This window comes from Mycobacterium lehmannii, from assembly GCF_001499925.1.
GTDB classification, from domain to species: Bacteria; Actinomycetota; Actinomycetes; order Mycobacteriales; family Mycobacteriaceae; genus Mycobacterium; species Mycobacterium lehmannii.
Genome location: NZ_LQIR01000023.1, coordinates 57,672 through 114,938, shown reverse-complemented (window position 1 = coordinate 114,938; position 57,267 = coordinate 57,672). Strand labels below are relative to the sequence as shown.

The window sequence follows — 57,267 nt, the reverse complement described above, 5'->3', positions numbered from 1 at the left end:
CGCACTGCCTCCGTCGCGCAGTTCGACCGTCCACCTTCTGCCATCGAAGCCCAGCTTGGCCACCGGTGAGTCGAGCGACGGTTCGACACCGAATTTCGCCAGCTCTGCTGCTGCGGCGTCCCAGAGCTGACCGGGCCCGCGGCGGGGATAGAGAAACGCATCGGCGGCCATCGCGTCGCGGCCGCCCCACACGATCGGCTTGATCCGCTGCTCGGCCCAATCGCTGGTGAGCTGAGCGGGCTCGGCGAGCCATGTCTTGCGAACGTACCCGTCGAAGAACATGCGGTACCAATAGTTGCCGAACTGATACCGGCCCCACTCGAGGAAGGTCGCAGAGTCGTCGAGCGAACGCCCTCCACGTCGAAGCCTGGACCACAGAAGACTGCCTAGACCCCGTGCTCCGCGCCCATAACCCAACTGAGTCAGCAGGTTTCGGCCGAGAAGCGGGTAAGGCACGAAATGGCCGTCGACGAGCATGGCGGAGCGCCTCGACACCGAGTGCCACTCTTCGGCCGGAAGCAGAGATTTCCAGAGTTCGAGTATCTGCTCGTTCTTGGTGAAGAAGCGGTGGCCACCGGGGTCGACCCGGAAACCGTGCTCACCAGGGGTGCGCGCCAGACCTCCGACGTTCGACGATGCCTCGAAGACTTGGGCTGCGACGCCGTTCTTCGCCAGCTCGAGACTCGCGGTGAGGCCGGCGGGTCCTGCCCCGATGATCAAGGGGCGCCGATCGGAGTGCATCGGTGTCTACCGTCCCCGGAGCTGCGGCGTGCGCCGGTAGTCGTCGATGAACTCGTCGATGTGTCGCTCCTCGAGTTCGTTGAGCGGCGTCGTCAAGAACCGCAGTTGTGCGTACTGGGTCTGCAGCGGAAGAAAGCCGCTCAGCAGCGGCTCGGGGGAGGTGCGGATGACCAGGTCCACATCCTCGATGTCGAAGGCACCGCGGATTTCGCCGCCCCGTTTCTGCGCTTGCTGAAGAGCTGTTCGTAGCTCGTCGTTCGCGTCGTAGGCGGCGAGGATGTTGATCCGGAATTCTTCGCCGCGCATAACCGATTCGGCGCGCTCGGCTGCCGCGACGTACTCCGAGGGCAGCACCGTGCGGTCGCCGTGCAACCGCACACTGCAGTCGTCGGGCTCGAAGCGGTCGGGAATCAAGTGGGTGAGGAAGTGGATCGAGGCGTTGAACACCGGCTCGAGTTCGGCCTGACTGCGGGCGAGATTGGCCCGGCTGAGGTTGTACACCGAGACGGTCCGCACGTTGTGACGGCGCAGCACCTGAAGGATGTCGGCTACCTTTTCCGCGCCCTGTAGATACGCCTCAGCCAAGGAGATGCCGCGACTTTTCGCCCATCGACGCATACCGTCTGGTATCAAACCGACATGGGCAGGCTCGAAGCCCGTCAATACACGCAATCTATCCCCCCGTAAGCACACTTATAGCCCTGAGTAAGGGTACTTATTGCATTCCCATAAGTCCACTTATCCAAACATTCCCGCCCGCGCCTCATCGCGACGGCCCTTGGGGCGGGTCCGCACGCGGGGTCAAGCGGGAGGAATCGTCCGTCCTGATCTTGGACGGTAAAGGAGGATCCGTACTGGGCGCACTTCCACCCGGCTCTTTCCACCGCCGGCGAGCGGCGGCTGTCTCGCGCGAGAAGTCGATCGGGCCCATTGAAACCCCTTTTAATTGTTCCTTCCTAGATAGGTATGCCACCGACAGTCATGAGTCAAGTTATTGACAAAAAAAGGATGACATTCCATTGAACGAGATATGGCCGAAATATGGCATTCGGTGTCAATAGGCCGACTTTAGAGTCAGAAAACGTGTCGCCAACCTGCAAAAGCAGCAAATTGTCAAGCCGTATCACCCGAGCAGGTCTCGGTAGCGTGCTTGCCGATGAAACGAGTGCAAGAGGGTGGTGCGCGACCGGGGGCGGCGCCGTTTCTGTTCCGGAAGCGTCAATTTCAGCGAAGAAGTGAAGTTCGTCGTGGGTGTTCCGGTGGGCGGGGTGACTCCCCGAGGAGTCGCGAGACCGGAACCGATCCACCGCCTTTCGTCAGCGCAATCCTGGTCGGACTGACACCATCGACAGGCCGGTCGACACCGGCAGGAAAGGTGGGTCGGCGGTGGCCGTGGCGCAGAGCCGTTATCGGGTACTGCTGGGGTTCGGCGCCTTCTATTTCATGGGCGCGCAGTTGGGCAGCGTTCTGGCGGTCCTGCCGTTCCTTCTGGTGGCCGAGGACATGGACATGGCGGCCGGGTTCGTCGTCCCGAGCTTCAGTATCGGTTTCGTGCTCGGGAATGCGATGTCATCGCTGCTGCTCAAACGGTCACGGCACCGCCCGAACGTCGTCATCGCCGCCGCCGCGGGCACCATCGCCGTCCTGACCGCAATTGTCGCCACAGCCGCGCTGCACAACACGCTGGTGGTGTTCACGTTCCTGTCGTCGTCGGTGCTCATCGGCGGTGCGATGGGAGTGGCGAACAACGCCTTCGCCGAGATCATCTCGCGCATGGTCACCGCGGCCCGGCGCAACGAGCTGGTGCTCAACCAGCAGGCGCTCGGAGCCATCCTGACCGTCGCGGCCACGTTGCTGCTCATCCCGCTGCTGCCCAACCGCGACACCGCAGACGGACATCTCGATGTGCTCTGGTTGGGCGCCGCCGCGATGGGCATCGCCTTCGTGGCCGCGTTCATCGTCGGACCGGCGAGGCCGGGCCCGGTGGCTGCACCACGCCGTCTCGTCGACGATTTCCGCGAAGGGCTCGCCGTGCTCCGTACCGCCCGCTGGTACCGGGTGTTCCTGACCACGCAGATCGTCTTCGTCCCGATCCTGGTGAACGAGACGTTCTTCGCGCTGCGGACGTCGCTGGCCCATGTCGACACCGCCGGCAGCCTGCACATGATCGTGATCGGTTCGGCGGCAGGGCTCGTCGCCGGTTCGTTCCTGTGGCGCAACGTGTTCGGCCGCGCCGGGGTACGCGGAATGCTCGTGTCGAGCGCGTTCGTGAGCTGCGTCGCGACGGCGATCTGCCTTGCCAACGAACTGATCTTCGACGAGCCACGCTTGTGGGTGTACGGCGGCGTCTTTTTTCTCGTCGTCTTGTCGAACGCCGCGATCGCGGCCGCGATGGTGTCGTGGATCAGTGCGTTCGCCGCCGAAGAACAACGCGCAGTTCTGATCAGCTTCGCCGCTACGCTCACCGCTGTGGTCACCGGGATCCTCGGCGCGGGCTTCGGCCTGCTGGCTCAGGTCGTCGCAATCTGGCCGGTGTTCGTCGTCTTCATGCTGTGTGTACTGGCCGTTGTGGTGGCGACCCGCGCACCCGACCGCGCAGAGGTGGCCGCGTGAGGTCGATGAGCCGATCTTTCGAGGAACTCGTCGCCGAGGCGGTCGCGGAGCCCATCGACGGGTGGGACTTCTCCTGGCTCGACGGCCGCGCCACCGAGGAGCGGCCGTCGTGGGGTTTCCAGCGTCTGCTCAGCCGGCGGCTGGGCGAGGTGTCAGCGGCGCTGGACCTCTACACCGGCGGGGGTGAGGTGCTCGCGGGGGTAGACAAGTTCCCGCCGACGATGGCGGCTACCGAGTCGTGGCCACCCAACGCGGCCAAAGCGACTCGTCTGCTTCATCCTCGCGGCGTCGTGGTTCTGCAGACTCGAGGCGAACCGCCGTTGCCGTTCGCCGACAACGCTTTCGACCTGGTGAGCAGTCGCCACCCCATCGCCGTCTGGTGGACCGAGATCGCCCGGGTCCTGCGGCCGGGCGGAACCTATCTGGCCCAGCATCCGGGGCCGGCGACTGCGCTCGAGCTCATCGAAGCCGTCATGGGCCCGATGCCGGAGCTGGGCGCGCACATGGAGCCCTCCGTCCAGGCCGCGCAGGCGGAGGCAGCGGGTCTGCAGGTCGTCGACCTACGCCTTGAGACGCTCACTTCGGAGTATTACGACATCGGCGCGGTCGTCTACTTTCTGCGCAAGCTGATTTGGACGGTGCCGGATTTCACCGCGGAGCCGTACCTGACGCGCCTGCGCACGGTGCACGAACACATCGAAGCGCACGGGCGGTTCGTCACCCATCCCACTCGGGTTCTCGTGGAGGCCCGAAAGCAGCTGTAGCGTCCTGGGATTCAGCGAGCCGGGAGCGGCTGTTGTTTCGCCCACTCGATGTAGCGATCGATGCCCTCCCAGATCTTCACCTCGGGAGCGAAGCCGATCTGCTGCGCGAATTCGATGGAGGCCGGAAAGCGGGTCACCTCCCCGGGCCGCGCGGGCCCGTTCACCACCCTCGTGCCGAATCTTTCCGCGATGTAGTCGGCGATGTCGCGTACACGCGTGTTCACGCCGCTGGCGACATTGATGGCGCGGCCCGCCAACTCCGGCGTGTCCAACACGAGGCGGTATGCGTTCACCACGTCGCTGACGTGGAGGTAATCCCTGGTGGCACTTCCGTCCCCGAAGATCACAAGGTCCTCGCCCGTCAACGCCTTGCGGACGAGGATCGGGATGAGCGCCCCGTACGCGCCGCTCTTCTGGCGTTCACCGAAGATGTTGAATGGTCGGACGATCGCGACGTCCATGCCGTAGGAGCGGTAGTAGGAGTACGCGAGGCGATCGGCGGCAGCCTTCGACGCCGCATACGGACTGTTCGGCTTCAGTTCGGCGGTTTCGTCCAGCAGCGAGCCCGGGCCCAAGCGATGTCCGTCGCCGTACACCTCGCAGGTCGACGCGAGGATCACCCGCGCGCCGTGTTCGCGGGCGGCCTCCAGAACGTTCTGGGTCCCCACCACATTGGTCTCGATAAAGCTCTTCGGGTCGCTGAGCGACTTGTCGACGTTGACATTTGCCGCCAGGTGAAAAACCACCTCGTGATCGCGCACCGTCTTGCTGACCAATTCCCAGTCGGTGACCGAACCGAACACGACGTCGGCCCGGTCATCGTTCGCGATGTCGGCCAGGTTCTGCTTGCCGGTCACCGAGAAGGTGTTCAGGACGGTCACGCGGTGTCCGGCAGCGAGGAGGGCTTCGCAAAGGTGGCTCCCTTGGAAGCCGGCACCGCCGGTAACGAGGACCCTCACCTAAAGTGCTCCCGTCTCAAGACATATGCCGCATTATGATTACCACCCGGCGCCGCTGGCGGTATGCGAAAAGGATGCATCAAATGTGCGACGTCGCCGCGGAATATCGGGGACAGATCGAGGCGTGGTGCACTCACCCCGCCCTGACCGAACTGGTCGACATGTTCGGCGGAAGCGTTCCGCGAGGCCAGACATTGAGCGAACGGCTCGCGTTCCTGGACGAGTTCAGCGAGGTATGGGACTACCGGGGCAAAGCGCGGCGCCAGAGTGCGGTCCGGTTCCACAACCAGGACGCCGGCGGGGCGGTCCGGTGGCTGATCCCTCGTCTCGAGCTGCCTGATGATCACCTCGAGCGGATCGAGAAATTGGCGGACCAGCTGGGACTCATCGCCGAGTTACAGCCCGCCGGAACCGACTTCGATCACCTCATCGTCATCGGCGGCGGGCGGTACACGAACCTGCTGCGAACACGCTACGCGGGGGAGATGGTCGCGAGCCGCCGAGTCGGCAATGTCGTACTCGCCGCGGCGTCCCGACGCCTGCTGGATTCCGAAGCCGATGCCGTCGCCGCGTGTGCGCCTGGCGCACGTACCGAGTTCGAGTTGATGGTCGCCGCCGCCCGCGACGTGTTCGGCCTCGATGTCGACGAGGTCTGCGCGCATGTGAGGCGCCGCGTCGATCGAGTGCAGTGCAACGAGACGGTCTGGCACTTTCCGCCTGACAGCAACGAATTCGGCGTTCACGTGATGCTGCTCGAGACGCCGTCACCGGATCCCGAACGCCGCCGGGCGAATTCCGCCGACACGTATACGTTCGCCGCGCAGACGGCCGGCATGCGCGGCTCGTCGTGTCTGATGGTGACGGGTCAGCCGTTGGTGCCCTACCTGCACTTCGAAGCCCTGCGGACGTTGGCACTGCGATATGACATCCGTTTGGAGTCAGCGGGTTTCGGGGTGCAGGAGTACAACCGGCTCAGCGCGATGGACCAGCAGCATCCGGCCAAGCTGCTCCAGGAGGTGCGTTCGACCATCCGGTCCGCGCGGGCTCTGGAGGATCAGCTCAGACGATGATCGCGCAGGGCGACGACGGGGGGAACGTGCCCGACACCGGGCGCGGACGCCCCGGCGGTGTCCACGGCTTTAGTCCCATGTTCGCCAGGTGGCGTACGGGGTTGACGTGCTCGCCGTTGACGTGGACCTCGAAATGCAGGAAGCCATCGGCAGATTCGTCGTGCGCATGCAGGACGCCGATTTCTTGGCCCGCCTCGATTTGTGCGCCGACGTCGATGCGGCGGTCATCGCCCGGCCGGAAGACGTACACGGTCTCACTGTCGGCTCCCGCGATGGTCACCGATTGCAGCCCGTCGAGGTTCACGACGCGGCTGACGGTGCCCGACGTCGCCGCGTGGACCGGTGTTCCCGACGCCGCCGCGAAGTCGACGCCGGGGTGGAAACCGGTGGCGCGGCGTCCGTAGCCCGACGCGACCGCCAGCCGGTCGCGATCGATGGGCACCCGGGCGCCGGGTTCGGCGGGGTCGAAGTCGCCTGACGCCCGCCGTCGGTAATCGGAGCGCAGCAGGTCGATCTCGTCATAGGCGTACCCGAACAGCAGGGCGCGGTCGTAGGGCACGCCGTAGTTCAACTCGGAGTGGGGGTCGAGCTTGCGGTAGTGCTCGACCTTGGCGATCCGCTCGGCCAGCGTCGACCAGCCGGTGTGCAGCAGGCGGACGTCGTTGGCGACGCCGATGCCGCCGTGTTCGGTGATGTTGGCCGGCCAGTGCGGGTTGTGGATCGCGCGTGTGCCGGCGTGCAAACCGGGACGCCAGCGCCAGAATGGTCCGCGCATTGATTCGGCGGTGCCCATCAGCGGGATCATGTCCGGATAGTCCGGATCGTCCCAGCTGGGGATCATCGGACACATCAGCGCCGCGACATCGTCGGGGACTTGTGCGAGCATCGCCGGGATGTCGATGTCGGTTTCGACCACCTGGTCGGAGTCGATCATGAAGATCCAATCGGGGCGGCAGAAATCGGCCATGCGGTACAGCAATTCGAGCCCGGGCGGTTCGGGGATCAGCCACGGGGTCTGTGGCAGATCGGAGCGGGCGTGGACGACGTTGGTGACCGCGGGATGCTCGTGCAGGATCTGCGCGGTCCCGTCGGTGCTGCGGTCGTCGACCGCGTAGACGTCGTCGCACCAGTCGGCCAGGGAATCGAGCACGCTGGGCAGCACGTCCTCGCCGTTGTGCACGCGGAACATGGCCAGAACGCGCATCATGGCCTACTTCGGTTGACCTGCGGTTCGACGGCGGTGTGCATCGCCGCGAGCATAGCGATGATCTCGTCCAGAGCGTGGTCGGTCGCGCGGGTGTCGTGCGTGCTACCGCGCTGCCGCTGGTAGCTCTGGAGCGGGCGACGGGAATCGAACCCGCGTAGCTAGTTTGGAAGACTAGGGCTCTACCATTGAGCTACGCCCGCATGTACAGCAAGACCAGATCGTACCGGCGGCAGCCAAATCAAATCCAATTGAGGGCTTCGCGTGTCCAGCCCGTAGTATCTCGCGTGGTCGTTCCGTGTTTTGCGGACGGCCCGCGCAGGCGCAGCGCTCAAGCGCCGGCGCGACGTGCAGAGCACGGGGTGTAGCGCAGCTTGGTAGCGCATCCGCTTTGGGAGCGGAAGGCCGCAGGTTCAAATCCTGTCACCCCGACTGCGACACCGACCGAACCAGAATATGAGGAGCAAGATCGTGAAGAGCACCGTCGAGAAGTTGAGCCCCACCCGGGTGCGCATCAACGTGGAGGTGCCCTTCACCGAGCTCGAACCCGACTTCGACCGCGCGTTCGCCCAGTTGGCCAAGCAGGTCCGGCTCCCCGGCTTCCGTCCCGGCAAGGCGCCGCGCAAGCTGCTCGAGGCCCGCGTCGGCCGCGAGGCGATGCTCGACCAGGTGGTCAGCGAGGCCCTTCCCGGCCGCTACAGCGAGGCGGTCACCAGCTCCGAGGTGCAGCCGCTGGGCCAGCCGGAGATCGAGATCACCAACAAGGAGTACGGCCAGGACCTCACGTTCACGGCCGAGGTCGACGTTCGCCCCGAGATCGAGCTTCCCGACCTGTCGGAATTGACCCTGACCGTCGACGCCATCGAGGTGACCGACGAAGAAGTCGACGCCGAACTGCAGTCGCTGCGCGCACGCTTCGGAACCCTCACAGGCGTGGAGCGCGCCGCCGAGAACGGCGACTTCGTCTCCATCGACCTGTCGGCCACCGTGGACGGCCAGGAGCTGGCCGAGGCCGCCACCGAGGGGCTGTCGCACGAGGTCGGCTCGGGCCAACTGATCGACGGTCTCGACGAGGCGATCGTCGGGCTCAAGGAGGGGGAGACCCGCGTCTTCACCACCAAACTGGCCGCCGGTGAGCACGCCGGCAAGGACGCGCAGGTGACCGTCACCGTCAAGTCGGTCAAGGAGCGCGAGCTGCCCGAGCCCGACGACGAATTCGCCCAGCTGGCAAGCGAATTCGACACCATGGATGAGCTCAAGGAGTCACTTGTCGAGCAGGTGCGCCGGGTCAAGCGGGTGCAGCAGGCCGAGAAGATCCGCGACAAGGTGCTCGAGACGCTGCTCGAGCAGGTCGAGGTGCCGCTGCCGGAGAACGTGGTGCAGGCCCAGGTCGACGACGCGCTACACAACGCCATCCACGGGCTCGACCACGACGAGGCGCGTCTGGCCGAGGCGCTCGAAGCCCAAGGCAGCAGCCGCGAGCAGTTCGACACCGACAATCGCACCAACGCGGAGAAGGCGGTCAAGACGCAGCTGCTGGTCGATGCAATCGCTGACAAGCTCGACGTCCAGGTCGGCCAGAACGACATCAGCGAGCGCCTGATGCTGATGTCTCAGCAGTACGGCCTGCAGCCGCAGCAGCTGATCCAGTCGCTGCAGCAGAACAACCAGCTGCCCGCGCTGTTCGCCGACGTGCGTCGCGGGCTGGCGCTGGCCGCTGTCGTCGAGGCCGCCACCGTCAAAGACTCCGACGGCAACGTGATCGACACCACCGAGTTCTTCGGCCGGTCCGAAGAGCAGACCGAGGAAGCTGCCGAAGACGCCTCCGACGCCGCCGAGTCACAAGCGAACGAGGAGTCGGCCGACGCGAAGTGACGCTGAGAGCGAACGCGGCCCGTCTAGGGACTGCACGCCCGCGCGGGTTGGTTAGTGTCGGTGAGTATCAAGCTCTTGAAGAAAGCAGGTATCCAGACGTGACCCACATGCGTGGCGCCTCGCAAGGCCTCAACCTTGTCGACTCGGTCTATGAGCGCTTGCTGGCGGAGCGGATCATCTTCCTGGGCTCGCAGGTCGATGACGACATCGCCAACAAGCTCTGCGCGCAGATTCTGCTGCTGTCGGCCGAGGATCCCACCAAGGACATCCACCTCTACATCAACTCGCCCGGCGGCTCCATCAGCGCCGGCATGGCGGTCTACGACACCATGGTGCTGGCGCCGTGCGACGTCGCCACCTACGCCATGGGTATGGCCGCCTCGATGGGCGAGTTCCTGCTCGCGGCGGGCACGAAGGGTAAGCGCTACGCCCTGCCACACGCCCGGATCCTGATGCACCAGCCGCTCGGCGGCATCACCGGCGGTGCGGCCGACATCGCGATCCAGGCCGAGCAGTTCGCGGTGATCAAGAAGGAGATGTTCCGGTTGAACGCCGAGTTCACCGGGCAGCCCATCGAGCGGATCGAAGCCGACTCCGACCGCGACCGCTGGTTCACCGCGCAGGAGGCCCTCGAGTACGGCTTCGTCGACCACATCATCACCAGCGCGAGCGTCAACGGCTCAGGACCAGGAGCAGGACTAGACAAATGACCGATCACTTGCATCCTCAGGCCGACGCCCGCCTGCAGCCCCACGGCGGTGCCGTGATTCAGCCTCAGGCCCGTTACATCCTGCCGTCGTTCATCGAGCACTCGAGCTTCGGCGTCAAGGAGTCCAACCCGTACAACAAGCTGTTCGAGGAACGCATCATCTTCCTCGGTGTGCAGGTCGACGACGCGTCGGCGAACGACATCATGGCCCAGTTGCTGGTGCTGGAGTCGCTCGACCCTGACCGCGACATCACCATGTACATCAATTCCCCGGGCGGCTCGTTCACCTCGCTGATGGCGATCTACGACACCATGCAGTACGTCCGAGCCGACATCCAGACGGTGTGCCTGGGCCAGGCCGCTTCGGCGGCCGCGGTGTTGCTGGCCGCGGGCACCCCCGGCAAGCGCATGGCGCTGCCCAACGCTCGCGTGCTGATTCACCAGCCCGCGCTGGCCGGCGTCATCCAGGGCCAGTTCTCCGATCTCGAGATCCAGGCCAAGGAGATCGAGCGGATGCGCACGCTGATGGAAGTCACGCTGGCCAACCACACGGGCAAGACCCCCGAGCAGATCCGCAAGGACACCGACCGCGACAAGATCCTGACCGCCGAAGAGGCTAAGGACTACGGCGTCATCGACACCGTTCTGGAGTACCGCAAGCTGTCGGCCCAGACCGCCTGATCTGTCCCGCAACCGCGCGAAATGCGGTTCGCGTCTGCCTTTGGCGTGGCACGCTGTTCGTCTGCACGGGCGGACGGCCAGGGAGGACCGCGATGACAGTTGGGATGCGAGCGGGTTTCGCGATGACCGCGTTGGCGGCGACGGCCGCGGTTTGCGGCCTGGCCCAGATCGCCTCGCCGGCGGTCGGTCAGGCTCAGGAACCGCCCTGTCCCGCAGGGACGTATTGGGACGTCTACTCGCTCCAATGCGTGCCCGTCGACGCGACCGTTTATGTCAACCCCCCGAACCCCGTCGTCGGGCCCGCAGGTCCCGTCGGTGTCGGAGGAGTGGTGGGCCCCGCTGGTCCGGGTCCGGTCGGGCCGGGACCGGCCGGGCCGGGTCCCGCAGGCCCCGGGCGCCGATAGCGTCACACCGAATCGGCGCCGGCGTGCACCGCGCCGATAACGGGTACTTTGGGTGCCGACGCCCTCTCGGTCCGGTCACGGCCACGACACGCCAACGACACGGCGGCGCGTTCGCTGGGGTCCGAGGGTAATCAGACGATATGTTGGCGCGAACACAGATGAATACCACTGGCGCGATTCGGCTTTGTCGGTCGCCTCGCGCGGGAACAAACGGGTAGCGTCGGGTTCACCACCCGAGGCAACCACCGAAAAGAAGCTTCATCGGCTGCGAGGAAAGTAGGACCCCACCACCATGGCGCGCATTGGAGACGGCGGTGACCTGCTGAAGTGCTCGTTCTGCGGCAAGAGTCAAAAGCAGGTTAAGAAGCTCATTGCGGGTCCGGGCGTCTATATCTGCGACGAGTGCATCGATCTCTGCAACGAGATCATCGAAGAGGAACTCGCCGATGCGGACGACGTAAAGCTCGACGAGTTGCCCAAACCCGCGGAGATCCGCGAGTTCCTCGAGGGTTACGTCATCGGACAAGACACCGCCAAGCGCACGCTCGCGGTCGCCGTCTACAACCACTACAAGCGCATCCAAGCGGGGGAGAAGAGCCGCGATTCGCGCTCCGAACCCGTCGAACTGGCCAAGTCCAACATCTTGATGCTGGGTCCGACCGGCTGCGGTAAGACCTACCTGGCGCAGACGTTGGCCAAGATGCTCAACGTGCCGTTCGCGATCGCCGACGCCACCGCGCTGACCGAAGCCGGATACGTGGGCGAGGACGTCGAGAACATTCTGCTCAAGCTGATCCAGGCCGCCGACTACGACGTCAAGCGCGCCGAGACCGGCATCATCTACATCGACGAGGTCGACAAGATCGCCCGCAAGAGCGAGAACCCGTCGATCACCCGTGACGTCTCCGGTGAGGGTGTCCAGCAGGCTCTGCTGAAGATCCTGGAGGGAACGCAGGCGTCGGTGCCTCCACAGGGCGGCCGCAAGCATCCGCACCAGGAGTTCATCCAGATCGACACCACCAACGTGTTGTTCATCGTGGCGGGAGCGTTCGCGGGTCTGGAGAAGATCGTGTCCGACCGCGTCGGCAAGCGCGGCCTGGGCTTCGGCGCCGAGGTGCATTCGAAGGCCGACGTCGACACCGCCGACCACTTCGCCGAGGTCATGCCCGAGGATCTGATCAAGTTCGGGTTGATCCCGGAGTTCATCGGCCGCCTGCCGGTGGTGGCGTCGGTGACGAATCTGGACAAGGACTCCCTTGTGCAGATCCTGTCCAAGCCCAAGAACGCGTTGGTGAAGCAGTACACGCGCCTGTTCGAGATGGACGGCGTCGAACTCGAGTTCACCGACGAGGCGCTCGAGGCGATCGCCGATCAGGCCATCCACCGCGGCACCGGTGCTCGCGGACTGCGCGCCATCATGGAAGAGGTCCTGCTTCCGGTGATGTACGACATCCCCAGCCGTGACGACGTCGCCAAGGTGGTCGTCACCAAGGAGACCGTGCAGGACAACGTGCTGCCGACGATCGTGCCGCGCAAGCCGTCGCGTCCGGAGCGTCGCGACAAGTCCGCCTGACGACGATCAAGCGGCGAGGAACGAGCCGCGTTGAGGAGTCGGGCAATCAGTCCCGCCTGACGACGATCAAGCGGCGAGGAACGAGCCGCGTCAGTGCACGACGCGGTCGGGACGGGTGTAGACGTTCATCGACCGGCCCCGCAGGAAGGCCACCAGGGTCAGCCCTGACTGGCTGGCCAAATCGACCGCCAGCGACGACGGCGCCGACACCGCCGCAAGCACCGGAATCCCCGCCATCACGGCCTTCTGCGTCAGCTCAAACGAAGCGCGTCCGCTGACCAGCAGGACGGTCCCCGTCAGCGGAACACGGTCCTGCTCGACCGCCCACCCGATGACCTTGTCCACGGCGTTGTGCCGGCCGATGTCTTCGCGCACGGCGAGCGTTGTGCCCCCGGAGTCGAACAGCGCGGCGCCGTGCAGGCCGCCCGTGCTGGCGAACACCTTCTGCGCTTTGCGCAGCCGCGCAGGCAGCTGCGAGAGCGTCTGCGCGGTGATGGTCGTTGGGTCGTCGCCCGGGCCGTGGCGGCTGCTCAGCTGTACTGCCTCCAGTGAGGCCTTTCCGCAGACCCCGCACGACGACGTGGTGTAGAAGTTGCGCGTGACGTCGACGTCGGGCGGCGCGACATGCGGGGCCAGCCGCACATCGAGGACGTTGTAGGTGTTCTGCGAAAAGCCCGCGTCGTCGACGCCCGTGCCTCTGCAGTAGCGCGCCGTGAGCACGTCGTCACGTCCGGCGATGACACCCTCGGTGAGCAGAAAGCCCTGCGCGAGTTCGACATCGGAGCCCGGAGTGCGCATCGTCACCGTGACGGGTGCGCCGTTGACGCGGATCTCCATCGGCTCCTCGACCACGAGGGTTTCCGGCCGCGCCACCGCGGAGTTCATGGTCACATGCTTTACCCGCCGCCTGGCTGTGACCCGACCCATGACTCCACACTAGGGCGATTCGACGTCGATAACGTTTTCCTTGCTGTTCATGCCGGGGCCAGCGCGCGAGGCGGCGTCATAGCCATTCGGACGGCACAATGGATGCGTGCACAACGAACTCGAACCGAACCGCCGCATGCCGGTCTGGCGTGATCCGCTGTCGGCTGGCTTCCGCGCGCACCGTCACCTGCTGTTACTGCGCCTGCGTTGGCACGAACGGCGCGGGGAGTCGGCGTCCACCCGGCACTGACAACGGGACGACCAGCACCGACGATGGGTGCTAGCTACCGGCTACTGGACAGTAACCATTTCCTTAGAATTTTTGTCTCGTAGACGTGACGAACAACACAGTTATGTCTCACGGCAGGCATCCGCACATCGACTGAGCTGTGTGTTCGACCCTCCGCGTGCGGCACGCCGCGGGCGAGTCCGGTGAAGGGCCGCCTAAGAAAAGTGCAATAATCGGTACTGGCAGTGACATCAAAAATTTTGGTGGACGTCCACCGACGGCGCGTCGACTCGACTGTGACTCGGAGGACGTCCCCACGCAGTGTGGAAGGCAGGCCTCGTGGCAGCGAAGGACAACGCGGTCAGTCCGGGGAGTGCGGGTCCTCGACAGAAGCTCGAGAAGGTCGTCATTCGATTCGCCGGCGACTCCGGCGACGGTATGCAGCTCACCGGTGACCGGTTCACCTCCGAAGCCGCCCTGTTCGGCAACGACCTTGCCACCCAACCGAATTACCCCGCCGAGATCCGCGCGCCGCAGGGCACGCTGCCCGGTGTGTCGTCGTTCCAGATCCAGATCGCCGACTACGACATCCTGACCGCGGGCGACCGCCCCGATGTGCTTGTCGCGATGAACCCGGCGGCGCTGAAGGCCAACGTCTCCGACCTGCCCCGCGGCGGTCTGATCATCGCCAACTCCGACGAGTTCACCAAGCGCAACCTCGCCAAGGTCGGCTATGAAGCCAATCCGTTGGAGACCGAGGAACTGTCCGACTACGTCGTGCAGGCCGTGCCGATGACGACCCTGACGCTGGGCGCGGTCGAGCCGATCGGCGCCTCCAAGAAAGACGGCCAGCGGGCGAAGAACATGTTCGCGCTCGGTCTGCTGTCGTGGATGTACGGCCGTGAACTCAAGCACAGCGAGGCGTTCATCCGCGAGAAGTTCGCCCGCAAGCCCGACGTCGCCGAGGCCAACGTGCTCGCGCTCAAGGCCGGCTGGAACTACGGCGAGACCACCGAGGCCTTCGCCAGCACCTATGAGGTCGCACCCGCCAAGCTCAAAACCGGTGAGTACCGCCAGATTTCCGGTAACACCGCGCTGGCCTACGGAATCGTCACCGCCGGTCAACTCGCCGATCTGCAGGTCGTGCTCGGCACCTACCCGATCACCCCGGCGTCGGACATCCTGCACGAGCTGTCCAAGCACAAGAACTTCAACGTGATGACCTTCCAGGCCGAGGACGAGATCGCCGGCATCGGCGCGGCTATCGGCGCGTCCTACGGCGGCGCCCTGGGCGTCACCAGCACGTCGGGCCCGGGCATCTCGCTGAAGTCCGAGGCGATCGGTCTGGCGGTGATGACAGAACTGCCGCTGATCATCATCGACGTGCAGCGCGGCGGGCCGTCGACCGGTCTTCCGACCAAGACCGAGCAGGCCGACCTCTTGCAGGTGATGTACGGCCGCAACGGCGAGTCGCCGGTCGCGGTGGTGGCGCCCCGCTCACCGTCGGACTGCTTCGACGTGGCCGTGGAGGCCGCCCGCATCGCGGTCAACTACCACACGCCGGTGGTCATCCTCTCCGACGGTGCGATCGCGAACGGCTCCGAGCCGTGGCGGATTCCGGACGTCAGCAGCTACCCGGCCATCGAGCACACGTTCGCCAAGTCCGGCGAGCCGTTCCAGCCGTACGCCCGCGATCCGGAGACCCTGGCGCGCCAGTTCGCGATCCCCGGTACGCCCGGTCTCGAGCACCGGATCGGTGGCCTTGAGGCGGCCAACGGCTCCGGCAACATCTCTTATGAGCCCAAGAACCACGACCTGATGGTCCGGCTGCGGCAGGCCAAGGTCGACGGCATCGCTGTGTCCGATCTCGAGGTCGACGACCCGACAGGTGACGCCGAACTGCTGATGCTCGGTTGGGGTTCCAGCTTCGGGCCGATCGGTGAGGCGTGCCGGCGGGCGCGCCGCAAGGGCATCAAGGTCGCCCAGGCGCACCTGCGCAACCTCAACCCGTTCCCGGCCAACCTCGGAGAGGTGCTGCGGCGGTATCCGACGGTCGTGTGTCCGGAGATGAACCTCGGCCAACTCGCTCTCCTGCTGCGGGGCAAGTACCTCGTCGACGTCCAGTCGGTCACCAAGGTGGAAGGCATGGCCTTCCTGGCAGACGAGGTCGAGGGCATCATTGATGCGGCGCTGGACGGAACGTTGGGCGAGAAGGAAAGTGACAAAGTGAAGTTCGCACGACTGGCGGCGGCGACCGTCGAAGTCGGCGTGAGCGGTGTGGGAGCGAACGTATGACCGACTTGATCGGAGCAGATCTCGGGTTGACCGCAGGCACCAGTCGGGTGCCGACGACCGATCAGCCGCAGAAGTCCAAGGACTTCACCAGCGACCAGGAGGTCCGCTGGTGCCCCGGTTGCGGTGACTACGTCATCCTCAACACCATCCGCAACTTCCTGCCCGAGTTGGGGTTGCGCCGCGAGAACATCGCGTTCGTCAGCGGTATCGGCTGCTCGAGTCGCTTCCCGTACTACCTGGAGACCTACGGGTTCCACTCGATCCACGGCCGCGCCCCGACGATCGCGACCGGCTTGGCGCTGGCCCGCGAGGATCTGTCGGTGTGGGTTGTCACCGGTGACGGTGACGCGCTGTCGATCGGCGGCAACCACCTGATTCATGCGCTGCGCCGCAACATCAACATCACGATCCTGTTGTTCAACAACCGGATCTACGGGTTGACCAAGGGCCAGTACTCCCCGACGTCGGAGGTCGGCAAGGTCACCAAGTCGACGCCGATGGGGTCGCTGGACTACCCGTTCAACCCGGTGTCGTTGGCGCTCGGTGCCGACGCGACGTTCGTCGGGCGTGCACTGGACTCCGACCGCAAGGGGTTGTCTGATGTGCTGCGCGCCGCCGCCGCTCACCGCGGTGCGGCCCTGGTCGAGATCCTGCAGGACTGCCCGATCTTCAACGACGGCTCGTTCGACGCCCTGCGCAAGGAAGGCGCCGAGGAGCGGCTGATCAACCTCACCCACGGTGAGCCGGTCACGTTCGGGGCCGACGGCGAGTACTGCGTGGTCAAGTCCGGCTACGGGCTCGAGATCGCCAAGACCGCCGATGTGTCGGCCGACGAGATCGTCGTGCACGACGCCAACCTCGAGGACCCCGCCTACGCGTTCGCGTTGTCGCGGCTGTCGGAACAGAGCCTCGAGCACATGGTGATGGGCATCTTCCGCCAGGTGAGCAAGCCGACCTACGACGATGCGGCCCGTCAGCAGATCACCGCGGCCCGCACCGAGAGGGCACACGACACGGCGGCGCTTCAGTCACTGCTTCGGGGCAAAGACACCTGGACTGTCGACTAACGTCACGGTCATGACGACCACCGTTCCGCTGGCCGGAATCATCCTGGCGGGCGGGGCTTCCCGCCGCATGGGCCGCGACAAGGCCACGTTGCCGTACGAAGGCTCGACGCTCGTCGAGCGGATGGTGGACATCCTCAAGCCGCGTTGCGCGCCGATCTTCGTCATCGCCGCCCCGGGGCAGGCGATGCCAGCGCTCGACGCCGAGGTTCTGCGCGACGAGGTGCTTGGCGTCGGCCCACTGCTGGCGACCGGCCGGGGGCTGCGGGCGGCCGCCGACGCCGGATCGGAACTCGCTTTCGTCTCCGCGGTGGACATGCCGCTGTTGACCGTCGACTTGATCGACACATTGGTCGCTCCGGCGGTGCGCGTCGGGGCAGACGTGGTGTTGCCCTGGGACGGCCGTGACCACTACCTGGCGGGCGTCTACCGCACCGCGCTGGCTGGGCGCGTCGACGAACTGATCGACGCGGGGGAGCGCAGCATGCGCGCGCTGGTCGACCGGGTCGACACACAGCGGATCGTGATGCCGCAACAGCGTGCGCTGACCAACATCAACACCGCCGCCGACCTGGAGGCGATCCGCAACGTGCAAATCGCCTAGCAAATTCACTGATTGAAATACCTGCTATTCGCAATTGTGTGAATTGAATTCCTGCCAGTGAATTAGATCGCGTTTTGCCGTGATAAGCACATCAACGTGCTGATAGCGGTTCGCCGCGTGAAAGCGCAATATCGGCATAACAGATGCACGAATACGGCTGGCTCTCAGCGTCTTTCGGCAGCATCACCCGCAGCGGTCGGCGAATTCGAGCTCGCTGGGGACTGATTCGGTGCCCGCGCCCGCCCCAAAGGTATGCCGCTGCGGGTGGGCCGGTCGCGGCGAAACTAGCGAGGCACGGCATGGCCTGGGGTTCAGAAGCCGGTTCACGGCCCGAGGGGTGTGCCGATGTATGTCGCACTGGCGACGAAAGCCCCGCGGGTGTAACGGATGCCGTGACGATCCGGTAGAGGCTGCCGCAGGGCGGTACATTCGGCCTCGAGTCGGTGACCTCGTGAGTTACTGACGCACAACGTATTTCAACTATCGAAGGCGTCGCAGGGCCAGCGAAGTTGCCGTAGGCATGGGCAACGATCATGCTCGTTGCGTTTCATTTCGTCGACGACACTGCGGTTTTCGCCGCTCCAACCAGTGCGCGACCGCACATACCCGTGTTCCAGCTCACAAAATGACCGTGAGATGGCTCACGGCATCGTGTCCTGACATCAGTTTTGCCGTGTCCGTCAAAGCGCAGCGCAACCTGGGAATATGCTGAGAGATCTGCGCCGTAATCGTTTCGTGATCATGCCGCGACACACCATCGCTCGATATGACGGCGGCCGAACTCTTTTTGTACGGTCCCCAATGGCTCTACCCGGAGCAAACAATTTGAAACCACGAACCTGTGTGTGAGTGGGGCTGTAGGAGGCGAACGGTCTCCGGCGGCCGCCGGCGCTGAGGCCCGGCGAGGCATTCCGGCCTCCCGCTGTCGCACCCGACCGAGACGGTGCGGCCCAACTCCCTGGCCTGGCTGACAGGCATGCCCACCCCGCGCGCTCTGGCGCGGGTGTGTGTTGGCGCGCGCGTGGCGAAAGGATAGAAGTTGAAGAACATCCGCAAGACACTTGGCCTGGCGACCTTTGCCGGAGCGCTCGCGTTGGCGCCCATGGCTCTGGCCACCGGCACTGCCAATGCGGACAGCGGTGTGGACTGGGATGCCGTCGCGGCGTGCGAGTCGGGCGGTAACTGGTCCATCAACACCGGTAACGGCTACTACGGCGGCCTGCAGTTCACCATGGGCACGTGGCAATCGAACGGTGGCAGCGGCTCCCCGCACAACGCCAGCCGCGAGGAGCAGATCCGCGTCGCCGAGAACGTGCTGCAGTCGCAGGGCATCGGCGCATGGCCGACCTGCGGCGGTCGCGGCTAAGCACGCGTTTCGTCTTGACAAAGAGGCGGTGCCGGGTATCCGGCACCGCCTCTTCTTTCTCAGAAGGCTCTTACGCCAATTAAGTAACGAATAAAACTTTTGACCCTCGCGTAACACGTGACGTTCATCACCCGACACACCGGATAACCGCAGCGGAGATCGAGGGGTTCTCGGATGCGGGCCTTGTGAAAACGGTCGGGGAAGGACCGCAGAGATGAACGTTCGTAATGCAGTGAGCAAGGGCCTCTTGGCCGCGGCGATCTCCGGAGCGCTGGCGATGGTGCCGATGGCACTGTCCGAGTCGTCGTTGGCCACAGCCAACGCCGATTCGGTGAACTGGGACGCCATCGCCGAATGCGAGTCCGGTGGCAACTGGGCGATCAACACGGGCAACGGCCACTACGGGGGTCTGCAGTTCAAGCAGGCCACCTGGGCTGCCAACGGCGGTGTCGGCAACCCCGCGACCGCGTCGCGCGCCGAGCAGATCCGCGTTGCCGAGAATGTCCTGCGCACCCAGGGCCTGAAGGCGTGGCCGAAGTGCGGACCCCGCGGCGCGACGCCCGCCGTGTGGACCACGCCGTCGGGTCCGTCCGCTCCGACCGCACGGACGGTGCCTGCCTCGGCGACCGGCTGCGCTTCGATGCCGTCCAGCGGGCTGTTCGGCTTCGTCAACCCGCGTCAGATGTGCACCGCGCTGCTCAACCCGATCGGGACGATCGCCGGAGCACGCTGAACTCGTTGCCCTGCGGATCGCTCAGCGCCCCGGGAGCCGAGTCGACGCTCCACTGCCAGCGGTTGGGAACGACACGGTCATCGTCGACGCGGACGAACTTCCAGATGAGGTCCTCCCAACCGGCCGACCCGTAGAGCCACCGCGGTGTCCCGTCGGGACCGTCCCGCAGTTCGGCTCCCACCCGGGGCGCCCACCAGGCGGCGAGCTCTTCGGGCCGGTCGCTGTCCGTGCAGACGGCGAAGACGCGGGCGGGCGGGCCTCCTCCCGGGTCCTGCGGGAACGCGCAGAATTCGTTGCCCTCGATGTCTGCCAGCATCGTCCACCCGGTGTGGTCGGCGAGGACGCGGGCGCCGAGGTCGAGGAGCGACGCGACATCGCGCACGTAGAGGTCGACGTGGACGCGGTTCTTCACCGTCTTCGGGCAGTTCTGCGGTCGGAAGACCAACAGCCTGCGCTGGGCCTCGGCGCCGAGGACCGCGGCCCAGAAGGCGGTCATCGCCGGCGGGTCGGCCGCGTCGACGACCAGCGGGCCCAGCCGCACGGTCACACCGCGAACAGGTCGCGGTCGGTCGGCAGCTTGAACGCCGACCGCGACGCCACATCGGCCAGGTGGCGGGCCACCAGGGCTTCGGGTCCCAGCACCGTCGCACGGCTCACGAGCGCACTGATCGCCGGCGGCAGGTTCATGACGCGCCCGATGAACCGCGATTCGCGGACCAGCGAGCGGACCCGCGGGCGGCGGAACTTCTCGAACCGCGCGAAGGCGGTGGCGACATCGTCGTCGCCATCGAGGAACCTCGCGAGGATCGCGGCGTCCTCCAGCCCCTGACAACCGCCCTGTCCGAGGTGCGGGCGCATCGGATGCGCGGCGTCACCGACCGTCACGACCGAACCCCGCGACCACTGGCGGGCCTCGTCGCGGTCATAAAGGTCGTTGCGCAGGACGGCCTTGGGGTCGGTGGCGGCCAGGATCTCGGGGATGGGCGCGGCCCACGACGCGAACCGTTCCTGAAGGTAGGGCAGTTCACCCTGCGGCGCCGTCGTCCCCTCGGGTACGCGTTCGGTGGCGAACCAGTAGGTGTGGTCCTCTCCGAGCGGCACGTGGCCGAACTCGACCGCGGGTCCGAGCGTCTCGCCCGCGAGCTCAGGATCGATCGTGCACTGAGCCACTCCGCGCCACGCGGTGTAGCCGACGTATTGGTTGTGCAGCGGTCCGTTGAGATGACGGGCGACCATCGAATGGGTGCCGTCGGCGCCCACGACGGCCTCGGCCTCCAGCACCGCGGAGTCGGCCAGCCTTATTCTTACGCCGTCGGCGGTCGTCGCCAGCGCCTCGGCCGCCACTCCGGCTTTCAGGGTGCCGTCGGCGAGCGCACCGGCCAGGATCGACGTCAACGCCGAGCGGCGGATGACCACGAGAGGTTCGCCGAGGGCCTTGATGAGGCGTTGCCGTTCGGGTCGCCGCAGCCAGCTGCTGTCACGCCAACGGGCCGCGCCCGCGGTGACCCGGCCGCCGGCTTGACGCACCGGGTCGCCGAGGCCGATGTCGTCGAGTGCGGCCAATGCGTTGGGCCAGATGCTGATCCCGGCGCCGGACGACGTGTCGGCGCGCTCCTCGACGAGCGTGACGTCGTGTCCGCGCTGTTGCAGCGCGACGGCGCTCGCCAGCCCGGCGATGCCTGCCCCGACCACTACGATCCGCTTCGGCATCTGTCGAACGTAGCGCGCCGAGCGCGCAGTTCGTGCAGAGAAGGCGTCCGATCGGTGTGCTACGAACGGGGCATGATCGCGACGGCCCCCGACGCCCTGTCCACCTCGTCTCGCGCCCCCTTCCACGACCTCGACGAGTACGTCGCGTTGCCCCGCCTCTCGGGGCTGGCGCTGTCGCCGGACGGAACACGGTTGGTGACCACCGTCGCCCAACTCAACGACAAGAGAACCGAATACGTCAGTGCGGTCTGGGAGCTCGATCCCGCCGGTGCCCAACCGGCACGCCGACTGACGCGAGGGACCAAGGGGGAGTCGGCGCCCGCGTTCGCGGCCAACGGCGACCTGCTGTTCATCGCCGTCCGCCCGACCCCCGATGACGACGAGCCGCCCGCCGCGCTGTGGCGGCTGCCGTCGACCGGCGGTGAGGCGGCGCAGGTGTTGGCGCTTCCCGGCGGCGTCGAGGCGGTGCGCCCCGCCCGCGAGGAGGACGTCGTTGTGGTGCGCTCACCGCTGATGCCGTCGGCACGGACCATCGACGACGACCGTCGGCTCCGGTCCCTGCGCAAGGACAACAAGATCACCGCGATCCTGCACACCGGTTATCCGATCCGCCACTGGGACTCCGATCTCGGGCCGGGCGAGCCGCACCTGCTCGGCGTCGCGTTGACCAACGATTCCGCCCGCGGTGAGGACGTCCGCGACCTGACCCCCGCGCCGGGCGCTGCATTGCGCGACTCCGACTTCGACGTCAGTTCCGACGGGCGCTTTCTGGTCACCACGTGGCAACGGCCCGCCCCCGGCGCGTCTCGGCAATCGGTGTTGATGCGAATCGACCTCGACAGCGGCGAACGCACGGTGGTGGTGGAGGAGGCCGCCGCCGACGTGTGGAGTCCGTCCATCTCCCCGGATGGTTCGACCGTCGTCTACCTGCGCGAGACGTTCTCGACGCCCGACACCCCACCGCGAATAACGCTGGGCTGCATCCGATTCGGTGACAGTCCACGCGTGCTCACCGACGATTGGGACCGGTGGCCGGCATCGGTGACATGGCTGCGGGACGGCTCGGCGGTGATCGTCACGGCCGATCAGGACGGCAGGGCACCGGTCTTCCGTGTCGACCTCGCCGACGGCGCGGTGACCCAGCTGACCTTCGACGATTACTGTTACTCCGACGCGGTGGTCGCTGCGGGCGGTGTGCTGTTCGCGTTGCGCAGCTCCTACGCCGCGCCACCCCACCCCGTGCGCATCGACCCCGACGGCGCGATCACCGAACTCCCATGTGCGGCGTCGCCGCCGCTGCCGGGGACGCTGACCGAACTCGAGACGACCTACGCCGACGGCACGCGAGTGCGTTCGTGGCTGGCGCTGCCGGCGGGTAACGGCGAGGCACCGCTGCTGTTGTGGATCCACGGCGGCCCGTTGGCCAGCTGGAACGTGTGGTCGTGGCGGTGGAATCCGTGGCTGCTGGCGGCTCGCGGATATGCGGTGCTGCTGCCCGATCCCGGGATGTCCACCGGTTACGGGCAGGACTTCATCGCACGAGGTTGGGGCGCATGGGGCGGTGCCCCGTTCGAGGATCTGATGGCCCTCACCGACGCCGCGTGCACCCATCCGCGCATCGACGCGTCCCGCACCGCGGCGATGGGTGGATCGTTCGGCGGTTACATGGCCAACTGGGTCGCCGGCCACACCGACAGGTTCGACGCGATCGTCACCCACGCCAGCCTCTGGGCGCTCGACCAGTTCGGCGCCACCACCGACTCGTCGTACTACTGGCTACGCGAGATGACGCGCGACATGGCGCAGGCGAACTCGCCGCACCGCCACGTGGGCGAGATTCGCACGCCCATGCTGGTCATCCACGGCGACAAGGACTACCGGGTGCCGATCGGCCAGGCACTGCGGCTCTGGTACGAGCTGCTGACCCACTCCGCGCTGCCCGCCGACGCCGACGGCGACAGCCCGCACCGGTTCCTGTACTTCCCGTCGGAGAACCACTGGGTGCTCACACCCCAACACGCCAAGATCTGGTACCAGGTCGTCATCGGGTTCTTGGCCCGGCACGTGCTCGGTGAGGACGTCGAGGTGCCCGAGACGCTCGGGTAGCGTCGCGACCATGAGCGCACCGGAGCGGGAATTCGACATCGTCTTGTACGGAGCAACCGGGTTCGTCGGGAAACTCACCGCCGAATACCTGGCCAGGACGGCGCCGGACGCCCGGATCGCGCTTGCAGGTCGGTCGCACGACAAGCTGATCGCGGTCCGAGACTCCCTGGGTGGCAAGGCCGCCTCCTGGGCGCTGATCACCGCGGACGCGTCGCAGCCGTCGACACTGAACGCGATGGCCGCACAGACGCGCGTGGTGGTGACCACGGTGGGGCCCTACGCGAAGTACGGTCTGCCGTTGGTCGCGGCGTGCGCGGCCGCCGGCACCGACTATGCGGACCTGACCGGTGAGTCGTTGTTCATCCGCGAGAGCATCGACCAGTACCACAAGCAGGCCGCCGACACCGGCGCCCGGATCGTGCACTCGTGCGGATTCGATTCCGTCCCATCGGATCTCACGGTGTTCGCGTTGTACCGGCGCGCGCAGCAGGACGGCGCGGGCGAACTCACCGACACCAACCTTGTGGTGCGCTCCTTCAAGGGCGGGGTCTCCGGCGGCACGGCCGCGTCGATGATCGAGGTCATGCGGGCGGCGTCGTCGGACGAAGAGGCGCGACGGGTGATGAACGACCCGTACACGCTCACCCCCGACCGCGCCGCCGAACCCGAACTGGGCGGTCAACCCGATCTGCGGTGGCGGCGGGGCGCGGAGATCGCACCGGAGCTCGACGGGTACTGGGTTGCGCCTTTCGTGATGGCCGCGGTGAACACCCGTATCGTGCGGCGCAGCAACGCATTACTCGACTACGCCTATGGTCGGCGTCTGGAGTACGGCGAACAGATGAGTATGGGCAAGTCGGTGCTCGCGCCGGTCGCATCGGCGCTGGCCGCTGCCGGCAACGTCGCGACGATGGCGCTGGGCAGCCGTTACTTCGACCGCGTGCCCAGCAAGCTGGTCGACCGGGTGCTGCCCAAACCCGGCACCGGTCCCAGCGAGAAGGTCCGCGAGAGCGGCCACTACACCGTCGAAACGTACGCGACGACCACCACGGGCACCCGGTATCGGGCCGTCATGTCGCAGAAGGGCGATCCGGGCTACAAGGCGACGGCGGTGCTGCTGGGGGAGTGTGGGCTCGCGCTGGCGCTGGACCGGGACAAGCTGTCTGACCTTCGCGGCGTGCTCACCCCCGCCGCGGCGATGGGCGACGCGTTGCTCACCCGCCTGCCCGCCGCGGGGGTGACGCTGGAGACGACGCGCCTACACAGGTAGCGCACGTCACATCGCATCAGGAGCGAAAAGCCGCTCCGTTCGGGGCAGTTAGCGACAGCGCGCACTGCATTCCTAGAATTGCGGGGTGACCGCCAGCCCCCGATCCTCTGCCGAAGCCCTGCCCAAGTCCTGGGACCCGGCCGCAGTGGAGAGCGACCTCTACGAGGGCTGGGTCAAGGCCGGCTACTTCACCGCCGACGCGACCAGCAGCAAGCCGGCTTATTCGATCGTGCTGCCCCCGCCGAATGTCACCGGCAACCTGCACATGGGCCACGCGCTGGACCACACCCTGATGGATGCGCTGACGCGCCGCAAGCGGATGCAGGGCTACGAGGTGTTGTGGCTACCGGGCATGGATCACGCCGGCATCGCCACCCAGTCGGTCGTCGAGAAGCAACTCGCGGTCGACGGCAAGACCAAAGAGGATTTCGGCCGCGACCTGTTCGTGGACAAGGTCTGGGACTGGAAGCGGGAATCCGGTGGCACGATCGGCGCGCAGATGCGCCGCCTCGGCGACGGCGTCGACTGGAGCCGCGACCGGTTCACGATGGACGAGGGCCTGTCGCGCGCGGTGCGCACGATCTTCAAGCGACTCTTCGACGCGGGCCTGATCTACCAGGCCGAGCGACTGGTCAACTGGTCGCCGGTGCTCGAGACCGCCATCTCCGACCTCGAGGTCAAATACGAAGACATCGACGGTGAGCTGGTGTCGTTCCGGTACGGCTCGCTCCACGACGACGAACCGCACATCGTCGTCGCCACCACCCGAGTCGAGACGATGCTGGGCGACACGGCGATCGCGGTGCACCCCGACGACGAGCGCTACCGCGACCTGGTCGGCAAGACGCTGCCGCACCCGTTCATCGACCGCGACATCGTGATCGTCGCCGACGAGCACGTCGACCCCGAATTCGGTACGGGCGCCGTCAAGGTGACGCCCGCCCATGACCCCAACGACTTCGAGATCGGTCTGCGCCACCAGCTCCCGATGCCGTCCATTATGGACACCAAGGGCCGAATCGTCGGCACTGGAACGGAATTCGACGGCCAGGACCGCTTCGAGGCTCGGGTCAAGGTGCGCGAGGCGCTGGCCTCGCAAGGCCGCATCGTCGCGGAGAAGCGGCCGTACGTGCACAGCGTCGGCCACTCCGAACGCAGCGGCGAGCCGATCGAGCCGAGGCTGTCGCTGCAGTGGTGGGTCAAGGTCGACGCGCTGGCCAAGGCCGCCGGCGACGCAGTTCGCAACGGCGACACCGTGATTCACCCGCCCAGCCTCGAGCCCAGGTGGTTCGCGTGGGTGGACAACATGCACGACTGGTGCATCTCGCGCCAGCTGTGGTGGGGCCACCGCATCCCGATCTGGCACGGCCCCGGCGGCCAGACCGTCTGTGTCGGGCCCGACGAGACGCCGCCCGAGGGCTGGGAGCAGGACCCCGACGTGCTCGACACCTGGTTCAGTTCGGCGCTATGGCCGTTCTCCACCATGGGCTGGCCGGACCACACCGCTGACCTCGCCAAGTTCTATCCGACGACCGTGCTGGTCACCGGGTACGACATCTTGTTCTTCTGGGTGGCGCGGATGATGATGTTCGGCACCTTCGTCGCCGACGATCCGGCGATCACCCTCGACGGTCAGCGCGGACCCCAGGTGCCGTTCCAGAACGTCTTCCTGCACGGGCTGATCCGCGACGAGCACGGCCGCAAGATGAGCAAGTCACGCGGTAACGGGATCGATCCGCTGGACTGGGTGGAGATCTTCGGGGCCGACGCGCTGCGATTCACGCTGGCCCGCGGGGCGAGCCCGGGCGGTGACCTGTCCATCGGCGAGGATCACGCCCGAGCGTCACGCAACTTCGCCACCAAGCTGTTCAACGCCACCCGGTTCGCCTTGATGAACGGCGCCGCACCCGCTCCGCTCCCAGAGACCGCCGAGCTGACCGACGCCGACCGGTGGATCCTGGCCCGGATGGAACAGGTTCGCGCGGAGGTGGATTCGGCCTTCGACGCCTACGAGTTCAGCCGCGCGTGCGAATCGCTCTACCACTTCGCCTGGGACGAGTTCTGCGACTGGTACGTCGAGCTGGCCAAGGTGCAGCTCGCCGAGGGCATCACGCACACGACGGCCGTGCTGGCCGCGGTGCTCGACACGCTGCTGAAGCTTTTGCATCCGGTGATGCCGTTCGTCACCGAGGTGCTGTGGAAGACCCTGACCGGCGGCGAGTCGGTGGTGATCGCCGACTGGCCGACGCCATCGGGTTTCGAACCCGATCCAGTTGCCGCGCAACGGGTCGCGGATATGCAGAAGCTGATCACCGAGGTGCGCCGCTTCCGCAGCGATCAGGGACTCAACGACCGGCAGAAGGTGCCCGCGCGGTTGTCGGACATCGCCGGCGCGGACCTGCAGGCGCAGGTGCCCGCCGTGCGCTCGTTGGCCTGGCTGACCACCGACGGTGATGGCTTCGCCCCGACCGCGGCCATCGAGGTGCGGCTGTCGCGCGGCACCGTGACCGTCGAGGTCGACACCTCGGGCACCGTGGACGTGGCCGCCGAGCGGCGCCGGCTGGAAAAGGATCTCGCCGCGGCGCAGAAGGAACTGGCCAGTACGACAGGAAAACTCGGAAACGAGGCGTTTCTGGCGAAGGCGCCCGCAGAGGTCGTCGACAAGATCCGCGGACGCCAGCAGATCGCCCAAGAGGAAGTCGAGCGCATCACTGCGAGGTTGGCCGCGCTGCGATGACCGACCCGGAGCCGGACGACCTGCCAGAGCCGGACGTGGAGCCGTTGGGGCCGCCGGATCCCGAGCCTTCACCGGACGAGATCGCGGCGCTCCTGCAAGTCGAGCACCTGCTCGACCAGCGTTGGCCCGAAACGAAACTCGAACCCAGCACGACGCGCATCTCGGCGCTGCTCGAACTGCTCGGTTCACCGCAGCGCGGGTACCCGTCGATCCACATCGCGGGTACCAACGGCAAGACGTCCGTCGCGCGGATGGTCGATGCGCTGCTGACCGCACTGCACCGCCGCACCGGACGCACCACCAGCCCGCACCTGCAATCGGCGGTCGAGCGCATCTCGATCGACGGCAAGCCGATCAGCCCCGCGGCCTACGTCGACACTTATCGCGAGATCGAGCCGTTCGTGCACCTGGTCGATCAGCAGTCCGAGGCCGGCGTTCTCGGAAAGGCTGGCCCCGCCATGAGCAAGTTCGAGGTCGTGACCGCGATGGCGTTCGCCGCCTTCGCCGATGCGCCGATCGACGTCGCTGTCGTCGAGGTCGGCCTCGGCGGTCGCTGGGACGCCACCAACGTCGTGAACGCGCCCGTCACGGTGATCACTCCGATCGGTGTCGACCACGCTGAGTACCTGGGCGACACCCTCGCCGAGATCGCCGCCGAGAAGGCCGGGATCATCGGCAAACAGGAAGACGACCTCGTTCCCACCGATACGGTCGCGATCATCGGCAGGCAGGCGCCCGAGGCGATGGAAGCGCTGCTGGCCCAGACGGTGCGCGCGGACGCGGCGGTCGCGCGCGAGGACTCGGAGTTCGCGGTACTCGGCAGGCAGGTCGCCGTCGGCGGGCAGCTGCTCGAACTGCAGGGGCTCGGCGGCCTGTACTCCGAAATCTTCCTGCCGCTACACGGAGAACACCAGGCGCACAACGCCGCGCTCGCGCTTGCGGCCGTCGAGGCGTTCTTCGGCGCCGGGGCACAGCGCCAGCTGGACATCGACGCGGTGCGGGCGGGCTTCGCCGCGGTGACAAGCCCCGGCCGGCTGGAGAGGATGCGCAGCGCGCCAACGGTTTTCATCGATGCCGCGCACAATCCGGCCGGAGCCACGGCGTTGGCGCAGGCACTGCAGGAGGAGTTCGACTTCCGCTTTCTGGTCGGCGTCGTGTCGGTGATGGGCGACAAGGACGTCGACGGCATCCTGACCGCCCTGGAACCGGTGTTCGACCAGGTCGTCGTCACGCACAACGGATCACCGCGCGCGCTCGACGTGGAGGCATTGGCGCTGGTGGCCGAGCAGAGGTTCGGTCCCGAGCGGGTGGTCACCGCGGCGACGCTGCCCGACGCGATCGAGATCGCCACCGCGATCGTCGAGGAGTCGGCGATCGAGGGTGAACTGCTGGGGGGTGCGGGGATCGTGATCACCGGCTCGGTCGTCACCGCCGGAGCGGCACGCACGCTGTTCGGAAAGGACCCGCAATGACCGAACCGGCGCCGCAGCAGCCGGATCCCTGGAAGAGCTTCCGCGGGGTGATGGCGGGCACGCTGATCCTGGAAGCCATCGTCGTGCTACTGGCGCTGCCGGTGGTGGCCAATATCGGCGGCGGCCTCACGGCGGCCACCGGCGGCTTCCTCATCGGGATGGCGGTGATCCTGGTGCTGCTGGCCGGCGTGCAGGGCAAACCGTGGGCGATCTGGGTGAACGTGGGCCTTCAGGTCGTGTTGATCGCGGGTGTGGTCCTCGACGGGGCGATCGCGTTCGTCGGGGTGATCTTCCTGGTGGTGTGGCTGCTGATCGCCTATCTGCGCGCCGAGGTCCTTCGCCGCCAGAAGAGGGGACTTCTGCCTGGTCAGCAGCGTCCGCCGGAGTAGTCGATTTCGGCGGCTATTCTGTCGGCCGTGACTGAGCCGATTGAACGGACCCTCGTGTTGGTCAAGCCCGACGGCGTCAAGCGGCGTCTTGTCGGTGACATCCTTTCCCGGATCGAACGCAAAGGGCTGGCGATCGCCGAGCTGAAGCTGGTGACCGTCAGCGACGAGTTGGCCCGCAGGCATTACGCCGAGCACGAGGGCAAGCCGTTCTTCGATTCGCTGCTCGCGTTCATCACATCGGGCCCGCTCGTGGCGGCGGTCGTGGAGGGTCCACGTGCCATCGCGGCGTTCCGGCAGATCGCTGGCGGAACCGACCCCGTGGAGAAGGCCGCACCGGGCACCATCCGCGGTGACCTGGCCCTGATCACCCAGGACAACCTCGTTCACGGCTCGGATTCCCCAGAGTCCGCGGCGCGCGAGATCGATCTCTGGTTCCCCGGCAAGTAGGGGGTTTCGCGACCTGTCTCGCCCAGCCTGGTCGGGCGGGGCGTCGTGATGTGGGATACTCGACGCGGGTGACCGGCCGCCAACCGGGACCGGACACCCGAATGAAGACTTAGACGTGCGCGACCATCGCCACGCGTGATGCGGCGCCGACCGTCCAGCCATCATTCAGACCGGCACCGGGATGGTCCCCAGTGGGCCGCTCGGAGCGAGACCACAACAAGCTCGGGCGAAGTCACCCGGGTCCATAGCGGAAGTCCTCGCGTGGCCGCGTCAAACACGACGCGCCCGGGGGCTTAAGGAGACTACGTGGCCGAAGATGCCCCCACCGAAGACCTATCTGAACACACGCGAGAAGCACAGGACGCTCAGCCGGAGTCGTTGAGAGTCGATTCGCTGGCTCAGGTGCTGGGCACCACCAGCGAGCGGGTTCTCGAGGCGCTGACCGCGCTGGACGGCCGCCCTCGCACCGCCGAATCCCCTCTCGGGGAGGACGAGGCCCAACGCGTGCGCGAAGCGCTCGCCGACGGTGCCGAAGCGCCGCAGACGTCCGAACCGGCGGATGTCGCCGAACCTCCGGATTCCTCCGAACCGAGAAACGGAGACGAGCCGGAGTCCCGGACGATTCTGGAGACCCCGGCGGAACAGGCGCCGCAGCGCGCCGAATACATGCCGCTGTTCGTCGCGCCGCAGCCCGTCCGCTTCGAATACGACGCCGACGACGATGACGACGACACCGACGACGACGGTGACGACGGCCAGGACAGCGACGACGACCAGTCCGAGCGACCCTCCGGTCGCCGTCGCCGCCGCGGTCGGCGCGGACGGGGCCGCGGTCGCGGTGAGCAGAACGGTGACGACGCCGACGGCGACGGGGACGCCGATCAGGGCGGTTCCCAGGGTTCGGACTCCGACGGCGACGACTCGGACGACTCCGACGAGGACAATGGCGACGACGAGAACACCGGCACCGATGGCGCCACCCGCCGTCGCCGCCGCCGTCGTCGTCGCAAATCGGGATCGGGGGACGACAGCGACGCGACCTCGCCCGACGATCCGCCCAACACCGTCGTGCACGAGCGCGAACCGCGGAAGTCGACCAGAAACGACAAGTCCGGCAGCGGCGACGGCGAGATCCAGGGAATCAGCGGATCTACCCGGCTGGAGGCCAAACGGCAACGCAGGCGCGACGGCCGAGACGCGGGCAGGCGCCGCCCGCCCATCCTGAGCGAGGCCGAATTCCTGGCCAGGCGCGAGGCAGTCGAACGGATGATGGTCGTGCGCGACAAGGTCCGCACCGAACCTCCGCACGAGGGCGCCCGCTACACGCAGATCGCCGTGCTCGAGGACGGCGTCGTCGTCGAGCACTTCGTGACCTCGGCGGCGTCGGCCTCCCTGGTCGGCAACATCTACCTCGGCATCGTGCAGAACGTGCTGCCCTCGATGGAGGCGGCCTTCGTCGATATCGGCCGCGGGCGCAACGGTGTCCTCTACGCCGGCGAGGTCAACTGGGAAGCCGCCGGACTCGGCGGCGCGGCCCGCAAGATCGAACAGGCGCTCAAGCCGGGCGACTACGTCGTCGTCCAGGTCAGCAAGGACCCCGTCGGCCACAAGGGCGCCCGGTTGACGACGCAGGTGTCGTTGGCGGGTCGGTACCTGGTCTACGTGCCCGGAGCCTCGTCGACCGGGATCAGCCGCAAACTGCCCGACACGGAACGCCAGCGTCTCAAGGAGATCCTGCGTGAGGTGGTGCCGCCCGACGCCGGTGTGATCATCCGGACCGCGTCCGAGGGCGTCAAAGAAGAGGACATCCGCAACGACGTCGAACGCCTCGCCAAGCGCTGGTCCGAGATCGAGGCCAAGGCCGCCGACATCACCGCCAAGAAGGCCGGTGCGGCCGTCGCGCTCTACGAAGAGCCCGATGTGCTGGTCAAGGTGATCCGCGACCTGTTCAACGAAGACTTCACGGGCTTGACGGTCTCCGGCGACGACGCCTGGAAGACCATCAACGACTATGTGAATTCGGTTGCGCCCGAACTTCTTCCGCGGCTGACGAAATACGAGCCCGCTTCCGCCGACGGCCCCGACGTGTTCGCGGTGCACCGCATCGACGAGCAACTGACCAAGGCGATGGACCGCAAGGTGTGGCTGCCCTCGGGCGGCACGCTCGTGATCGACCGCACCGAGGCCATGACCGTCATCGACGTCAACACCGGCAAGTTCACCGGGTCGGGCGGCAACCTCGAGCAGACCGTCACCCGCAACAACCTCGAAGCGGCCGAGGAGATCGTGCGCCAGCTGAGGCTGCGCGACATCGGCGGCATCGTGGTGATCGACTTCATCGACATGGTGCTGGAGAACAACCGCGACCTGGTGCTGCGGCGGCTGACCGAGGCGCTGGCCCGGGACCGGACTCGCCATCAGGTCTCCGAGGTGACCTCGCTGGGCCTGGTCCAGTTGACGCGCAAGCGGCTCGGCACCGGTCTGGTGGAGGCGTTCTCGACGCCATGCACACACTGCAGCGGGCGCGGGATCGTGCTGCACGGCGACCCGGTCGACTCGACGTCGAGCAGCGGACGAAAGTCCGACACCGGCGGTCGGCGTGGTAAGCGCGGAAAGCGCGGTGCCAAGTCCGACGACGTCGCCGTGGCCAAGGTCCCGCCGCATCCCGCGGGCGAGCACCCGATGTTCAAGGCGATGGCGGCGGCCAACGGTCGCCATGACGCAGACGACGATGCCGTCGACGAAGACACCACCGACGATGAGCGCCGCGACCAGAAGCCCGAGGAGGTCGCCGAGACCGATTCCGAAGCCATCCGCACCGCGGTGATCGAGTCGGGCGAGGACGATATCGAGGACCTCGAGGACGAGGACTTCGACGAGACCGACTCCGATGATTCCGACGAAGACGAGGACGAGGACGAGGACGAGGACGAGATCGACCTGGATTCCGATGACGACGAAGACGACATCGACGACGACATCGAGGTCATCGGCGCCGACGACTCCGACGACGACTCTGATGAGGACGACGACGAGGATTCGGACGAGGACGAGGACTCCACGGACTACGACACCAGGGGGGTCGCATCTGCGGCTGTCTCGCGAGGGCGGCACCGGCGTCGCGCGGCCGCCCGACCTGCGGGCCCGCCAAGCCACGAGCGCTGACCTGCTGGCCCGGGGGCCGACAAGCCGTGACCTGCGGTGATTTGACCCTCATACGGCGGCTCAAGTAGCCTTGAGCAGTTGTCGCCAGGCTGGACCATGCGAGTCGGCGGCAGTCGCAAACCCAGACCAGCGCAGCGGCAAATCGCGCGCGCCCAGTGAACGACGTAGGAGTAGTAAGACGATGGCAGCCGAGAAGGTCACGTACGCAATCGTCAAGACCGGCGGCAAGCAGTACAAGGTTGCCGTCGGCGACGTGGTGAAGGTCGAGAAGCTCGAGTCCGAGCCCGGCGCCAGCGTCTCGTTGCCCGTGGCCCTCGTCGTCGACGGGTCGAAGGTGACCTCCGACGCGAAGTCGCTGGAGAAGGTCGCCGTCACCGGCGAGATCCTCGAGCACACCAAGGGCCCGAAGATCCGCATCCACAAGTTCAAGAACAAGACCGGCTACCACAAGCGGCAGGGACACCGTCAGCAGCTGACCGTCCTCAAGGTCACCGGCATCAAGTGATGAGCCGTCAGGCGAAGGACCGAAAGCAGTGATGAGCCGTCAGGCGAAGAACAGAGAGCACTGAGGGGAACCACAGACATGGCACACAAAAAGGGCGCTTCCAGCTCGCGGAACGGTCGCGACTCCGCCGCACAGCGGCTCGGCGTCAAGCGGTTCGGCGGCCAGATCGTCAAGGCCGGCGAAATCCTGGTACGGCAGCGGGGTACGCATTTCCATCCCGGCACCAACGTCGGCCGCGGAGGTGACGACACTCTGTTCGCCACCGCTCCCGGCGCCGTCGAATTCGGTTCCAAGCGCGGCCGCAAGATCGTCAGCGTCGTTCGACCGGCGCCGCAGGAGGCCTGACTTCCTGCCGCGAATGTGATGCTGCTGCGACTTCCCGGCTGAAGCTGGCAGTAGCTCACACTCGTCACGGAAAGGAAGACCGATGCCTCGCTTCGTCGACCGCGTCGTGATCCACGCGCGAGCCGGCAACGGCGGCAACGGCTGCGCTTCGGTCCACCGCGAGAAGTTCAAACCGCTCGGCGGTCCCGACGGCGGCAACGGCGGTCGCGGGGGCAGCGTGATCCTGGTCGTCGACCCGCAAGTGCACACCCTTCTCGACTTCCACTTCCATCCGCACGTCGTCGCACCGTCCGGCAAGCAGGGCGCGGGCGGCAACCGGGACGGGGCCGCGGGCGCCGACCTCGAGGTCAAGGTTCCCGACGGCACGGTCGTGCTCGACGAGGACGGTCGGCTGCTCGCGGACCTCGTGGGGGCCGGCACCCGCTTCGAAGCGGCCGCCGGTGGCCGCGGCGGCCTGGGCAATGCCGCGCTGGCATCGCGCGCACGTAAGGCTCCCGGCTTCGCGCTGCTGGGGGAGAAGGGTCAGGTCCGCGACCTGACGCTGGAGCTCAAGACCGTTGCCGACGTCGGGCTCGTCGGCTTCCCGTCCGCAGGCAAGTCCTCGCTGGTGTCGGTGATCTCGGCGGCCAAACCGAAGATCGCCGACTATCCGTTCACGACGCTGGCGCCCAACCTCGGCGTGGTGTCCGCGGGCGGCAACACCTTCACCGTCGCCGACGTTCCCGGCCTCATCCCCGGCGCCTCACAGGGGCGCGGGCTGGGACTGGACTTCCTGCGGCACATCGAACGTTGCGCGGTGCTGGTGCACGTGGTCGACTGCGCGACGATGGAGCCCGGACGCGACCCGGTCTCCGATATCGACGCGCTCGAAGCCGAGCTCGCCGCGTACACGCCGACACTGCAGGGCGATTCGACGCTGGGCGACCTCGCCGAGCGTCCGCGTGCGGTGGTGCTGAACAAGATCGACGTGCCCGACGCCCGCGAGCTGGCCGAATTCGTGCGCGAGGAGATCGTGCGCCGCTACGGCTGGCCGGTGTTCGAGGTGTCCACCGTGACCCGGGAAGGGTTGCGGCAGTTGACCTTCGCGTTGTGGGAGATGGTGTCGGCATATCGCGAAGCGCAACCGCCGGTCGTGCCCCGCCGACCCGTCATTCGTCCCGTCCCTGTGGACGAGAGCGGTTTCACCGTCGAGCCGGACGGGCACGGCGGCTTCGTCGTGCATGGTGTCCGGCCCGAACGGTGGGTCGCCCAAACCGATTTCGACAACGACGAGGCCGTCGGCTACCTCGGTGACCGGCTGGCCCGCCTGGGTGTTGAGGATGAGCTGTTGAAGCTGGGCGCGCGGCCCGGATGCGCGGTGACCATCGGTGAGGTCACCTTCGATTGGGAGCCGCAGACACCCGCCGGCGTCGATGTGCCGATGTCGGGCCGCGGCACGGATCAGCGGCTCGAGCAGACCGATCGCGTCGGGGCCGCCGAGCGTAAGGCCGCGCGGCGGGAACGGCGGCGCCCCGGCGGCGAGTCATGACCGCCTCCGCGCGCCCCGATGAGTCGGCGCACCGGGCGGCGGTGCGCACCGCGCGCAGCGTCGTCGTCAAGATCGGCACCACCGCGCTGACCACGCCGACCGGAGTGTTCGACGCCGGCAGGCTTGCGGTGCTGGTCGAGGCCATCGAGAACCGGATGCGGGCGGGCTCAGATGTGGTCATCGTGTCGTCGGGGGCCATCGCGGCGGGCATCGAACCGCTGCGGCTGTCGAGACGGCCCGCCGACCTGGCCACCAAACAGGCCGCCGCCAGCGTCGGCCAGGTGGCCCTGGTCAACGCGTGGAGCGCGGCGTTCGCGCGTTATGAGCGCACCGTCGGACAGGTCCTGCTGACCGCGCACGACATCTCGATGCGAGTCCAGCACACCAACGCCCAGCGCACGCTCGACCGGTTGCGGGCGCTGCACGCGGTGGCGATCGTCAACGAGAACGACACCGTGGCCACCAACGAGATCAGGTTCGGCGACAACGACCGGCTCTCGGCGCTGGTCGCGCACCTGGTCGGCGCCGACGCGCTGATCCTGCTGTCCGACATCGACGGGCTCTACGATTCGGATCCCCGGAGGGCGTGCGAGACAGGCGGGGCGCGCTTCATCGCCGAGGTGGCGCAGCCGGAGGACCTCGACGGCGTGGTGGCCGGCCGAGGTAGCCAACTGGGCACCGGAGGGATGGCGTCGAAGCTGTCATCGGCGTTACTGGCCGCCGACGCCGGGGTGCCGGTGTTGCTGGCCGCGGCCTCGGATGCGGCGACCGCGTTGGCCGACGCGTCCGTCGGCACGGTGTTCGCGCCGCGGCCCGAGCGGATGTCAGCGCGCCGGTTCTGGGTGCGCTACGCCGCCGAGGCCGCGGGCGCGCTGACACTCGACGACGGTGCGGTGCGCGCGGTGCTCACGCAGCGGCGCTCGCTGCTGCCCGCCGGTATCACCGCGGTGTCGGGGCGCTTCTACGGCGGCGACGTCGTCGAGTTGCGGGCGCAGGACGGGACGATGGTCGCGCGCGGCGTCGTCGCCTACGACCGCGGTGAGTTGGCGACGATGTTGGGCCGGTCGACGTCGGATCTGTCACCGGAGCTGCGCCGGCCCGCCGTACACGCCGACGACCTGGTGGCGGTCTAAGCCGTTGCGCTAGTGATCGCCCAGCGATCGGATGCGTGCCGAGATCCCCTCGAACACCGCCTTGATCTGGTCGGCGCGTTCGTCGGCGCTTTCCATCACGTCGTCGTCGGCCGGTTGCACCGTCACGCCGTTGGCCTTCGCGGTCGCCTCGAAACATTCGCGGACCACCGGATCGGCGAGGATCACCGCCGCCAACATTCCCGGTGTGAGCTCGCGAGTGCGCAGCAGGCCGTCGTAGCGCACCTCCGCAGGGATCCGAATCTCCAGTGCGCCGCCTTCGAGTTGCTGCTTGGCCGCGGCCAACAGAAGCGTCAGCGCAGCGCGGGAGACCGCGCCGAGCACCTTGTGCCGGAACGGGAACCACGGCAGCGGCAGCTTGTCGATCTGCTTGTCCACTCCGCCGGTGAACAGGTACTCGATCAGGCTGCGGGTGCGGACCTCTTCGACCTCCGCCCATTCGACGGCGTCCCCGTCGAACTCGACCGCGTCCTCGCTGATGGCCACGCCGCCGAAGTGGTTGAGCTTGCGGACCAGCCACCGGAGTTTGTCGGGTGTGAGCGAGTGCTCGGCGATCACGTCGCCGATGCCCAGTGCCCACCGGCCGGTGACCGGCCCGGGCTCAGGGCGGTGCCGGTCGATCAGCTCGCGGAGCCACGAGGCGTCCTCGGAGGTCTGGGTCACGCCGTCATTCCCGTCGACGTCGCGAGGGCGGGCAGCTCGTCGGCCAACAAGGCCAGCATGGGGGAGCACCCGTTGTCGATCTTGACCGTCGCCAGCGCATCGCCGCGGGTGGGTCCGCGGTTGACGATCGCGATCGGCATACCCGCCGCCGCGGCGTGGCGCACGAACCGGTAACCCGAGTACACCGTCAGCGACGACCCCGCCACGAGTAGCGCATCGGCCGCATCGACCATCAAATAGGCTTGAGCCACACGTTCTTTAGGGACGTTCTCGCCGAAATAGACGATGTCGGGTTTGAGCATCCCGCCGCACTGCGGGCAGTCGACGACGCGGAACGACGTGGTGTCGCCGACGACGGCATCGGCGTCCGGGGCGACCGCGATGCCGCCCACCGACTCGGCGACCCGCTGGGCGAAGCCCGGATTCGCCGCCTCCAGCAGATCGGCCAGGGCGGCGCGGCTCATCGTGTGCGCACAGTCGAGGCAGATCACCTGCGCGTAGGTGCCGTGGAGGTTGACGACGTTGTCGCTGCCCGCCTTGCTGTGCAGCAGGTCGACGTTCTGGGTGATCAGCGCGGACACCACACCCGCGGCCTCGAGCGTGGCGAGGGCCCGATGGCCGGCGTTGGGCAGCGTGGCGTCCATATGACGCCAGCCGAGGTGGTTGCGCGCCCAGTACCGCTGCCGGAACGCGGGGTCGGAGGTGAACTGGCGGATCGTCATGGGATTGCTCGGCGGCGAGTCCGGGCCGCGGTAGTCGGGGATTCCGGAGTCGGTGGACATCCCCGCACCGGTGAGCACGGCGATCCGTCGGTCGCGCAGCAGGCCGACGAGTTCGGGTGCGTCCACCTGGTCGAGGGTAGGCGCATCGTGGAAATTCAGCCTCATCGGTGCTTAGCGGGTTGCTTGCACGCAGCAGGTGCGTGCGATCAACCGGTTTAGCGCTCGGGCGGGCGGTTGGCTCGTCAATTGGCCAATGCCTGCGGCGACAACTCCTTGAGCATCGCGTTCGCCCACCGCATCTGTCGCAGAGCTTGCGGATGGCACCGCTGGGTGAGCTCCAGCAGCCGCTCATCCTTGGCGGCTTGTGCGCCCTGAGCCAGCAGTTCCCAATCGAGCGAAACTCCGGCCGCCAACCGGTGCAGCCGCCTCAGATCCGCCAACAACAGAAGGGCGGGTTCGGGCCGGCGGCCCAGGCGGTCGCTGACCCACTGCTGGGCCGTCTCGGTGACCGCTTTGGTTCGCGGACGCGCGCGCAAGCGGACGCCGTAGTGAGGTCCGATCTGCGCGATCAGTTCGACATGCTCACGCGACCACACGGTGAGGTCGTTCGCGACGTGATGAATGCCGTGGTCGGCGTGGTGGCGCGCGGCGATCGCGTCGAGTGAGCGTGCCAGCCGCAGTTCGGAGCGGTGCAGTTCGCGCAGCGCCAAGCCCAGTTTCATGGTGACTCCGCTCCGGTCGGCGCGACGGCCAGCCGGGCCGCCGCGGTCTTGAAGATCGGCTGTTTGGAGACCGGGTCCCAGTCGGTCAGTGTCAGCTCGTTGGCGGCCCGATCGCACTCGGCGTCCTCGGTGTCCCAGTAGCCGTAGTGGAAGGGCAGGAACAGCACACCGGTGCGGATGTCGGTGATGCGCGCCTTGGCTCGCACGCGACCGCGCGGTGTCTCGATTTCTGCGAGGTCATTTTCGCGGATGCCGAGCCGGTGGGCGTCGGCTTCGGACACCTCGACCCACACCTCCGGAGACGCCGCGGCAAGCTCGGGTACGCGGCCGGTCTTGGTTCTGGTGTGGAACTGGTACACGGTCCTGCCGGTGATCAGCGCGAACGGAAAGTCGTCGTCCGGAGCTTCGTGCGGCGGCAGGTACTCGGCCGCCTTGATGATCGCCTTGCCGTGCGGGTTCATCGCGCGGTACTCGGTCGGCTCCAGCGGCGCGCCGGTGATCAGGTCCTTGCCGTAGGCCTCGCAGTAGTCGGGGTCGGCCCAGAACCGCCCGTCGGAGTAGAGGCGTTCGGTGCCGTCGGGATGATCGTCGTTGCAGGGCCATTGAATCCCAGCGCTGCCGCGCAGCTTGTCGTAACTCAAACCGGTGTAATCGCACGGTCGCCCTGCGCTGCACCGCTGCCACGCGGTGAAGGCCGACTCCGGATCGGTCCACGACGGCAACGGATTGCCGTCGCGGTCGCGGAAATTCATGCGGCGGGCGTAATCGAGGAAGATGTCGAGATCGGGCCGCGCCTGGCCGGGTGGGTCCACCGCTTTCTCCGACAGGTGCACCGTCCGGTCGGTGTTGGTGAACGTCCCGGTCTTCTCCGCCCATGTGGCCGCGGGCAGCACCACATCGGCGAGATCGGTTGTCTCCGTGGGGAAGATGTCCTGAACGACGAGGAACAGCCGTTGCTGGCTCAAGATGCTGCGGATGCGGCGCAGTTCGGGTAGCGACACCGCTGGGTTGGTTGCGCTGACCCACAGCAGGCGCAATGTGCCCTGTTCGGCGTATCGCATCATCTGCATCACATGGGTCGGCGGCGCATAGTGCGGAATCTGCATCATGTCCAGGTTCCACAGGTCGGCCAACTCGCCGATGTGGCTGTCGTTCGACCAGTTTCGGAAACCGGCCAGATCACCGTCGGCGCCGCATTCGCGCGTGTTCTCGGCAGTGGGTTGCCCGTTCATCTGCAACAACCCGCATCCCGGCTTGCCGAGCATGCCGCGCAGGATGTGGATGTTGTTGACCTGCACCGCCGCGGCCGACGCCTGATGAGACTGGTAGAAGCCCTGCAGCACCGTCGACAGCAGCCGTTCCGCGGTGCCCACAAGCCGTGCCGCCGACCGGATGTCGTCGGCGGACACGCCGCAGATCTCGGCGGCGCGCTCGGGCGGAAATTCGGCGACGCGTTTGCGCAACTCCTCGAATCCGACAGCGTGCGCGCGGACGTAGTCGGTGTCGATCCAGTCGTTGAGGACGATCTCGTGCAGCAGGCCGTTCATCAACGCGACATTGGTGCCGGGCAGTGGGGCGAGGTGCACGGTCGCGTGCGCGGCGACGGGCGTCCTGCGCGGATCGACGCACACGACGGCCGGCGGGTCCGGTCCGGCGAGGCGGTCCAAAATCCGCATCCACAGCACGGTTTGGGTCTCGGCGACGTTGTGGCCGTATAGCGCGATGACGTCGGCGTGGTCGATGTCGGTGTAGGAGCCGGGCTGGCCGTCGCAGCCGAACGATTCTTTCAGCGCCTCGGCGGCGGTCGCGGTGCACAGCCGGGTGTTGCCGTCGACGTGGTTGGTGCCGATCGCGCCGTGGGCGATGACACCGAGGGTGTAGTACTCCTCGAGGAACAGCTGACCCGACGTGTAGAAACCGAACGCCGACGGTCCATACCGGTCGAGCAGTCGCTTGCTGTGGCGCACGACCTGATCCATCGCGGTGTCCCAATCACACTCGGTGAGTTCACCGTCGACGCGGATCATCGGTGTGGTCAGTCGATCGCCGGATGCGTTGGCCTGCCACCCGTAGAAGTCCTTGGGGTCGAGTCGACCGTGGTTGACGCGGTCGATTTCGCGGCCGCGGACACCGACGATCCGGCCGTCCTTGACCGCGATGTCGAGCCCGTCACCGTTGGAGTGCAGAATCGAGGCCGACTGCACCCAGCGGTCCACCGATTCTGGTTCCAACCCGTCGGCGAGGAACATGTCGACGCGTTCTGGCCACTGTTCCCCCTTGGCGTAGGGGGTTCGCGCACCCCACGGTTCGGCGATGCGATCCCGCTTGCCGTTGCTCATTGCTGTCTCGGGCAGGCTTCGACGGGAACGGGCATGCTCAGCTCGCCGAACTGTTGGAAGCGGAAGGTCACGTCGACGTTGTAGGCGGGCCGAACGGTTTTGGTGATGCCGTCAAGGGTGACGGTGAGCGGCTGGCCCGGTTCGACTGGTTGACCGGTGGCAAGTGCAGTGCCTGCGGGGATCTCGATCGGAGGGCTCGGTTCGATGCGGGCGGTCTCGGCGGCCGTTGTCGTGATCGCCTCTAGCCGTTCGGTGCCCGCCGGTCGATTGTTGGTGATCGTGAACCGCAACTGTGCGGTGTCGCCGACCTGGATCTCGCACGATCCGGGCAGATAGCGGGGTACGACGAAAGCGTTCTCGACTGTGGTCTCCGACGTCTGCGAACCGGACCCACGGTTGCTCGACTCTCCAGTGGTGAAGCTGCCGCAGCCGGCCAGCAGGAACGTCACGAGCAGGGCCGTCGTGAAGGGAGCGGGCTTGAACCGTTTGATTTCCATCACCGAAGCGGGGCCTACCCGCTGCCCGCGGCGCCAAACGTCGAGCCGATACCCGGTTTGCGCCGGGGCCGCGCGGGTAGGCGTGGAGCGTCCGCAGCGGCCGCCGTTGCGGAACGGGGATGGCCGATGCCTCTGAGTTTGGAAGGACTGACGAACATGTGGTCCGACGGTTGGTCGGATGTCGTGAGGGTGCTGGTGATCGGCGCGGCCGCTTATGCGACGTTGGTTGTGCTGCTACGTCTTTCGGGTAAGCGCACGCTCGCCAAACTCAACGCATTCGACCTCGTGGTCACGGTCGCGGTCGGGTCCACCCTGGCCACCATTCTGCTCAGCTCCGAGGTGTCGTATGTCGAAGGCCTCGCGGCGTTGGCGCTTCTGGTGGCCTTGCAATTCGTTGCGGCGTTGATCTCCTCCCGCGCGCGAGCCGCCCGGATGGCGCTGAAGTCCACCCCGACGCTGCTGGTGTCTCACGGGCGGTTCCGGGACGACGCGCTGCGCCGTCAACGGGTGAGCGCCGACGAGGTGCGCCAGGCGATGCGCTCCTCAGGGTTCGGCGATCTTGCGGGCGTCGCGGCGGTGGTGCTGGAAACCGACGGTTCACTCAGCGTCATCTCGACCGATCAGCGCGGTGACGGATCGGCGATGGTCGATGTCGACGCCGTGCCAACCGTTTCCACGAGACGACCGCGGGTACGCGACCGTCGAACACCGACGACCGAGGAGGATGCCATGAGTGTTGCGGGCAGAATGCTCGAGACCTACCCGCAGGATCTAGGCGGAGTCGACCGCGGAGAGCTGGTGGCGTGCATCGAGGCCTGTCTCGACTGTGCGCAGGCGTGTACCGCGTGTGCGGACGCCTGCCTCAGCGAAGAGTCGGTCGCGCAACTGACCAAGTGCATCCGAACCAACTCCGACTGCGCGGATATCTGTGCGGCGACCGCCCGGGTGCTGTCCCGGCATACCGGCTACGACGCAAACCTCACGGCCGAGGTGCTGCGGTCCTGCGTGACCGCTTGCCGCGCATGCGCCGACGAGTGCGGCCGCCATGCCGAACACCACGACCACTGCCGCATCTGCGCCGACGTATGCCGCCAGTGCGAACGCATGTGCGACGAGCTTCTGACCGCGCTCGGTTGACGCTCGATGCGCGCGCTGACCACCAAACCCGGGCAGGCGGGGTCGCTGCGCGTCGAGACTGTGGCCGATCCGCAGCCGGCGGCCGGCGAACTGCTGGTCGAGGGCATTGCGGTCGGCGTGTGCGGGACCGACAAAGAGATCGCCGCCGGGCAGTACGGCAAGGCACCGCCAAGCCGTGACCGCCTGATCCTGGGGCACGAGTCACTGGGTCGGGTGCTGCAAGCGCCCGACGGCACCGGCTTCGGCATCGGGGATCTGGTGGTCGGCGTGGTGCGACGCCCCGACCCGGTGCCGTGCCCTGCCTGCGCCCACGGCGAATTCGATATGTGCCGCAACGGTCGATACACCGAACGCGGCATCAAGGGAATCGACGGTTACGGCAGCGAAGTATGGTGCGTGGAAACCGATTACGCAGTGACGCTGAACCGCGAACTCGCCGACGTCGGCGTCTTGATGGAGCCCACCACGGTGGTCGCCAAAGCATGGGAACAGGTGCACTCGATCGGGCGGCGGTCGTGGTTCGAACCTGAACGCGTGTTGGTCACGGGGGCCGGGCCCATCGGCCTGCTCGCTGCGCTGCTGGGAGTGCAGCAGGGCCTTGACGTTCATGTGCTCGACCTCGTCACCGACGGGCCCAAACCCGCGCTGGTCGAGTCTCTTGGGGCCACTTATCACCACGATCCCGCCGACGATGTCGCCGACCGGCTTCAGCCAGACATCGTCATCGAGGCCACCGGCGCCAGCCGCGTGGTGTTCGACGTCATGTGCAGCACAGCGCATTACGGCATCGTCTGCCTGACAGGGGTGTCCCCGTCCGGACGCAGACTCGACGTTGACGCCGGCGGTCTCAACCGTGAACTGGTCCTGGAGAACGACGTCGTCGTCGGCTCTGTAAACGCAAACCTGCGGCATTACCGGCAGGCCGCCGAAGCGCTGGCGACCGCCGACCGCGGGTGGCTGGAGCAAATGATCAGCCGCCGGGTACCCCTGCACCGTGCCGAAGACGCTTTCGACACCCGAGACGACGACGTCAAGGTCGTCATCACGCTCGACGGGTCGGCGTGAAAATGGCGGCGATCGAGGACTACGCCTTGCTCGGAGACCTTCAGACGGCCGCGCTCGTGGGCCGCGACGGAGCCATCGACTGGCTGTGCCTACCGCGGTTCGACTCGCCGGCATGTCTGGCCGCACTGCTGCACGACGAAGAAGCCGGCAGTTGGCGGATCGCACCGGCATCCGGCGGACCGGCCACCCGGCGCAGATACCGCGGAGACACGCTGATCCTGGAAAGCGAATGGGACACGCCGGAGGGGACTGTCCGCGTGGTGGACTGCATGCCCCCGCGCGGCACCGAACCCGATGTGGTGCGCGTCGTCGAGGGAGTGTCCGGTCGCGTGCCCATGCGCATGGTGTTGCGGCTGCGCTTCGATTACGGCCACATCGTGCCGTGGGTGCGCCGCGAGGGTGCCGACCTCGCTGCCGTCGCCGGACCCGACGCAATCTGGCTGCGCACGCCGGCGCCGATACGCGGCGAGGATCTCTCCACGGTCGCCGAGTTCGACGTCGCCGCCGGTGAGCGGATCCCGTTCGTGCTCACCTACGCGCCGTCACACCTGCCCCGACCCGCGCCCGTCGACCCGGACACCGCCATCGCGGAGGCTGAAAGGTTCTGGACCGAATGGATCTCGCGGTGCCGCTACCGAGGCAGGTGGGACAGCGAGGTCCGCCGGGCGCTGGTGATACTCAAAGCTCTGACGTATGCGCCGACGGGCGGCATCGTGGCGGCGGCCACGACGTCGCTGCCCGAACAACTCGGCGGCTCACGCAACTGGGATTACCGCTTCTGCTGGCTCCGCGACGCGGCCTTCACGTTGCAAGCGCTCCTAGGCACCGGGTTCGTCGCCGAGGCCAGGGCCTGGCGGGAATGGCTCGTGCGAGCTGTGGCAGGCGATCCGTCGAAACTGCAGATCATGTACGGGCTCGACGGCAGCCGCAGGCTCTACGAGCAGGAGCTGCCGTGGTTGTCGGGTTATGAGGGGTCCGCCCCTGTGCGAATCGGCAACGCCGCGGCCGGCCAGTTCCAACTCGACGTGTGGGGCGAGGTACTCGACGGACTGCATCTGGCCCGCGACGCCGGCATGACGACCGACGACACGGCCTGGGATGTGCAGCGCGCCTTGCTCGACTATCTCGAGGGTCATTGGCGCGACCCCGACAACAGCCTGTGGGAAGTTCGCGGTCCCAGGCGCCATTTCGTGCACTCGAAGGTGATGGCATGGGCGGGTGTCGACCGAGCAGTGAAGACGGTCGACCACCACGGGCTACCCGGACCGGTGGATCGGTGGCGTGCCCTGCGCGACGAGATTCACGCCGAGGTGTGCGCCAACGGCTACGACACCGACCGCAACACCTTCACCCAGTATTACGGGTCCGATGCGGTCGATGCCGCGCTGCTGCTGATCCCGCGGGTCGGCTTCCTACCCTGGAACGATCCCCGCGTACGAGGCACCGTCGACGCGGTGCAGGCGCGCTTGACGACCGATGGACTCCTGCTGCGGTACCGCACCGAGCACGGTGTCGACGGGTTGCCCGGCCACGAGGGCGCGTTCCTCGCGTGCTCCTTCTGGCTCGCCGACGCCTTGCACGGGCTAGGCCGCACCGCCGAGGCGACCGCACTGTTCGAACGCCTGCTTGGCCTGCGCAACGATGTCGGTTTGCTCAGTGAGGAATTCGACACCACGATCCGCAGGCACGTGGGGAACACGCCGCAGGCGTTCAGCATGGTCGGGCTGATCAACACCGCCCGTGAACTGACCGGCGCCAGGACCGAGACATCGGCGCGCGGCTTCGAGCAGGACCTCGCGTCCGCCTGAATTACTGCAAACACTTTGCCGCGGGCGTGATCTCGGCGCTCATATTGCTTTTCATCATGGTCAGTGCCGCGTCGCTGAGTTCCGGGTCGATGTGGGCTACGGCGTCCGGTGGCACGACGACGGGGAAGTGCCGGACATAGGCGTCCAGCGCGGTGTAGAGGATGCATTGCTCGGTGACCTGACCGGTGAGGATGACCCGCTCGGGTTTCAACTGCCCCAGCAGGTATGCCAGCGCCGTGGCGTAGAAGGCGCTGTGACGCACCTTCGTCATCAGGCGGCAGCCCTTCTGCGGGACGATCGGCTCGACCAGGTCGGGGCGTTCGCCCTGCAGCGCCGACTGCACGATGTCGCTGAACTCGGCGGTGAAATCGCCGTAGTTGTCGTTGACGTAGATGAGGTCGACATCGTCGCGGTCACGGGCCTCGGCGACGAGCGCCGCAAGGGGATCGATGATCTCGGCGACGTGGGGGATCAGCTTCTCGGCGTCGGGATGGCGGTAGGTGTTCATCATGTCGATGACCAGCACTGCGGTGTCACTCATGGGGACTTGCATACCCCGTTCCGTTTTCGGGCAACAATGAGGCATGGATTTCTACTCGGCGTACCGGCACGGCTTCGTCCGCGTCGCCGCATGCACGCACCACACGACGCTCGCCGATCCGCGGGCCAATGCCGAGTCGGTGCTGCGGATGGCGCGCGCCTGCCACGACGACAACGTCGCGCTCGCGGTCTTTCCGGAGCTGACGCTGTCGGGATATTCCATCGAGGACATCGTGATGCAGGACGCGCTGCTGGATGCGGTCGAGGACGCGGTGCTCGACATCGTCGTCGCCTCCGCCGACCTGATGCCCGTCCTCGTGATCGGAGCTCCGCTGCGCTATCGGCACAGGATCTACAACACGGCCATCGTGATCCACCGCGGCCGCGTGCTCGGCGTCGCGCCCAAGTCCTACCTGCCGACGTATCGGGAGTTCTACGAGCGCAGGCAGATGGCACCCGGCGACGACGTGCGCGGCGCGATCCGAATGGGCCGCGGAGGTGAGTGGGCCGACGTGCCGTTCGGGCCCGACTTGTTGTTCACCGCGACCGACGTCCCCGGGTTCGTATTGCACGTCGAGATCTGCGAGGACATGTTCGTGCCGATCCCGCCGAGCGCGTCGGCGGCACTGGCCGGCGCGACGGTGCTGGCGAACCTGTCCGGAAGCCCGATAACGATCGGACGCTCCGAAGACCGCTGCCTGCTGGCCCGCTCGGCGTCGGCGCGCTGCCTGGCCGCCTATGTGTACGCCGCGGCGGGCGAGGGCGAGTCGACGACCGACCTGGCCTGGGACGGGCAGACGATGATCTGGGAGAACGGCGAATGCCTCGCGCAATCCGAGCGCTTCCCAAAGGGTGAACGCCGATCCGTCGCCGACGTCGATCTGGAATTGCTGCGATCCGAACGCATCCGGATGGGCACCTTCGACGACAACCGCAGACACCACGCGGCATCGACCGACACCTACCGGCGGGTGGAGTTCCAGCTCGATCCGCCGACCGGCGACGTCGGATTGCTTCGCCACATCGAGCGTTTCCCGTTCGTGCCGTCGGATCCCGAACGGCTGGAACAGGATTGCTATGAGGCCTACAGCATCCAGGTGGCCGGGCTCGAACAGCGCCTGCGCGCGCTGAACTTCCCCAAGATCGTGCTCGGTGTGTCCGGAGGTCTGGACTCGACGCACGCCCTGATCGTCGCCGCCCGGGCGATGGATCGCGAACAGCGCCCCCGCAGCGACATTCTCGCGTTCACCATGCCCGGATTCGCGACTGGCGAGCGCACCAAGGGCAACGCCGAGCGGTTGGCCGAGGCGCTGGGGGTGACGTTCACCGAACTCGACATCAGCTCCACAGCGGAGTTGATGCTGACCAACATCGACCACCCGTTCGGCCGCGGGGAGAAGGTCTACGACGTCACGTTCGAGAACGTGCAGGCCGGGCTGCGCACCGATTACCTGTTCCGCCTTGCCAACCAGCGCGGAGGCATCGTGTTGGGCACCGGCGACCTGTCGGAACTCGCGCTGGGGTGGTCGACGTACGGCGTGGGCGACCAGATGTCGCACTACAACGTCAACGGCGGTGTTCCGAAGACGTTGATCCAGCACCTGATTCGCTGGGTGATCTCCTCCAAAGAGTTCGACGACAGGGTCAACGAGGTGTTGCAGTCGGTGCTCGACACCGAGATCTCGCCCGAGCTGGTGCCCGCGGGTGAGGACGAGGAGATCCAGAGCAGCGAGTCCAAGGTCGGACCCTATGTACTGCAGGACTTTTCGCTGTTCCAGGTGCTGCGCTTCGGGTTCCGGCCCTCAAAGGTGGCGTTTCTGGCCTGGCACGCATGGAGCGATCCGCAGCGCGGCGAGTGGCCGACCGGATACCCCGAGTCGAAGCGGCCGTCGTACTCGCTCAAGGAGATCCGGCACTGGCTGCAGGTGTTTGCCCAGCGCTACTACTCGTTCGCCCAGTTCAAGCGGTCGGCCGTGCCGAATGGGCCCAAGGTGTCACACGGCGGATCGCTCTCGCCGCGGGGCGACTGGCGGGCGCCGTCGGACATGTCCGCACGCACCTGGCTCGACGAGATCGAGCGCGAAATCCCTGAGGAGTGACTTCGGGTTCGTCGCGTGCTACCGGTGTCCCACGCCGGGAAGGAATCGACCGACGGTTGCAAGGTAGTCGCGGTAGTCGTCGCCGTGCACGGTGAGTAGGTACGGTTCTTCGACGACACGGACCTGTGTCTGGATCGTCGTGACCAGCAGTACGAACCCGATCACCGCGACGGGATTCGGTGTGATCAGGGCGATTCCGAAGCCGAACACCATCATCGCGGTGAAGATCGGATTGCGCACCCATCCGAACACGCCGCGGCGCACCAACGTCGTCTTCTCACTGGCGTCGACCCCGATGCGCCACGAGTCGCCCATGTCGACCTGTGCGTAAAGCGTTGCGGCGATGCCCGCCACCGCGATCGCGATGCCGGCGATGTTCACCCAGGTCCGATCCAGCGGCGCCAGCGGAGCGACGATGCCGGCCAGTTGCAGGATCGGCGCGAACACCGCGGCACCCATCGAGACGACGAACCCCACGCCGGCGAACCACTCGAGTGACAACGGCCGGCCGCTGATACCACGAAAACCCGTCGACCCGGTGCGGCGTTTCTGTTGCCAACTGCGCCAACCGAATCCGAGCATGGCGAACACCACGAACAAGGCGATGGCGACGATCGGCATGCTCACTCCTTTCTCGACGCTCACCCGCAGCAAGGGTCCCCGCGCCAGGCCTCGACCCCTTCGCGGACCGCGATCACCGCGATCCCGAGCGCGGCGACCGGGTCGGCCCACGACCAGCCGAACAGGCCGTTGAGAACCAAGCCCGCCAGCACGATCGCCGACAGGTAGGCGCACAGCAGTGTCTGTTTGGAGTCGGCGACCGCAGACGTGGACCCGAATTCGCGACCGGCCCGCCGTTGCGCCAACGACAGCACCGGCATGATCACCAGGCTCAGTGCGGCCAGCACGATGCCGACGACCGACGGTGCGGCCTCACCTCGGCCGGTCAGCGTCAGCACCGCGTCGGCGGCGACGTACGCGGCGAGTGCGAAGAACGAGAACGCGATGAATCGCAGCGCGGCCTTTTCCCGCGTTTCGGGATCGCGTGCGGAGAACTGCCATGCGACGGCTGCTGCGGAGGACACCTCGACGACCGAATCCAGGCCGAAACCCACCAGCGCCGACGACGACACCCGGGCGCCCTCGGCCAGCGCGATGATCGCCTCGATGACGTTGTAGGTGATCGTGGCCGCCACGAGCCAGCGGATCCGGCGCGCCAGGACCGTGCGTCGGGTGTCGCTCGGGGTGGCCATCAGCAGCAGGCGTCGTCGGCGGCGGCTGGGCAGCAGGCCGGATCGACCTCGAGCACCAGACCGACCAGGTCGTCGAGCGCGTGTGCGATGCGCTCATCGGCGAGTTCGTAGCGGTTGCGCCGGCCCTCGGGCTGCGCGGTCACCAGACCGCAGCCCCGCAGACACGCCAGGTGGTTGGACAGGATCTGGCGGGAGACGCCGATCTTGTCGGCCAGCTCCGACGGATATCCGGGCCCGTCGCGCAGGATCAACAGGATCTCGGCGCGGGTCGGATCCGACAGAGCGCAACCGAACCGCGACAGCGCATCGCTGCGAGTGACCGTCTGCATGACGCAGACAGTACATCATCAGCTGAACTATTTCCTTGCGATTTCGGTGTAGTTGGTTGCGGTCAGCGCCACCAACTACACCCAAATCGCGACCCTAGAGGCGGCCGTCGATGCGCAGGTCCGGGTGCACCCAGTTCGGCGACCGTCGCTCCTTGAAGGCCATGAAGCCCTCGATGGACTCGGGCGCGCCCAGGCTGGCCTGCATACCGATGCGGTCGTAGAGGCCGATGTAGTTGTCCAGGCTGGACTTGACGACGGTTCGAGCCGCGGGCGCAGTCCGACAGCACTGGGCAAGGACCTCGCGAGCGGCCTCCGCCAGCTCGTCGTGGGGCACCACGCGCGCCACCATGCCCCAGTCGTGTGCCTCGGCGGCGGTCAACGTGCGCCCGGTGAACATCAGGTCGCGGGTGCGCACCGGCCCGATCAGCCGGGCCAACATGTGGCTGTAGTACGTGTCGGCGATCCCGCGGTACAACTCGGGCACCCGGAACGTGGCCCGCTCGCTGACCACGGCGATGTCGGCGCACAGCGCGATCTGCAGCCCACCGCCCTGGCACAACCCGTTCACCGCCGCGACGACGGGTTTGGCGGACTGACGCAGCGTGTCGAACGGCAACGCGTCCATCCCCAGCGCAGGCCCGAACGTCATCCAGTTGTCGGCACCGCCCCCACCCATGTCCCCGCCGGGTGCGAAGACGTCGCCGGTACCCGTGATCAGCAGTCCGGCGAGATCAGGGTCGCTCTCGACATGCTTGACCGCGTACTTGATGCCGAAGTACATCGCGGGGGTCATCGCGTTGCGGGCCTCCGGCCGGTCGAGCCGGCACACCCCGAACGCGCCCTCGCGGGTGAACTTCAGGAACGGGGTGCCGAGCCAGTCGCCCTCGGGCGGCCGCGGGGCGTCGGTGGTGCTCGGCTGGGTGGTCGTCATAGCTGCCTTTCTGTTGCTCTGTTGGACACAGCGTCGTCGATGGCTTCGGCATAGGGCGCGCAGTCACCGGCTCCCGGTACGAGCGTCGACAGGGCCGCCGCGGCGCAGGCGCGGCGCAGGGCGACTTCGTGGCCCTCGAGCCAGTGCGCGGCGAGCACACCGGCGAACACGTCACCCGCGCCGGTGGTGTCGACCGCGCGCACCGCGGGGGAAGGCACGCTGAAGCGTTCGCCGTCACCGAGGTAGCTCGCCCCGCGCGCCCCGCGGGTGATCACGAGGTGGGGGACCGGCCAGTGCCACGCGCCCGCCTCGGTTTCGTTGACCACGACCACATCGGCCAGCTCGGACAAGGCGAGCAGATCGTGCGGTCGGGCCCCGGCCGGCGAGGCGTTGACGATGACGGCCGCGCCTGCGGAGGACGCCACCTGCGCGGCGGCGATCGCGGTCGCGATCGGGATCTCCAGCTGCAGCAACACCACGTCGCTGTCGGAGATGACGGCGCGGACCTCGGCGGAGTCCACGCTCAGCGCGCCGTTGGCGCCCGGGGCGACCACGATCGTGTTCTCCGCCGACGAGTCCACGGTGATCACGGCCGACCCGCTCGGCCCCGCAACGGTGACGACGCCGTCGAGTGCGACGCCGTTGGCGGCCAGGTGGTGGCGCAACATCTCCGCCGACCCGTCGTCTCCGAGCGCGGCGACCAGTCGCACGGTCGCGCCTGCCCTGGCCGCCGCGACGGCCTGGTTGCCGCCCTTGCCGCCCGGGGCCATCGACAGACCCGACGCCAGCACGGTCTGGCCCGGGCGGGGCAGGGTGCGCACGGTGAAAGTCAGATCAGCGTTGACACTGCCGACCACGCATACCCGGCTGCAGTCCCGCGGCGCCATGGCTCCCAACGCTAATGCAGGGCCCCTGCCTGACACGTGTCGAACGTCCGAACCTCGTTCGATACCCTGGATAAATGAGTGTGGAGGCACCCGTCGGCGCTGTCGGCGCCGATCTGCGCCAGCAGGTGCACGACGCCGCCCGCCGGGCTCGCCTGGCGGCACGCGCGCTGGCCACCCTGAGTTCGGAAACCAAGAACCGTGCGTTGAACACCGCCGCCGACCACGTGCTGATGTCGGCGGGCCAGATTCTCGAGGCCAACGAGCGCGATCTTGACGTCGCCCGTGCCGCAGGCACGCCCGAGGCGATGCTCGATCGGCTCGCATTGAACCCGAAACGGATCGACGGCATCGCCGACGGGTTGCGTCAGGTGTCTCGGTTGCCCGATCCGCTCGGTGAGGTGTTGCAGGGCCGCACGCTGCCCAACGGCTTGCGGCTGCGCCAGGTGCGCGTACCGCTCGGCGTCGTGGGAATCGTCTACGAAGGCCGGCCCAACGTGACGGTCGACGCGTTCGGGTTGACACTCAAATCCGGCAACGCGGTGCTGCTGCGCGGTAGCTCGTCGGCGGCCAACTCCAACGCCGCACTGGTCAACGCGCTGCGGGCCGCACTGGCCACCGAACTGCTCGAAGTGGACGCCGTGCAGTTGCTGCCCAGCGCCGACCGTGCCAGCGTGACGCATCTGATCCAGGCCCGCGGGCTCGTCGACGTCGTCATCCCCCGCGGCGGTGCGGGTCTCATCGACGCGGTCGTCCGTGACGCGACCGTGCCGACGATCGAGACTGGTGTCGGCAATTGCCATGTGTACGTGCATGAATCGGCCGACCTAGACGTCGCCGAACGAATCCTGCTCAACGCCAAGACCCGTCGACCCAGCGTCTGCAACGCGGCCGAGTCGGTTCTGATCGACGCCGCCATCGTCGACCGTGCGTTGCCGCGGCTGACCGAGGCGCTGCGACACGCCGGTGTGACGGTGCACGACGACCCGTCAGACGACGAGTTGCGCGCCGAGTTCTTGTCGATGGACATCGCGGTGGCGGTGGTCGACGGTGTCGACGCCGCGATCGCCCACATCAACGAATACGGCACCGGACACACCGAAGCCATCGTCGCCACCGATCTTGCTGCCGCGCAACGCTTCACCGAACGCGTCGATGCCGCCGCGGTGATGGTGAACGCATCGACGGCGTTCACCGACGGCGAGCAGTTCGGGTTCGGCGCCGAGATCGGCATCTCCACCCAGAAGCTGCACGCCCGCGGACCCATGGGTCTGCCCGAACTGACCTCGACCAAATGGATTGTGTGGGGCGACGGTCACACTCGCCCCGCCTGAACAGGAGAACGATGAGCGCTTGCGCGAAGAGAATCGAACCCCGCCCGTGAGCGTCCCCGCGCGCCCAGCGCCGCTCTTCGCTGACATCGAAGATGTCGGCAGGCGGCTCGCCGAAACCGGCTATCTTCCCGACACCGCAACCGCCACAGCGGTTTTCCTGGCCGATCGGTTGGGCAAGCCGTTGTTGGTGGAAGGGCCCGCCGGGGTCGGCAAGACCGAGCTGGCCCGCGCCGTCGCGCAGTCGACGGGATCGGGTCTGGTGCGGCTGCAGTGCTACGAGGGCGTCGACGAGGCCCGCGCCCTCTACGAGTGGAACCACGCCAAGCAGATCCTGCGGATCCAGGCGGGGTCCGGCGACTGGGACGCCACGCGCGACGACGTGTTCAGCGAGGAGTTCCTGCTCTCGCGTCCGCTGCTGACCGCGATCCGGCGCACCGAGCCGACGGTGCTACTGATCGACGAAACCGACAAGGCCGACATCGAGATCGAAGGCCTGCTGCTGGAGGTGCTCTCGGACTTCGCGGTGACCGTGCCGGAGTTGGGCACCATCACCGCCGAGCGGCGGCCGTTCGTCGTGCTGACCTCCAACGCCACGCGGGAGCTGTCCGAGGCGCTCAAACGTCGCTGCCTGTTCCTGCACATCGACTTCCCCGATCCCGACCTGGAACGCCGGATCCTGCTGTCGCGGGTGCCCGAGTTGCCCGAGCGGATCGCCGACGAACTGGTCAAGATCATCGGTGTGTTGCGGGGGATGCAGCTCAAGAAGCTTCCGTCGGTGGCCGAGACGATCGACTGGGCCCGCACGATCTTGGCCCTGGGCCTGGACACCATCGACGATGCGACGATCGCGGCCACCCTCGGGGTGGTGCTCAAACATCAGTCGGATCAGATCAAGGCGTCCGGCGAGCTGAGGCTCAACTGACATGGCCGTCCGCCGGACCCGACCGCCGCAGCCGCTGGCACCGCACGGCCTGCCCGGTCATCTCGTCGGGTTCGTCGAAGCGCTACGGGCACAAGGTATTTCGGTTGGACCGTCGGAGACTGTAGACGCCGGACGGGTGCTCTCGGTGCTGGGACTTGGCGACCGCGATGCGTTGCGCGAAGGCATCGCGTGCGCAGTGCTGCGCCGCCCCGACCACCGCGACACCTACGACGCGATGTTCGACCTGTGGTTCCCCGCCGCACTGGGCGCCAGGACGATCCTGGTCGAGGATGACGACGACACCGACGCCGAGGAGCCGGGTCTGCCGCCCGAAGACGTCGAGGCGATGCGCGCGGCGCTGCTGGACATGCTGGCCGAAAACCAGGACCTGGCCAACCTCGACGAGCGGATGGCCGCGATGATCGCCCAGATCGTCGAGGCCTACGGCCGGTACAACTCCAGTCGGGGCCCGTCGTACTCGTCGTATCAGGCGCTCAAGGCGATGAATCTGGACGACCTCGAGGGCCGGCTGCTGGCCGGTCTGCTGGCGCCCTACGGCGACGAGCCGACACCGACGCAAGAGCAGATCGCCAAAGCGCTTGCCGCGCAACGCATCAACCAGCTGCGCAAGATGGTGGAGGGCGAGACCAAACGGCGCACCGCCGAGCAGCTCGGCCGCGACCACGTGCAGATGTACGGGGTGCCGCAGCTCGCCGAGAACGTCGAGTTCCTGCGCGCCTCCGGGGATCAGCTGCGTCAGATGCGCCGGGTGGTCCAACCGCTGGCCCGCACGCTGGCGACCCGGCTGGCCGCGCGGCGACGACGGTCGCGCGCCGGTGAGATCGACCTGCGCAAGACGCTGCGCAAATCGATGTCGACGGGCGGGGTGCCGATCGACGTCGTGCTGAAGAAACCCCATCCGGCGCGGCCCGAGCTGGTCGTGTTGTGCGACGTGTCCGGTTCGGTCGCCGGCTTCAGCCACTTCACGCTGCTGCTGGTGCACGCGCTGCGCCAGCAGTTCAGTCGGGTTCGCGTCTTTGCTTTCATCGACACCACCGACGAGGTCACCGAACTGTTCGGGCCCGACGCCGACCTGGCGGTCGCCGTGCAGCGGATCACCCGCGAGGCCGGGGTGTACACCCGCGACGGGCACTCCGACTACGGGCATGCGTTCGTGTCGTTCATGGACCGATGGCCCAACGCGCTGTCACCCCGCAGCGCACTGCTGATCCTGGGCGACGGCCGCAACAACTACCGCAACCCCGAGATCGAGCTGCTCGCACACATGGTCAACTCGAGCAGGCACGCGCACTGGCTGAACCCCGAACCGCGACACCTGTGGGGCAGCGGCGACTCAGCGGTGCCGCGCTACCAAGACGTCATCACCATGCACGAATGCCGCTCGGCCAAGCAGCTCGCCACGGTGATCGACCAGCTGCTACCGGTCTGACTTGTTCCGCGAAATTGCGTTCCAGCAGAGAAAGTGCGAGTAGAGCCCTGCTGGAATGCCATTTCGCGGCAGCCCCGTAAGCTGGCTATTCGTGGCTCCGCGACGCAGGCTCGGCGTGATGGGTGGGACGTTCGATCCCATCCACAACGGCCACCTGGTAGCCGCTTCCGAGGTGGCCGACCGGTTCGGGCTCGACGAGGTCGTGTTCGTCCCCACCGGACAGCCCTGGCAGAAGGACCGCGACGTCACCGCCGCCGAGGACCGCTACCTGATGACGGTGATCGCCACGGCATCCAATCCGCGGTTCAGCGTGAGCCGCGTCGACATAGACCGGGGCGGGCCCACCTACACCAAGGACACGCTGCGCGATCTGCATGCGCTCAACTCCGACGCAGATCTGTACTTCATCACCGGGGCCGACGCGCTCGCGTCGATACTTACGTGGCAGAACTGGGAGGACATGTTCGCGATCGCGAACTTCGTGGGTGTCAGCAGGCCCGGCTACGAGCTGGACGGCAAGCACATCGCCGCGGCGGTCAAGGAGTTGCCCGACGACGCGCTGCGCCTGGTCGAGGTGCCCGCGCTGGCCATCTCCTCGACCGACTGCCGGAAGCGCGCCCAGGAGAACCGGCCGATCTGGTACCTGGTGCCGGACGGCGTCGTGCAATACGTGGCGAAGCGCAAACTCTATGCCCAACCGCTGACAACTCAAGGAAAGCATCGATGAGCGCCTCCGACGAAGCCGTTCGCATGGCGACGGTGGCCGCGAAGGCGGCCGCATCCAAAGTGGCCGACGACGTGGTCGTGATCGACGTGTCGGGTCAACTCGTCATCACCGACTGCTTCGTCATCGCCTCGGCCTCCAACGAGCGTCAGGTCAATGCGATCGTCGACGAGGTCGAGGAGAAGATGCGTGTCGCCGGCTACAAACCGGCCCGCCGCGAAGGCGCCCGCGAAGGCCGCTGGACGCTGTTGGACTACGTCGACATCGTGGTGCACATCCAGCATCAGGACGAGCGCAACTTCTATGCGCTGGACCGCCTGTGGAAAGACTGCCCGACGATCCCCGTCGATGTCGGTGAGCCGTCGGCGCGGGCAGCCGCGGACGAGGACGGCGGACCGTGAGGAGGATCCGGCGCCTGGTCATGCTCCGGCACGGGCAGACCGAGTACAACGCGGGCAGCCGGATGCAGGGCCAGCTGGACACCGACCTGAGCGATCTGGGACGTCATCAAGCCGTCGCCGCCGCCGAGGTGTTGGCCAAGCGCCGACCGCTGGCGATCGTGTCGTCGGATCTGCGCCGCGCCCTCGACACCGCAGTCGCGCTGGGCGAACACGCCGGAATGCCGGTGACCGTCGACACCCGCCTGCGGGAGACCCACCTCGGCCAGTGGCAGGGTATGACGCACCTGGAGGTCGACGCCGTCGCGCCGGGAGCCAGGCTGGCATGGCGCGACGACTCGCGGTGGGCGCCGCCGGGCGGTGAGAGCCGCGTCGACGTCGCGGTGCGCAGCAGGCCGCTGGTCGACGAGCTCGTCGACGAACACGCCGAGTGGGGGCTGGACCAGTCCGGCGACGGACCGGACCGGCCGGTGGTGCTGGTCGCTCACGGCGGGTTGATCGCGGCGCTGACCGCCTCGCTGCTCGACCTGCCGGTGGACAATTGGCCGATACTGGGCGGGATGGGCAACGCCAGCTGGGTGCAGCTGTCCGGCCACAGCGCGGTCGACGCGGCAGCCGACGATATCCGCTGGCGGCTCGACGTGTGGAACGCCTCAGCGCAGGTTGCCGGCGATGTCCTCTGAGCGTCGGACCCTGCTGGTCTTCTGCGATTCGCTGTCCTACTACGGGCCGACCGGCGGGCTGCCCTCCGACGACCCGCGTATCTGGCCAAACATCGTTGCGGCACAATTGGGTTGGGATCTCGAGCTGATCG

At 67.2% G+C, this 57,267-nt stretch carries 52 protein-coding genes, 2 tRNA genes and 3 pseudogenes (2 of these 57 running past the window's edge); 38 read left to right on the top strand and 19 right to left on the bottom strand.

Going from position 1 to position 57,267, the window contains the following annotated elements:
- Window positions 1-741: the 5' portion of an FAD-dependent oxidoreductase gene (locus AU192_RS13470; RefSeq protein WP_064396884.1), read on the bottom strand. It extends 648 nt beyond the left edge of the window; the window shows 741 of its 1,389 coding nt (coding positions 1-741); its start codon is at window positions 739-741; its stop codon lies beyond the left edge, outside the window.
- A 6-nt stretch (window positions 742-747) separates the two neighbouring features.
- Window positions 748-1,359, bottom strand: coding sequence for an undecaprenyl diphosphate synthase family protein (locus tag AU192_RS13465; protein WP_064396881.1), 612 nt, complete (start codon window positions 1,357-1,359; stop codon window positions 748-750).
- Window positions 1,360-2,127: 768 nt separating this feature from the next.
- Here AU192_RS13465 and AU192_RS13460 point away from each other — a divergent pair.
- Both AU192_RS13460 and AU192_RS13455 read left to right on the top strand, forming a co-directional pair.
- The gene (locus AU192_RS13460; RefSeq protein ID WP_064396879.1) at window positions 2,128-3,354 is read left to right on the top strand and encodes an MFS transporter; all 1,227 of its coding nucleotides are present in this window, start codon (window positions 2,128-2,130) and stop codon (window positions 3,352-3,354) included.
- A gap of 5 nt (window positions 3,355-3,359) precedes the next feature.
- Window positions 3,360-4,118, top strand: a complete 759-nt coding sequence (locus AU192_RS13455) for a class I SAM-dependent methyltransferase (protein WP_064397399.1) — start codon at window positions 3,360-3,362, stop codon at window positions 4,116-4,118.
- Between the two features lie 11 nt (window positions 4,119-4,129).
- On the opposite strand, the gene AU192_RS13450 is transcribed toward AU192_RS13455, so the two are convergent.
- Entirely contained in the window at window positions 4,130-5,077 is a 948-nt protein-coding gene (locus tag AU192_RS13450; RefSeq protein ID WP_064396877.1) for a dTDP-glucose 4,6-dehydratase, read from the bottom strand.
- 83 nt (window positions 5,078-5,160) lie between these two features.
- Here AU192_RS13450 and AU192_RS13445 point away from each other — a divergent pair, with 83 nt between their 5' ends.
- Window positions 5,161-6,147 carry a hypothetical protein gene (locus AU192_RS13445; protein WP_235630204.1) on the top strand — a complete coding sequence of 329 codons (987 nt, stop codon included), beginning with the start codon at window positions 5,161-5,163 and terminating at the stop codon, window positions 6,145-6,147.
- On the opposite strand, the gene AU192_RS13440 is transcribed toward AU192_RS13445, so the two are convergent.
- Both AU192_RS13440 and AU192_RS13435 read right to left on the bottom strand, forming a co-directional pair.
- Window positions 6,137-7,351 (bottom strand): peptidoglycan DD-metalloendopeptidase family protein, encoded by a 1,215-nt coding sequence (locus AU192_RS13440; protein WP_064397398.1) that lies wholly within the window; start codon window positions 7,349-7,351, stop codon window positions 6,137-6,139. The two genes, AU192_RS13445 and AU192_RS13440, sit on opposite strands and share 11 nt — an antisense overlap.
- Before the next feature lie 129 nt (window positions 7,352-7,480).
- Window positions 7,481-7,554 (bottom strand) — tRNA-Gly (locus AU192_RS13435).
- A 155-nt stretch (window positions 7,555-7,709) separates the two neighbouring features.
- Here AU192_RS13435 and AU192_RS13430 point away from each other — a divergent pair.
- The 6 genes from AU192_RS13430 (at window position 7,710) to clpX (ending at window position 12,593) form a co-directional block, all read left to right on the top strand.
- Window positions 7,710-7,783, top strand: a tRNA-Pro gene (locus AU192_RS13430).
- 39 nt (window positions 7,784-7,822) lie between these two features.
- Window positions 7,823-9,226: a trigger factor gene (tig, locus tag AU192_RS13425; protein ID WP_064397396.1), complete on the top strand. Its 1,404-nt coding sequence runs from the start codon at window positions 7,823-7,825 to the stop codon at window positions 9,224-9,226.
- A gap of 107 nt (window positions 9,227-9,333) precedes the next feature.
- On the top strand, window positions 9,334-9,936 hold the full coding sequence (locus AU192_RS13420; protein WP_064396872.1) for an ATP-dependent Clp protease proteolytic subunit: 603 nt from the start codon (window positions 9,334-9,336) through the stop codon (window positions 9,934-9,936).
- On the top strand, window positions 9,933-10,616 hold the full coding sequence (gene clpP2, locus AU192_RS13415; protein WP_064396870.1) for an ATP-dependent CLP protease proteolytic subunit ClpP2: 684 nt from the start codon (window positions 9,933-9,935) through the stop codon (window positions 10,614-10,616). The genes AU192_RS13420 and clpP2 overlap by 4 nt, the downstream gene beginning before the upstream one ends.
- A 92-nt stretch (window positions 10,617-10,708) precedes the next feature.
- Complete coding sequence (locus tag AU192_RS25805) at window positions 10,709-11,020, top strand: hypothetical protein (protein WP_198957161.1); 312 nt, start codon at window positions 10,709-10,711, stop codon at window positions 11,018-11,020.
- A 292-nt stretch (window positions 11,021-11,312) separates the two neighbouring features.
- A complete protein-coding gene (gene clpX / locus AU192_RS13410) occupies window positions 11,313-12,593 on the top strand; it encodes an ATP-dependent Clp protease ATP-binding subunit ClpX (RefSeq protein ID WP_064396868.1) in 1,281 nt (426 codons plus the stop codon).
- A 90-nt stretch (window positions 12,594-12,683) separates the two neighbouring features.
- Here the strand turns inward: clpX and fdhD are convergent, their stop codons facing one another.
- A complete protein-coding gene (gene fdhD / locus AU192_RS13405) occupies window positions 12,684-13,520 on the bottom strand; it encodes a formate dehydrogenase accessory sulfurtransferase FdhD (RefSeq protein WP_064396867.1) in 837 nt (278 codons plus the stop codon).
- A gap of 106 nt (window positions 13,521-13,626) precedes the next feature.
- Between fdhD and AU192_RS25710 the strand changes: the two genes are divergently transcribed.
- The 6 genes and pseudogenes from AU192_RS25710 to AU192_RS25955 all read left to right on the top strand — a co-directional run.
- Window positions 13,627-13,770, top strand: a complete 144-nt coding sequence (locus AU192_RS25710; protein WP_156431692.1) for a hypothetical protein — start codon at window positions 13,627-13,629, stop codon at window positions 13,768-13,770.
- 318 nt (window positions 13,771-14,088) lie between these two features.
- Complete coding sequence (locus AU192_RS13400) at window positions 14,089-16,044, top strand: 2-oxoacid:acceptor oxidoreductase subunit alpha (RefSeq protein WP_064397394.1); 1,956 nt, start codon at window positions 14,089-14,091, stop codon at window positions 16,042-16,044.
- Window positions 16,041-17,111, top strand: a complete 1,071-nt coding sequence (locus AU192_RS13395) for a 2-oxoacid:ferredoxin oxidoreductase subunit beta (RefSeq protein ID WP_064396865.1) — start codon at window positions 16,041-16,043, stop codon at window positions 17,109-17,111. Before AU192_RS13400 ends, AU192_RS13395 begins: the two co-directional genes overlap by 4 nt.
- Before the next feature lie 10 nt (window positions 17,112-17,121).
- Window positions 17,122-17,712 (top strand): molybdenum cofactor guanylyltransferase, encoded by a 591-nt coding sequence (gene mobA, locus AU192_RS13390; protein ID WP_064396863.1) that lies wholly within the window; start codon window positions 17,122-17,124, stop codon window positions 17,710-17,712.
- Between the two features lie 1,141 nt (window positions 17,713-18,853).
- A pseudogene (locus AU192_RS13385) lies at window positions 18,854-19,078 on the top strand (transglycosylase family protein); the annotation flags it as partial.
- Between the two features lie 322 nt (window positions 19,079-19,400).
- Window positions 19,401-19,631, top strand: a pseudogene (locus tag AU192_RS25955) (transglycosylase family protein); the annotation flags it as partial.
- Window positions 19,632-19,776: 145 nt separating this feature from the next.
- Here the strand turns inward: AU192_RS25955 and AU192_RS13375 are convergent.
- Both AU192_RS13375 and AU192_RS13370 read right to left on the bottom strand, forming a co-directional pair.
- Entirely contained in the window at window positions 19,777-20,358 is a 582-nt protein-coding gene (locus AU192_RS13375) for a VOC family protein (RefSeq protein WP_064396857.1), read from the bottom strand.
- On the bottom strand, window positions 20,355-21,521 hold the full coding sequence (locus AU192_RS13370; RefSeq protein ID WP_064396855.1) for an FAD-dependent oxidoreductase: 1,167 nt from the start codon (window positions 21,519-21,521) through the stop codon (window positions 20,355-20,357). Before AU192_RS13370 ends, AU192_RS13375 begins: the two co-directional genes overlap by 4 nt.
- 72 nt (window positions 21,522-21,593) lie before the next feature.
- Between AU192_RS13370 and AU192_RS13365 the strand changes: the two genes are divergently transcribed.
- The 11 genes from AU192_RS13365 (at window position 21,594) to proB (ending at window position 36,618) form a co-directional block, all read left to right on the top strand.
- Window positions 21,594-23,627 (top strand): S9 family peptidase, encoded by a 2,034-nt coding sequence (locus tag AU192_RS13365; RefSeq protein ID WP_064397392.1) that lies wholly within the window; start codon window positions 21,594-21,596, stop codon window positions 23,625-23,627.
- A gap of 10 nt (window positions 23,628-23,637) precedes the next feature.
- A complete protein-coding gene (locus AU192_RS13360) occupies window positions 23,638-24,897 on the top strand; it encodes a saccharopine dehydrogenase family protein (protein WP_064396853.1) in 1,260 nt (419 codons plus the stop codon).
- A gap of 85 nt (window positions 24,898-24,982) precedes the next feature.
- Window positions 24,983-27,634 (top strand): valine--tRNA ligase, encoded by a 2,652-nt coding sequence (locus tag AU192_RS13355; protein WP_064396851.1) that lies wholly within the window; start codon window positions 24,983-24,985, stop codon window positions 27,632-27,634.
- Entirely contained in the window at window positions 27,631-29,106 is a 1,476-nt protein-coding gene (folC, locus tag AU192_RS13350) for a bifunctional tetrahydrofolate synthase/dihydrofolate synthase (RefSeq protein WP_082695013.1), read from the top strand. Before AU192_RS13355 ends, folC begins: the two co-directional genes overlap by 4 nt.
- On the top strand, window positions 29,103-29,495 hold the full coding sequence (locus AU192_RS13345; RefSeq protein ID WP_064396849.1) for a DUF4233 domain-containing protein: 393 nt from the start codon (window positions 29,103-29,105) through the stop codon (window positions 29,493-29,495). The genes folC and AU192_RS13345 overlap by 4 nt, the downstream gene beginning before the upstream one ends.
- A 39-nt stretch (window positions 29,496-29,534) precedes the next feature.
- Entirely contained in the window at window positions 29,535-29,942 is a 408-nt protein-coding gene (gene ndk / locus AU192_RS13340) for a nucleoside-diphosphate kinase (protein WP_064397389.1), read from the top strand.
- A 306-nt stretch (window positions 29,943-30,248) separates the two neighbouring features.
- Complete coding sequence (rne, locus tag AU192_RS13335) at window positions 30,249-33,107, top strand: ribonuclease E (RefSeq protein WP_064396846.1); 2,859 nt, start codon at window positions 30,249-30,251, stop codon at window positions 33,105-33,107.
- Window positions 33,108-33,288: 181 nt separating this feature from the next.
- Window positions 33,289-33,612 (top strand): 50S ribosomal protein L21, encoded by a 324-nt coding sequence (rplU, locus tag AU192_RS13330; RefSeq protein ID WP_064396844.1) that lies wholly within the window; start codon window positions 33,289-33,291, stop codon window positions 33,610-33,612.
- A 78-nt stretch (window positions 33,613-33,690) separates the two neighbouring features.
- A complete protein-coding gene (gene rpmA, locus AU192_RS13325) occupies window positions 33,691-33,957 on the top strand; it encodes a 50S ribosomal protein L27 (protein ID WP_064396842.1) in 267 nt (88 codons plus the stop codon).
- An 82-nt stretch (window positions 33,958-34,039) separates the two neighbouring features.
- Window positions 34,040-35,485, top strand: a complete 1,446-nt coding sequence (gene obgE, locus AU192_RS13320) for a GTPase ObgE (RefSeq protein WP_064396840.1) — start codon at window positions 34,040-34,042, stop codon at window positions 35,483-35,485.
- Entirely contained in the window at window positions 35,482-36,618 is a 1,137-nt protein-coding gene (gene proB, locus AU192_RS13315) for a glutamate 5-kinase (RefSeq protein WP_064396838.1), read from the top strand. The genes obgE and proB overlap by 4 nt, the downstream gene beginning before the upstream one ends.
- A gap of 9 nt (window positions 36,619-36,627) precedes the next feature.
- Here proB and AU192_RS13310 read toward each other — a convergent pair whose 3' ends face one another.
- The 5 genes from AU192_RS13310 to AU192_RS13290 all read right to left on the bottom strand — a co-directional run bounded on the left by AU192_RS13310 (window position 36,628) and on the right by AU192_RS13290 (window position 41,579).
- On the bottom strand, window positions 36,628-37,299 hold the full coding sequence (locus AU192_RS13310; RefSeq protein ID WP_094286363.1) for a hypothetical protein: 672 nt from the start codon (window positions 37,297-37,299) through the stop codon (window positions 36,628-36,630).
- Entirely contained in the window at window positions 37,296-38,147 is an 852-nt protein-coding gene (locus AU192_RS13305) for an NAD-dependent protein deacetylase (protein WP_064396836.1), read from the bottom strand. The genes AU192_RS13310 and AU192_RS13305 overlap by 4 nt, the downstream gene beginning before the upstream one ends.
- Before the next feature lie 116 nt (window positions 38,148-38,263).
- On the bottom strand, window positions 38,264-38,743 hold the full coding sequence (locus tag AU192_RS13300) for a hypothetical protein (protein WP_064396834.1): 480 nt from the start codon (window positions 38,741-38,743) through the stop codon (window positions 38,264-38,266).
- Window positions 38,740-41,082 (bottom strand): molybdopterin oxidoreductase family protein, encoded by a 2,343-nt coding sequence (locus AU192_RS13295; protein ID WP_064396832.1) that lies wholly within the window; start codon window positions 41,080-41,082, stop codon window positions 38,740-38,742. The genes AU192_RS13300 and AU192_RS13295 overlap by 4 nt, the downstream gene beginning before the upstream one ends.
- Window positions 41,079-41,579 (bottom strand): copper chaperone PCu(A)C domain-containing protein, encoded by a 501-nt coding sequence (locus AU192_RS13290; RefSeq protein ID WP_064396830.1) that lies wholly within the window; start codon window positions 41,577-41,579, stop codon window positions 41,079-41,081. The genes AU192_RS13295 and AU192_RS13290 overlap by 4 nt, the downstream gene beginning before the upstream one ends.
- A 156-nt stretch (window positions 41,580-41,735) precedes the next feature.
- On the opposite strand from AU192_RS13290, the pseudogene AU192_RS13285 reads away from it, so the two are divergent.
- The 4 genes and pseudogenes from AU192_RS13285 to AU192_RS13270 form a co-directional block, all read left to right on the top strand.
- Window positions 41,736-42,233: pseudogene (locus AU192_RS13285) on the top strand (DUF421 domain-containing protein); the annotation flags it as partial.
- A 75-nt stretch (window positions 42,234-42,308) separates the two neighbouring features.
- A complete protein-coding gene (locus AU192_RS13280) occupies window positions 42,309-42,716 on the top strand; it encodes a four-helix bundle copper-binding protein (protein WP_064397385.1) in 408 nt (135 codons plus the stop codon).
- Between the two features lie 6 nt (window positions 42,717-42,722).
- Window positions 42,723-43,781: a glucose 1-dehydrogenase gene (locus AU192_RS13275; RefSeq protein WP_064396828.1), complete on the top strand. Its 1,059-nt coding sequence runs from the start codon at window positions 42,723-42,725 to the stop codon at window positions 43,779-43,781.
- A gap of 2 nt (window positions 43,782-43,783) precedes the next feature.
- Window positions 43,784-45,589, top strand: a complete 1,806-nt coding sequence (locus AU192_RS13270) for a glycoside hydrolase family 15 protein (RefSeq protein ID WP_064396826.1) — start codon at window positions 43,784-43,786, stop codon at window positions 45,587-45,589.
- 1 nt (window position 45,590) lies between these two features.
- Here the strand turns inward: AU192_RS13270 and AU192_RS13265 are convergent, their stop codons facing one another.
- Window positions 45,591-46,130, bottom strand: coding sequence for a cysteine hydrolase family protein (locus AU192_RS13265; protein WP_064396824.1), 540 nt, complete (start codon window positions 46,128-46,130; stop codon window positions 45,591-45,593).
- Window positions 46,131-46,173: 43 nt separating this feature from the next.
- Here AU192_RS13265 and AU192_RS13260 point away from each other — a divergent pair, with 43 nt between their 5' ends.
- A complete protein-coding gene (locus tag AU192_RS13260) occupies window positions 46,174-48,228 on the top strand; it encodes an NAD(+) synthase (RefSeq protein WP_064396822.1) in 2,055 nt (684 codons plus the stop codon).
- Between the two features lie 18 nt (window positions 48,229-48,246).
- On the opposite strand, the gene AU192_RS13255 is transcribed toward AU192_RS13260, so the two are convergent.
- The 5 genes from AU192_RS13255 to AU192_RS13235 form a co-directional block, all read right to left on the bottom strand.
- Entirely contained in the window at window positions 48,247-48,849 is a 603-nt protein-coding gene (locus AU192_RS13255) for a methyltransferase family protein (protein WP_064397383.1), read from the bottom strand.
- Between the two features lie 20 nt (window positions 48,850-48,869).
- Window positions 48,870-49,481, bottom strand: coding sequence for a cation efflux transmembrane domain-containing protein (locus tag AU192_RS13250; RefSeq protein ID WP_064396820.1), 612 nt, complete (start codon window positions 49,479-49,481; stop codon window positions 48,870-48,872).
- Window positions 49,481-49,810 (bottom strand): ArsR/SmtB family transcription factor, encoded by a 330-nt coding sequence (locus AU192_RS13245; RefSeq protein WP_064396818.1) that lies wholly within the window; start codon window positions 49,808-49,810, stop codon window positions 49,481-49,483. The genes AU192_RS13250 and AU192_RS13245 overlap by 1 nt, the downstream gene beginning before the upstream one ends.
- A gap of 94 nt (window positions 49,811-49,904) precedes the next feature.
- The gene (locus AU192_RS13240; protein WP_064396816.1) at window positions 49,905-50,741 is read right to left on the bottom strand and encodes an enoyl-CoA hydratase/isomerase family protein; all 837 of its coding nucleotides are present in this window, start codon (window positions 50,739-50,741) and stop codon (window positions 49,905-49,907) included.
- Window positions 50,738-51,628: a ribokinase gene (locus tag AU192_RS13235; protein ID WP_064396814.1), complete on the bottom strand. Its 891-nt coding sequence runs from the start codon at window positions 51,626-51,628 to the stop codon at window positions 50,738-50,740. Before AU192_RS13235 ends, AU192_RS13240 begins: the two co-directional genes overlap by 4 nt.
- 74 nt (window positions 51,629-51,702) lie before the next feature.
- Here AU192_RS13235 and AU192_RS13230 point away from each other — a divergent pair, with 74 nt between their 5' ends.
- The 7 genes from AU192_RS13230 to octT all read left to right on the top strand — a co-directional run.
- Window positions 51,703-52,959, top strand: coding sequence for a glutamate-5-semialdehyde dehydrogenase (locus AU192_RS13230; RefSeq protein ID WP_064396812.1), 1,257 nt, complete (start codon window positions 51,703-51,705; stop codon window positions 52,957-52,959).
- Window positions 52,960-53,005: 46 nt separating this feature from the next.
- Window positions 53,006-53,881: an AAA family ATPase gene (locus tag AU192_RS13225; RefSeq protein ID WP_064396811.1), complete on the top strand. Its 876-nt coding sequence runs from the start codon at window positions 53,006-53,008 to the stop codon at window positions 53,879-53,881.
- 1 nt (window position 53,882) lies between these two features.
- A complete protein-coding gene (locus tag AU192_RS13220; protein WP_064396809.1) occupies window positions 53,883-55,331 on the top strand; it encodes a vWA domain-containing protein in 1,449 nt (482 codons plus the stop codon).
- Between the two features lie 91 nt (window positions 55,332-55,422).
- Window positions 55,423-56,058, top strand: a complete 636-nt coding sequence (gene nadD, locus AU192_RS13215; RefSeq protein WP_099047970.1) for a nicotinate-nucleotide adenylyltransferase — start codon at window positions 55,423-55,425, stop codon at window positions 56,056-56,058.
- The gene (rsfS, locus tag AU192_RS13210; RefSeq protein WP_064396805.1) at window positions 56,055-56,456 is read left to right on the top strand and encodes a ribosome silencing factor; all 402 of its coding nucleotides are present in this window, start codon (window positions 56,055-56,057) and stop codon (window positions 56,454-56,456) included. The genes nadD and rsfS overlap by 4 nt, the downstream gene beginning before the upstream one ends.
- 20 nt (window positions 56,457-56,476) lie before the next feature.
- Window positions 56,477-57,136 carry a glucosyl-3-phosphoglycerate phosphatase gene (gene gpgP / locus AU192_RS13205; protein WP_064397381.1) on the top strand — a complete coding sequence of 220 codons (660 nt, stop codon included), beginning with the start codon at window positions 56,477-56,479 and terminating at the stop codon, window positions 57,134-57,136.
- Window positions 57,126-57,267 carry the 5' end (the start) of a diglucosylglycerate octanoyltransferase gene (gene octT, locus AU192_RS13200; protein WP_064396803.1) on the top strand. Its footprint extends 581 nt past the window's final position, so 142 of the gene's 723 nt are visible here — the first part of the coding sequence; its start codon is at window positions 57,126-57,128; its stop codon lies beyond the right edge, outside the window. The genes gpgP and octT overlap by 11 nt, the downstream gene beginning before the upstream one ends.

Excerpts from the sequence above, each read along its gene's own strand:
- AU192_RS13465 (WP_064396881.1), bottom strand. The coding sequence starts at position 1,359 with ATGCGTCGATGGGCGAAAAGTCGCGGCATCTCCTTGGCTGAGGCGTAT.
- AU192_RS13455 (WP_064397399.1), top strand. The coding sequence starts at position 3,360 with ATGAGCCGATCTTTCGAGGAACTCGTCGCCGAGGCGGTCGCGGAGCCC.
- AU192_RS13445 (WP_235630204.1), top strand. The coding sequence starts at position 5,161 with ATGTGCGACGTCGCCGCGGAATATCGGGGACAGATCGAGGCGTGGTGC.
- AU192_RS13440 (WP_064397398.1), bottom strand. The coding sequence starts at position 7,351 with ATGCGCGTTCTGGCCATGTTCCGCGTGCACAACGGCGAGGACGTGCTG.
- AU192_RS13420 (WP_064396872.1), top strand. The coding sequence starts at position 9,334 with ATGCGTGGCGCCTCGCAAGGCCTCAACCTTGTCGACTCGGTCTATGAG.
- clpP2 (WP_064396870.1), top strand. The coding sequence starts at position 9,933 with ATGACCGATCACTTGCATCCTCAGGCCGACGCCCGCCTGCAGCCCCAC.
- AU192_RS25805 (WP_198957161.1), top strand. The coding sequence starts at position 10,709 with ATGACAGTTGGGATGCGAGCGGGTTTCGCGATGACCGCGTTGGCGGCG.
- clpX (WP_064396868.1), top strand. The coding sequence starts at position 11,313 with ATGGCGCGCATTGGAGACGGCGGTGACCTGCTGAAGTGCTCGTTCTGC.
- fdhD (WP_064396867.1), bottom strand. The coding sequence starts at position 13,520 with ATGGGTCGGGTCACAGCCAGGCGGCGGGTAAAGCATGTGACCATGAAC.
- AU192_RS13395 (WP_064396865.1), top strand. The coding sequence starts at position 16,041 with ATGACCGACTTGATCGGAGCAGATCTCGGGTTGACCGCAGGCACCAGT.
- mobA (WP_064396863.1), top strand. The coding sequence starts at position 17,122 with ATGACGACCACCGTTCCGCTGGCCGGAATCATCCTGGCGGGCGGGGCT.
- AU192_RS13370 (WP_064396855.1), bottom strand. The coding sequence starts at position 21,521 with ATGCCGAAGCGGATCGTAGTGGTCGGGGCAGGCATCGCCGGGCTGGCG.
- AU192_RS13365 (WP_064397392.1), top strand. The coding sequence starts at position 21,594 with ATGATCGCGACGGCCCCCGACGCCCTGTCCACCTCGTCTCGCGCCCCC.
- AU192_RS13360 (WP_064396853.1), top strand. The coding sequence starts at position 23,638 with ATGAGCGCACCGGAGCGGGAATTCGACATCGTCTTGTACGGAGCAACC.
- folC (WP_082695013.1), top strand. The coding sequence starts at position 27,631 with ATGACCGACCCGGAGCCGGACGACCTGCCAGAGCCGGACGTGGAGCCG.
- AU192_RS13345 (WP_064396849.1), top strand. The coding sequence starts at position 29,103 with ATGACCGAACCGGCGCCGCAGCAGCCGGATCCCTGGAAGAGCTTCCGC.
- rplU (WP_064396844.1), top strand. The coding sequence starts at position 33,289 with ATGGCAGCCGAGAAGGTCACGTACGCAATCGTCAAGACCGGCGGCAAG.
- rpmA (WP_064396842.1), top strand. The coding sequence starts at position 33,691 with ATGGCACACAAAAAGGGCGCTTCCAGCTCGCGGAACGGTCGCGACTCC.
- obgE (WP_064396840.1), top strand. The coding sequence starts at position 34,040 with ATGCCTCGCTTCGTCGACCGCGTCGTGATCCACGCGCGAGCCGGCAAC.
- proB (WP_064396838.1), top strand. The coding sequence starts at position 35,482 with ATGACCGCCTCCGCGCGCCCCGATGAGTCGGCGCACCGGGCGGCGGTG.
- AU192_RS13300 (WP_064396834.1), bottom strand. The coding sequence starts at position 38,743 with ATGAAACTGGGCTTGGCGCTGCGCGAACTGCACCGCTCCGAACTGCGG.
- AU192_RS13295 (WP_064396832.1), bottom strand. The coding sequence starts at position 41,082 with ATGAGCAACGGCAAGCGGGATCGCATCGCCGAACCGTGGGGTGCGCGA.
- AU192_RS13290 (WP_064396830.1), bottom strand. The coding sequence starts at position 41,579 with ATGGAAATCAAACGGTTCAAGCCCGCTCCCTTCACGACGGCCCTGCTC.
- AU192_RS13280 (WP_064397385.1), top strand. The coding sequence starts at position 42,309 with ATGAGTGTTGCGGGCAGAATGCTCGAGACCTACCCGCAGGATCTAGGC.
- AU192_RS13275 (WP_064396828.1), top strand. The coding sequence starts at position 42,723 with ATGCGCGCGCTGACCACCAAACCCGGGCAGGCGGGGTCGCTGCGCGTC.
- AU192_RS13270 (WP_064396826.1), top strand. The coding sequence starts at position 43,784 with ATGGCGGCGATCGAGGACTACGCCTTGCTCGGAGACCTTCAGACGGCC.
- AU192_RS13265 (WP_064396824.1), bottom strand. The coding sequence starts at position 46,130 with ATGAGTGACACCGCAGTGCTGGTCATCGACATGATGAACACCTACCGC.
- AU192_RS13260 (WP_064396822.1), top strand. The coding sequence starts at position 46,174 with ATGGATTTCTACTCGGCGTACCGGCACGGCTTCGTCCGCGTCGCCGCA.
- AU192_RS13255 (WP_064397383.1), bottom strand. The coding sequence starts at position 48,849 with ATGCCGATCGTCGCCATCGCCTTGTTCGTGGTGTTCGCCATGCTCGGA.
- AU192_RS13250 (WP_064396820.1), bottom strand. The coding sequence starts at position 49,481 with ATGGCCACCCCGAGCGACACCCGACGCACGGTCCTGGCGCGCCGGATC.
- AU192_RS13245 (WP_064396818.1), bottom strand. The coding sequence starts at position 49,810 with ATGCAGACGGTCACTCGCAGCGATGCGCTGTCGCGGTTCGGTTGCGCT.
- AU192_RS13240 (WP_064396816.1), bottom strand. The coding sequence starts at position 50,741 with ATGACGACCACCCAGCCGAGCACCACCGACGCCCCGCGGCCGCCCGAG.
- AU192_RS13235 (WP_064396814.1), bottom strand. The coding sequence starts at position 51,628 with ATGGCGCCGCGGGACTGCAGCCGGGTATGCGTGGTCGGCAGTGTCAAC.
- AU192_RS13230 (WP_064396812.1), top strand. The coding sequence starts at position 51,703 with ATGAGTGTGGAGGCACCCGTCGGCGCTGTCGGCGCCGATCTGCGCCAG.
- AU192_RS13220 (WP_064396809.1), top strand. The coding sequence starts at position 53,883 with ATGGCCGTCCGCCGGACCCGACCGCCGCAGCCGCTGGCACCGCACGGC.
- rsfS (WP_064396805.1), top strand. The coding sequence starts at position 56,055 with ATGAGCGCCTCCGACGAAGCCGTTCGCATGGCGACGGTGGCCGCGAAG.
- gpgP (WP_064397381.1), top strand. The coding sequence starts at position 56,477 with ATGCTCCGGCACGGGCAGACCGAGTACAACGCGGGCAGCCGGATGCAG.